Here is a 57,671-nt window from a genome sequence, read left to right on the forward strand (position 1 = left end):
ACTGGCTTCACCGTACAAGCTGGACTAATCTGCTCTTCAGTGAGTATGTTCAGTTTGATGAGGCTTTTGAGCTTATGACTGTCTACCTTGGACAGTAGTCGCCAAATGTCCGGATCGGGAAGGGACGCGTACAGCTTCTGATCATCATATTCCTTACGGTGCTGAAGCACCGTTTTCACAGCGTATCCGCCAACTTGCGTCTCATAGACACCCTGCTCCTCACAATACCCGACAATCTCATCTCGTAACACAGATAGTCGTTGTTCAATTTCTTTTTGCTGCTGTTTCAGTTCAAAATAGGTTTGCACCTTCTGTTCCATACCTATCACGCTCCTCTATACCATAGGTATGCAGTGAAGAACAGTTTAGGACAATACTACAGCAGTTCATCATTTAAATATGAATTACTGCCAATAATCTTTTTAACCCGCTGCATTACACCCGGCCCCATAGGAACATTAGACACACGCTTTAATAGGATCCAGCGCAAACAAGCCATAGCTTCAAAAATCTCCGCATCGTCTGGTGTGTATTCCGATAGACTCTTGAATAGAGCACTGTACATCTTACCGTTTCGTTCCCCCGTATAGATCGTCATCAGAAAAATGGACCACGCTATATCGTATCTGGGATCACCACGCTGACCATTCGTCCAATCGATAATCGCATATTGATCATCTGACTCCAGAATATTTCCCAGGTTATAATCACCATGGATCAAATAATCATGCCTAAACTCAGTCCGTTGAAGAAGGTTCGTCAGGATCTGATGCATATCCTCATGCAGTTCAATGGAGGGGAAAAAATATCCCACGAAATCATATTGCGGTATGAAATTTGCATCCTCGTTACTCATACCATTTATATCATAACCATGCACTTGAATTAACATTTGGGCCAATTGCTCCAGCTTTGTTTTGATTAACTTGGCTATAGGCTCCCCGTCATAACTCGTTAACAGAACTTGATTAGAATCCACATCCATGCCCCAACCGTACGGTTTGGAGACTTGTATTCCACTCTCGCATAGTCTGGATAATAGTTCATACTGGTTGCGAATATTGGGTTTGGAATCCTTGTTCCATATCTTTAACACATACGAGTGATCTGCGCATTCTATCTTAACAACTTCTGCTTCCAAGCCTGGTGACAGGGGAAGAATCTTGTATGGTTTCTCAAGAAGGCAGCGAATTTCTTCGCTCAACTCGACCCAGCGGATACTTTCCAGAGTTAACCTCATTTTGCCCGACCCCTCTCTTTGAAATTAGAATTTGAACCTTGCTGTCACCTTTTCACTCTAGTTATCAGGTGTAATAAGTCCCTTACCAATGAAATTGGCAGATACAGGCTTCTTGTCCAGTTCTCTGGACCACACCGATAATTGCCCCGTATGGTGAATCACGTGACGCATCACTTCTCCCCACGATTCCTTGGCGACGGTGCTATCCAATTCGGGATCTATGCATGGTCTCTTTTCCATGCTGGGATCCCAGGATAGAACAAATGCCTCCACATCAGGTCGCAGCTTGCGATCGAATTGTCGTACGGCCTCCAGTGTTTTATAATTATCAAAATTCTCCATACCATCCGGTTTGCCCTGCAATAATTGAAGCCAGCTCCACTCTACATCAATGATATGAAAAAACGTTTGCAATATATTGCCTACCCCGCCTGTTCGAGGCCGAAGCAGCTCTTCCAACGGTACATCCTCACACCACTCAAACCATTGCTCACGCACGATCCAGTTATAACGAAAGAAAGATTCCACTTAGCCATTCTCCTTTTCTATATCATGCGTTTTAAGTGTTTTGATCAGTTCCATATTGGCAAAAGTCTTATCCGAATGTTCACGGTCTCCGTAAATCCCGCTAATCTGATCAAATCCCGACTTGGTCCAAAATCGTAGTGCAGGCCAATTTTTGAGTGCCACGTTGATTCTGATTTCCTTATAACCAAGCTCGAAAAATAATCGGGTCAACGCATGCACCATTTCTTGTCCATAACCTTGTTTTTGGGTCTCACTATGAATATACAAAAATTCGAGATAAACCGAATCCTCCTTGGGGTAGCCATGGTATAGGCTCAATACACCTATATTTTGGTTTTGCAGAATCGTACGAATGGTCTGAATTCGGTAGTTCTGCAGCCTTCCCCCAGGAGGAAGATTGCCTTCTTCAAAGCACGTTCTCACATAATCCGGCTCATGATCTCGTCCGTCCCATTCCAGCACGTATTTACTCGTATCAACAATGGATTGGATATCGAAAATCTCAGATTCTTTCAAATCGGAAATGAAAAGTCGTTCTGAATTCCATTCTGTTGGAATCTGTTTCATATCATCATCCCCAATCTATTCGTGCCTTCTATCATAACCCATGATATGGTAATAATAAAAGAGCCGCGATCGTCGCAGCTCCCTACTCTTTTGGCTTCGTCATTCTCTTCTTTACATAGAGTAAAACATGAATTCCAGCGTATATAAACAGGACATTAAACAGATAAAGAAGGGCATTCACAGATACATTGGAAAGGAACCAGATCGTATCATCAGGTTTCTTATAGTGATAATCAGTAAAGAACCGCAACGGAAAACCATACTCTGTTCGTAAAGTCCCCTCCGTGTAGGCTGTTCCAGGAATAAAAATGACTGCCAACACAGCAAGCCAAGCCGAAAGATTAAATATTCTTTTATTAAACCTCAATTCATCTCATCCATTCATTACATTTTCGGTATCCACCACATTCGCAAACATGCTCAGTACCGAATTGTGATGTTCTATAATCTGCTCAGCTTGAAGAATGTTGGAATTCCATGTGCTGTGAGCATCACGAACCAAGGTTAGTGCATAGCCAAGGCTACTTGCTCTGCGACAAGTCGTATCCACGCATATTTCCGTCTGCATGCCAGTCAGAATAAGATCCGTCACTCCGTTTTCTTGCAATTTCAGATTCAGATCTGTTTCGTGAAACGAATCAGGGGTTTGCTTTTCAATAACAAGATCACCAGTGATCGGCGCAATGGACGGATGAATCGCCCAACCTGCCGTTCCACGCTCAAGGGGACTGCCTGCTCCTTCACTATGCTGAATGTAGATAACGGAGTGACCTTTTTCCCGAACCTTGGCAATGACGTGTTGTATTTTCTGAAGCAATACGTCCCCCTGATATACGGGATCTGATTCATCGAACATGGCTACCTGAACATCGATTACAAGAAGTGCACAATGAGTTGGCATCTTATATTCCTCCTGAAAAATAATATGAAATCAGCAATTGTTATGACTACGTCTTCCTTTTACGCACCGTTAACAAACCTTCCAATCCCAGATCGATCAACACAAATAGTATAGCAGCTAGAACGCCAAATAAGCTCAAAACTATCGTTTCTTTAAAATTTAGAATTTCTTCTCCCGCGCCCATGAGCAAATAATAGAAATACATTCCTAACACTCCTGCACATGCATAACCTAGTATTCTCAAACTTAAATAAATGACATAATTTGTGAAACGAGATCTGCTCAACAGATAATCCAGCAATAGGGATAACGGTAGCCCAATCAATGTGATCAGGGGAGTCGCATATACAAGATAAACAATAATATAAAAATCAAAGCTGTAAGATTCATTCATGGATATTAAACTTGCAGCCAAAGTAAAACAAATGATGGTTAGAACGGTCGTCAGAAGCTTTCTTCCAATGTTCATCTCACCACTCCCATAAGGTTATCCATCTCCAATGAATGTTCCTACGCGTCAGATTCTCCCGGTTGCCACCCGATTTCTTGGGACCATATATGAGCTTTCTCTAAAATGCTCCACACCATCGGCCCTTTGCCTTCCACGTACTTTGGCCGCTGGTCCTTGTATAATGCCATAAGCCTGTGCTTCTCTTTTGCATATTTCAATCGATCCTCTGGATGTTCCCTCAAATAATCTCTAAAAAGCAAGTTCATCTGCTCTGAGAAACTCCCTGCTTGTCTTACATGTACATGCGATCTCCTGCTTCCGGGCACTTCACGAAAATATCGCTTGGTTTTATCGGGATTTTCTTCTCTAAATACGAAGCCGGCCGCTTCGATTTCTTGTTTGTAGTTAGGCAATTGTTCGTGATTGGATACGGAAATTTGTATATCTATGATCGGTTTGGCATCCATTCCGACGATGGAAGTTGATCCGACATGGTCAATCCGCACAGCCGTCTCTCCCAACGCCTCTCTTAATCTCATCCCGGTTTCGAGAAACATATGCCTCCAAGCAGGATCATACATTGCAATTCTCCATTGATCTTCCATGTAGTCCTCCCTTTGATTTCATTAAGTATAGTTTCTATCATCATTTCTCTACACGACTCTATAAACCAAGTGAGATGTTTCCTCTCCTGAAAGAAAACCTAATCTGGTATATAAATAGTCAGCCTTATTTCCTAATGTAACGAACAAACGAATGGTTGGAGAGAAACCTTCCAGATGAGAAATCGCCTTGAATAACATATATCTTCCCAAACCCTGATTACTATAGCACGGCTTAACTGCTATATCATACACAAGAGGCATATCCTCCCACATCGAAATCAAACAAAATCCAACAACCTCGTTCGTCTTTTTATCTACTAAAACCGATGATGCATTCAATAGCTCATCCTGACGGTTATGTTCAAAATAATAACTCACGTCATCCCGATATGTATCCAGATTTCCCTCATCCATTCCTCCACGATATGATTCGTTCATGACTTGAACAATGCTTGGCAAATGTTCCAATTGGGGTTTAATACAAATACAATCAGTATGGAGGTCATTTTCAATCTTCTCTGTAGGTCTAATCATACATTTCCTTGTGTTTAAAACTTCGAAACCAGCCGACTTCAACACATCAATATGTTCAGCCAGAACATTGTAAGCATCTACTTTTGACTGACCCCCTGAATTTTGAATGGCATAACTCTTTAAGAAATGAACCATACCTACAGTCAACGTGGATGGAGGGATCATAAAGAAAGATCCAAGTTCATTACTTGTCAAAGAAATCCCTCCCACTCGTTGATTATCTTGATAGATCCAATAACAATCACTTGCGTCTAGCATCATTTCTTGAAGGGATGCCCAGCTCGGTCTAAACCAGATATTCTTTCTATACGTCGCAAAATACTTGGCATAGCTAGTTTGATTCGCTGCTACTAACGAATATGAAGTCTTATCACTCATTGCCTTCTCCCTCTCTACTACAACTTACTCCTCGATGGTTATCCAAATATGTTTTAATCTATACTTGATTCTCAGCATACAACTCATTATTTGCTTGCGGCATCTAATACATAAACACGTGCTACTACTCTTTTGTTTGAAAAATCACAAGAATTCAAAAAAAGAGAAGGAACAAAAGTCCCTCCCCTTACCTTTTCAAAGATAATCACACTTAAATTTAGAAAACTCAGCCACAGAATCTTCTCCACTAGCGTATAGACCAATGAGCACGCCTGTAAATCCCCCGGCAACCTCTGAGGAAAGGTATTTCGTCTGTGCTGTCCCTAAAAGGATGTCCTTGCCATCTGCACGAATAAGGAAGCTATAGCGTTCATGGCTTGCCTGAATTACCAAAGTGGCATGATGATCACTTCCCAGTTCCACTTCATTTTCGACTGATTTGATATCCCCAATATTCAGACGCTCAATCACCTTATACCCGCTCTGCTCTTTGCGAAGGGCCAAGTCATAATGGTGCTGTTCATCCATGTAGATGGTGATGCCTGCCTCGCCATTCGTAAGACTAACGTCAACAGAGATGGTCGCGTCAAAGTCTTTTTGACGTAGCCCAATAAATGTCGGGGATGCTGGAACATCCAGTGTCACTTCGGTTCCTTTTAATTTTAAGTTGCCTTGCTCTAACAAGTAATTTTCTGTATTCGGATGACGAAGATAACACCAGTCCAGATTCCAATCCGTGTTCTCGAACGTATAGCTTTTCTTCTCTTGTTGAATGACTGTGTCAGAGATACGATCAGTGTCAAAACTCATAAGCGTCGTACCTTCGTGCCCTGCTGTAAACCAGCCTTCCTCGTCAAAGGTAACTGGCGTAAGAAATACTTCCCGGCCCAGATGATGATAGGTAAGCCATTGCCCACTCTGACGGAATCCCAAATGGAAGATCCACCAATTGCCTTCCTCGTCCTGAATCAGGTCGCCATGACCAACCCCCTGCAACTCGTAACCGCCAAGATTACGGTTGGTCAGAACAGGATTGTTGGCATAGGGTTCGAAAGGACCGGAAGGAGAATCTCCCCGCGCATACGTGACCATATGACCGTATTCGGTTCCGCCTTCAGATGCCATGAGGTAATAATATCCATTCATTTTATACAAATGTGGACTTTCCAGATAACGTCCGCCTGATCCTTGCCATACTGAACGGCTTGGGGTCTTTTTGTGACCTGTTTCAATGTCAATTTCACACTGAATGATTCCCCCAATTCCTTCATCGTCGGTTCCGTTGCTCATAAAGAAGGCCTTGCCGTCTTCAAAATACAGATCGGGATCGATTCCCCCTTGATCCACAATAATCGGTTCTGACCACTCCCCGTATATATCGTCAGTCCATATATAGAAATTCTGACGCGTCGTGTCGTTCGTCGTGGTCATGTAGAATCGCCCGTTGTTGTATCGAATTGTAGGGGCGAAAACTCCTCCGGAGCTGCCCACCGTCTCCAAATGAATCTGGCTTTTTCGGGTTAAACAATGACCGATTTGCGTCCAATTCAATAAATCTTTGCTTTCAAATAGCGGGACACCCGGAAAGTACTGAAAAGAACTGCATACCAGATAATAAGTGTCATCCACCTTGCAGATGCTCGGATCTGGATAGAATCCTTTAATGACCGGATTATTGTATTTCATTTGAGCCACCTCTTTTTCTCTAATTCACATATTTAAGAATCCAGCTTCATAAGCAGATAAAAAAATTAAACACTATCGCAATCATTCTTTCAATGCGTTAGAGTTGAAGAGTCAAGTTATTTTCGTTAAATTAATATATATATGATTTCATTAGATCTGGTTAGGAGATTGTTAAGGATGATCAAAGCGAACGGAGATTCAAAATTCATACCATTATACGAAGCACTGGCAAGCGAGGTTAGATGGAGAATCATGGATTTGATTGCAGATCGTGAAATGAATGTGAAGGATATTGCGGCTGTGTTAGAACTTAGCCCCTCCATCGTCACGATGCACATACGAAAGCTTGAGCAAGCCGGATTGATCGATAGCCGCAGGATACGCCTGAATGGAGGCACGCACAAATTGTGTTTCCTCACACAAAATAACATCGAGATCGAACTACCCTCCGCCAATCGGACAGCAAGAATTAGAGAACAGACCATTTCAGTGGGGCACTATACTGCATTTGAAGTTCATCCTACCTGCGGTCTTGGAACACACGAGAAAGAAATAGGAGTCTGGGACGACCCACGCTACTTTCTTGATCCTGAGCGGGTCCATGCTGCCATCCTCTGGTTTGGAAGAGGTTATGTCGAATACAAAACGCCTAACTATATGCTTCCTGATGAGACTGCTAAAGCCATTGAAATTTCAGTGGAATTGGCTTCTGAAGCCCCGGGTTTACGAGATCATTGGCCATCGGATATCCGATTTACGTTTAACGGCATTTCGCTTGGAACATGGACAAGCCCCGCTGACTTCGGAAGAGCTGCCCGAGGCAAATATACACCGACATGGTGGCATCGCAATGTGAATCAATATGGATTATTAAAGACCATTCGTGTGGATGGCTCGGGTACGTATATGGATGGAGAGTGGATGTCAGACGTGACGATCGAGGATATCCAGCTGGAGGAACCATTCTGGACGCTTCGTTTCACGGTTGACGAGGAGGGCGCTAACGTCGGGGGATTAACACTTTATGGATCCGGGTTCGGCAATCATGACCAGGATATTGTCATACGCGTACAACGCTAATCTTTCTTTATGTCGTAACGAATAATCCCGTTCTTCTCTTCAAACGTATTCCTTTGAATGAACGGGATACTGCTGTACGCAATTAAAGAAGCTTTCTATATTCAACGCCATGAACATGAATTAGCACATTCTGGGCCGCCAAACTTTCAAATAAATCCAACATATCACCAAAGGGATTTTCGAAATAGGCGGTCAGGTGTTCATAATTTGCAGTGGATTTCAAAAAGTTATAAAAAAAATAAGGGTCCATGTTTCCAACATCATCTTTACTGCCGAGAGAAACCTCCAACGTTTGCCCTGTTTCTGCATTCTCGAACATGCAATGCTCTCCATGAACATCAAAATGCCAGTTTCCACTCAAATATTCTTCACCGTTTAATACTTCTTCATTAGAAAGAAAGTAGTACGCTCCAGTAATGATCTCTTCCTTCTCAGCCTGACTGGTTTCCGAGATCAATTTGTCTATCAGTTCTTGTGCGATTCTTTTGTATGTGTTCATTGCTTCCAATAATGTATCTGTTGTTTCTTGGGTTAAAGGGTGCATCTCTTGCCTCCTGCTTGTAGCGGACGTCTTGAAAGACCTTCAAACTCGCCCTATGTTTGTTTTTATTCTTTGTACTTGGTGCTCCAACGGATAGAGCTATTGACGGCTCGAGCGCATCGCCTTTACATGTTTTAAACTGCTATCGTTTAAGAACTCTTGATATGCTTCTGATTCTACGGCGTAGATCGCCACTTTTCCTTGTGAATTATGATGAATGCCCCAACCGTAACGTTTCCCCAACGAAGAAGTGCGAAGACAGGGTTGTCCCTTGGAGAAAAACTTGGTTCTCTCTAGTGATCTTTGTTCATCTGGAATATCATTGCGCTGCGCGAATACTTCAAACATGACATCCTCTTGCGTATATTGATAAGGGTGGTTTGTTATCATTTCATACTGTATAACTGGAACGGTTTTGCCGCTGTTTTTGGCTTTGGGGATCTCTGCCACTTGAACAGGACAATCTTCTGCTACTGCAATAAAAGTTTCATAATAGTTCATGTCTTTCATCTATATATCCTCCCATCAATTCAGAAAACATATGGATACGAATATACAATCAAGCTTGAGCTGTTTTATACATATTTTTTAAAAGCCTTGCTGGATTCCCCATCGTATCCTAACTTCGTGTAGAAGCTGTGTGCTTCGTCCCTGGATGAACCGCTGGTGAGAAAAATCTTTACACAATTTTTCTGAATGCATACATCCTCTATGTGCTTCATAAGTTCAGATCCATATCCCTTACTCTGCACATGCTCCGTAATGATAACCCGCTCAACCACGCCAAACGGTCTATTTTCCACCAAAGCATCCAGACAAATATGTAAATGCGCAGTCCCAATAACCTGATCACCAACTTCGTAAACGAATAAGAAACTGTTGGGATTATTCCTTACTTCTTCAATTCGCTCCGCCAGTACCTTCGTATTCAGGTTGTTCGGTAATAATTCTTTGTACAACCTTTCAATAACCTCGACATCCCTTGCTTCGGCCTCTCTAATCATCAGGTACCACTCCTCAACTTATATAATAACTTAATATGATGTCACCATTGTCCTCGAATTCACCCGTCTCCTGAAACCCGGATTTCTTATATAAAGCGTTTGCCACTATGTTGTGCGGCACATGAGATACCCTGATTTGCTTGCAATCGGTTCTCTCTTTTAACTTATGAATCACTTCCTTGATCGCCAATTTGGCGTATCCTTTCCCCTGGTATTTCTCATCGATCATGAATCGAAGTATCCAATAATATCCATCATTATATATCTCATTATCAAATAAAATAAAGCCTATCATACGCTCCTCTGCAAAAATTCCGTATGGCTTCGAGGTGATTTCCTTCGTCGCATGTATTAATGAATCTGCATTGCTTGCTACCAAATTCAATTGGTCTTCGCGCGGTTGAAGCTGGATACACTCTAATTCGTTTTCTGGGGTTATAAGTTGTAGATTCACTTGCTCTGCTGACACATCAATCTCTCCTTGCGCTCAAATGATTACTACGTCAATCATACCCCAAAAAGTGGTATATGCGAACAGTTCCTTCCTCTTTTTCAACCTGCTGATTAGCAGTTCTTTCCTTACAGATCCAGAACAAAAAACCACGGTTTCCCGTGGTCCATCCATTCCAGTATGTTCTATTCTACCGATCCACTTACTAGTCTTCCTTCAAACCATACAGCCTGTCGTGCAGCTCTTCTGGCAACTGCTTCCGCAGAACAACTTGCGTGAACTAATATAAAACTAGCTGTGTCCCCTACCTTCGGCCATACCTGTTGTCCCTCTGAATCCAGTGGAGTGATACCATTTGTGACAAAGGCAAGAGACTGAGCCAAGGAGCGCTCATCGTTATACCCGTACAATTCGGCGAAACGGCCGGCTTTCTCCAGTTGATCCCCATTGCCAAACGGAGACCAATGATCAGTCAAACTGTCTGTCGCCAGCTTCACGTTCACCCCATGTTGTTGGAGCATCGGCAGTGGCATCATCATTTTACCAATAGGCACGGTCGAAGCAACGCTCATACCAAGGGAAGCCATTCGTTTGGCCATTTCTTCCGTTTCCTGCTGTTCCGCACGGGCGAACCAGAACGCATGGCTTACGGTGACTTTACCCTGAAGTCCCGCTTCTTCGGTCAGATCAGCCAATTGCAGCAGCGTTTGTTTACCTGGTTCTCCGGAATCATGCAAATGAATATCGATGCCTGCCTGATACTGAACAGCCAGTTCGACCATTGCATTTAGCGATTTCTCGATATGCTCGTCCACAGTGTGCGGATCAAGTCCACCCACATGAGTGGCCCCTTCCGCCATGGCTTGACGCATGAGCTCAACCGACTTAGAGCGGAGAAGTCCATGCTGCGGGAAAGCGACGATTTCAGAGGATATTTTGCCCGAAAATGTCTCCAATGCCTGCTTCGTCGCTTCCAGCCGTTTCAACCCGCTGACCGGTTCAATATTGCAATGACTGCGCACATGAGTGGAACCATATCCCTGAATCAGGCTCAGAATGCTCTCCGCCTGGCGCTTTGCATCGGGTAATAGCTTGGGCAGCAATACTTTCTCTTCTTCGATACGTTCGAAAATGCTCGAGATGCGTCGAACCGCTTTCCATGGTGCATCATAATACGTTTTATCCAAATGAATATGGGCTTCCTCGAACGAAGGCAACAGCAGCATTCCTTTACCATCAATCTGCGGCAATTCGCCTGTTAATTCCGTATCCACATCCACAATGGCTGCAATGACTCCATCTTCAATCCGCAGATGACCAAAGCTTGTCCGGGTGCCAGTTACCTGCCCGTCTTCCATTACATAACTTTGCTCCAGTGATACGTTGGTTAACCAGTATTCTTGCTTCAACATGGTCACTCCCTCTTTCCACTCGGTCTATCTTGCATCGAGTACCGATTCATCTGTGGTCAATGGTAACATAGGATTTTATTCAGTAAAAATAGTTAAAACGTTGGTGTTCCATACGATTATCGTCTAGATATTATTGGATTTCCCCATTAGTATACGAAGTGTAATATATCCTAAAACTTGAATCACAAATACCATAGCCACAAATTCAATCAGAATGCTGTTGCCTGCACTTGAATCGGTCATGATATCCTTTAAAATTAGACCTGGCTGCTTCAGGAGATCCCAACTATTCCACCGATTAAATCTCCCGATGTATACCCCTAGACTGCTCAGAAGTAAAACAACGCCCACAACTACCATACCGCTAAATTGGTTTAATCGTTTATTTAACAATTGGTGGATTTGATGTATCGAACAAATGGACAGAAATAAACCCAGTATGGCTACGACAAATGTTAGGGTGAGGCTATACCAAAAATCAATATTAACCCAGAATTTAGTTTCCCCTTGAGGATCAAAGTATCTGAATGCATGCAAAATTTCTGTGAAAAGATATGCCGAATTCGGTAGAAAGAACAGCCAGCATACACACATCACCCCGATTAGTGCGATGCTTGTACTTGAAAGTTTCTTATGGCTTACATAGCTAATCGTTGATGAAATGATGAATGGAACCCATGCTAAAAAAATATCCCACGTTAAAAATTGATACATGTTCGTGTTCGTTTTGGTACGCAAGTAGACAGCAACAAGCAGACAACCTATGGTAGCAACGATTAAAACACTACTCATTTTTAAATAAAGCGTATTTTTATTATTGTTCATTTCTTCGCTTCGATTTCCCTTTCCTTGGTGGTATGCCTGAGCAGTCCCGATCATTTGATTATCGATTTCATAAAATAACCGTCGCTCCAACTTCCTTGTAGTCCACGTCCATCATAACCCAAAATGTGGTATATGCGAAAATAGCGGCGTGAACCCAGAAGGAAAAGAAAAACTTTCGCCATATTTGCGTTCATCTTCTATTCTTCTACCATTAAAGAATGCAAAAAAACAGGCACTAGGAAGTGCCTGTACATATTAGAACCAAGCGAAGCACTTACCTGTAGTTCCCTGCTTCTTTTTTATATGAAAATATGATGATCAGAAATTAAACCGCGCATGTCCGCCATCGGTCACACCTTCGATTTGTTCAATATCCAGCAATCTTCGCTTCATCTCAAGTCCTCCGCGAAAACCGGTCAGTTTGCGGTTGGCACCGATAATGCGATGACACGGCAGCAGTACCGGAATAGGATTGGCTCCATTGGCTGCCCCAACAGCTCGCACTGCTGAAGGTCTCCCCACCCCAGCAGCAATATCGCCATAGGTTCTTGTCTCACCATAAGGAACATTCCCCAACTCCGTCCATACCTGCTGTTGGAATGCCGTTCCGATCAGATCGAGTGGAATTTCGTCTGTGAAATCCACCTTGTCTCCGGCAAAATAGGATTGCAGCCAATCCATCATGCCGGTATGCTTCAACGCTGCTTCATTCTCTTCGAGCTCCACTCCAGGAGCAATTCGACCAATCCAGCTGCTCCAATCTTCCAGCGTTTCATTGGGCATGATGACCCGGCATAACCCTTTTTCGGTGGCAAGCAATACCCACGGACGACCGTCTAATTCCATTTTGGTCCACATGATGCTCTTTCTCATACGTATATCGCCCTTTCCCCACGAGGTTTTATATCTGGTTTCTTTTCTCGTTATGCACACATACTACACACGAACTGTTTTTTTCACTTTTCGTTTCATGCTGCGGATAATCTGCTTCGTCTCCAGATCAACACGATAGGACTCCGTTATTTTCTGAAGAGCCTTATTATACGTAAAGTCATCCAAGGTATTGTCCTGCAAATAGCGCATCGTGGCTTCAGGCTGCTTCACATACGCGATGGAAATTGCCCAGGCCACTGCCATTTTCACATAGTACCCTTCGTGATGAATGGTATCTAATGAAGCAAGCACTCTGCTGATATATTGTTCTTCCATATAAAAGTTCAGCAGCATCACAACCCCGAAGCGAATGTCATATTCCTGGTTGGATACCAGATAAGGCTGCAAGAAATGCCACACCTGATCCAGATGTGCTTTTGTATATTTCAAACCACCGCAAAAGCTGTCGCACACCGACCAGTTATCTATTTTGGGAACAAACCAGGCAATATGCTGCAGTAGTTCCTCCATATCTGCTTGGGCATGACCGATGACCATCGCTTGCAGCATCACTTCTTCAAAATAATCATCATCAGCGGTTTTCAGATAGGCGCGCCAGTCCTCTTTGACGATTTGTTTCGCCATCTTGCGTATTTCAGGCAGTCTCACACCTAACAGATTCGTGATATTCGGAATGAGAGCAGCCGAGAATTTCTGATATTCCGGTTCGACCAGAGATAACAATTGTGTTCTTACAACCGATTCCACATGTCTCCTCCTCATCGGGTTTTCTACAACAAGTATATCCCGACAGCTTGCATTTGTAAGCCCATATCGAATGTTTTAGCAAGATTACAATATCCATTTCCCATGGTCGCTGTTTAACTTCCATTCCTTTTCGTTTAAGAATACGGAGTTGAACCCATCTAGAAAGGAGACTACATATGAACCGATCCCATCCCAAAAAAGATTTTTCGGTTGAAGAGATTACGGAGCTCCTTGTGCAATTCGTACAAACCCAAAACTTGACCGAATTTTACAAATGGGCCAAAGAACTGCATCCCTATGACCTTTCTCTCATATATAAAAAGTTCCCTGAACAAGAGACGAAACGCTTCTTGCTTTTATTCAAACCGGACGTTCTCGCCGACATGGCAGAAGCGCTCACGCTCCACGAACAGGTGCATCTGTTCGAACAGTTAGGCCCGGAGCGCACGCTTGAAGTCATGCAGCAAATGGACAAAAGTGATCTGATTCGCTTCATGCATGATCTGCCCCTCCAACGCAGAGAAGAATTGTTGTCCAATATGAATCTCGACCATTCAGCCATTATCCGCTCCGTGCTGAACTATCCACCGGAAACGGCTGGACGGATCATGACCGATCGGTACCGTACCCTGTTATCGCATGAAACCGCGAAGGAAGCACTGAGAGAATCGCAAGCCACCCTGCACATTCCTGCAACCAGTTATCTGTATGTCACCGATGACGAAGGCAAACTAGTAGGAGTCGTGAGTTATCAATCCCTTGCTCAGGCAGATGACAACACCAAAGTGGAAGAGCTGATGACCCGGCGTGTCATCCATGCAACAGTTGATATGGACCAGGAAGAAGCTGCGCAGCTGCTGCAACGTTATGAGTTTATGGCTCTACCTGTCGTAGATGAAAACCGCAGATTATGCGGTGTGATCCAAATGGATGATGTCATTGATATTATTATGGACGAAGCCAGTGAAGACATCGCCAAGATGGGTGGCGGTAGTAAAGATATCGATTTTGACACCAAACCACTGGTTGCTGTCAGACGTCGCCTTCCTTGGCTCATTTTATTGTTATTTATCGGACTGATCTCGGGCAGCATCGTGGATTTTTTCGAGGACACGCTGAATCAGGTTGTGGCACTGGCGTTCTTCATGCCCATGATAGCCGGTATGACGGGGAATACGGGTACACAATCCCTTGCAGTGGTTGTACGTGGCTTGATTGGACGCAAGCTGGACAAGGCCACAGTGCTCGCGCTAATTGGCCGGGAGATTAAGGTAGGCACAATGATTGGACTGGTATGCGGGTTGCTCATTACGGTCATCGCCTATTTTTGGCAAGGTGACTGGCTGCTCGGAGCGATTATTGGAGTATCACTATTCTTTACCCTCGTAATTGGAACACTGACCGGTACTTGCATTCCTCTCCTGCTTAGTCGATTCAAAGTAGATCCTGCGGTCGCCTCCGGCCCATTAATCACAACGCTGAATGATATTTTATCGTTGTTCATCTATTTCGGCATCGCAACCCGTTTTCTGGATGCCTTAATGTAATTAGCTTTTAGTCTTTATTCATTGAACAGGTGTTTTGCTACAGTAACCAAAAGACTCAACTTCCTATGCACATGTAAAGAAGTTGAGTCTTTTGGTGTTATTTTCAATCTAAAAGAGAACTGCCTTATACTTCATTTTAATGTATTTGCTATTTCAACTAATGTTTGATAATCGTATAACGGTTCAAGATTGTTGTTTTTCCCTGAAATAAGAGAGTACGTTAAACCCTCGTTTCTCCAATAGATGGCACTTACATTTCCGTCTCCTTGGTCCCATGTTTGAGAGCCATTAGATAATTTTAAACCTTTCTTCCCATTCGGAGGCGTATCCACCTTTGAATTTGTAATCATAGTGATCAGGTTCAATCCTTCGTCGGTATTTGCATACGTGATTTCTACTGCTTCAAATTTACCATTGGTATCTAAAATCCTTGCTGATTTTTGAGTAACTTGGAAAGGAACTGTCGGTTGTTTGATTTCAAAAGGGGTCCTGGCTTCAGCCTCTTCAAATGAAATTTCAACTGGAGGACTCAGATCCAAATTATTAATCGGTTGGTTACTCTCCCCATTTTTTAAGCAAGCAGACAATAAAAGAGGTATCATACATAGGAACAGCAACTTATTTACAGTTTTCAATTAATCACCTCGATATCAAAGTAGTTACTTCTATGACGTTTCTATTAGCTGGAAAGTTATGTTTTTTTCCTGCTCATGTGCAATCTGCTGCAATAATGTACTATAGGCCATTGCCTCCCTGGAGTATGATCATGTAACTACAACTCGGGGAGGCACCTATGAATCTTACATCTTTTTTCATCTATTGCATTGTCGTTTCCTTCACACCTGGTCCCAGCAATATTGTGATTCTCACTTCCGTCGGGCAAGTTGGGACCCGGAAAACGATGGAATATGTGTGGGGAGCCACTGTTGCATTTGGCTTATTACTTGCTGCTTCTGCTCTTCTCAATCATGTTCTCGCTGAGGTATTGCCTGGTATTCTCAAAGTGATGCAGATCCTGGGTAGTGTTTATATGATATATCTGGCTTATCAAGTCTATAAAATGGGTGCCACCGAGAAGGCATCGCAGCAAGTTACGGGATTTGTGAACGGGTTAATCATGCAGTTTGTGAATCCCAAAGTGGTTCTGTTCACGTTCACAGTTATTCCGAGCTATGTTCTGCCATACTACGACAGCGCCATGTCAACGTTTCTGTTCGTGATCATCATTACCATCATCAGCTTCTTGGCCTATTCCAGTTGGGCCGTGTTTGGCTCCGTCTTCAGAACCTTACTCAATCGTCATCAAAAAGCAGTGAGTATCCTAATGGCCCTTTTTTTGTTATACTCAGCCATTATGGTATCGGGAATCATCTAACGCGCGGGAGGTGTGTGCAGCATGGAATTGTTTAACTATAAGAAATCACAGGACGTACTGGCTTTATCCGCCAGCTTTACGGATTTCACCTATAAAAAACATTGTCACGAGGAATATGCGGTTGGAGTAACCCTTCGCGGTATTCAGCAATACCATCTGGACGGACACTATCAAGCCTCCCACAAAAACGGCGTGATGTTATTCAACCGGGAACAGTCCCATGATGGAAGCTCCTACGACAAGGCCGGCATAGACTATGTCATGCTTTATCTGAAGCCGGATTTGGTCGAAGAGATTCTCGGGAAGAAGGAATTGCGTTTCACCTGTCCCATCGTTTATGACCCTGTGCTTGCACGAAGCATTCTGATGCTGAATGATGCCGTTCAAAACGGACAGGATGAAGCGAAGTGCAGCGAACTGCTCTTGAGCCTGTTGCAACTGCTGTCCCAGTCGGAAATCGACACCAAGCTATGGCGGCCTCAGGACAATCTGGTTCGAAAAGCGAAAGAAATGATGTTTTGCAGTATTGAAGATGTGCTGAAGCTGGATGACCTGTGTGCGGAATTCAACATGTCCAAGTTTCAATTTATCCGCGAGTTCAAGTCCCATGCCGGTATTTCCCCTTACCAGTTTTTCCTGAATTGCAAGGTGGAGCGTGCCAGACAGTCCATTGAAATGCATAAGGATGTTTACTCCGCCGTAGCCGAATGTGGTTTTGTCGACCTGACTCATCTGAACAGACACTTTAAACGAGTATTCGGTATTACGGCTTATGAATATATGCTGCAGTTAAACTAATTGAATCGGTACGATTAACCGACCAAATGTATAAAACCCCCGCATGGAACGCGAGTTTACCTCAACGTTCCACACGGGGATTTTCTTTTTCCTTCCGTTGCCGTGCTACCATTCTCCCTTAAATGAGATCCTAACATCAGGCGCGCTTCTTCCTTCTCCAGATCCAGCCACTAACCATTACAAGCAATAAAATAAGTCCCCCATATATCATGAGATAAAATGACCAACTTCGTCCTTGATCGTTTTTTTCAAAATCCTGACTCACTACTTTTCCTGCACCCAGCAGCTTCAACGCGTCTCCAGCTTGATCAACGGAAACATTGCCACTGCAAAGATTCGTATGCAACTTATCGTCCATTTTATTCTGATAAGCAAAGATCAGATAGGATTGGTTCTTATCCAATTGAATCCCACAAGATTCCGACCCCGCATCATTACCCATGACAGTCATTCGTTTAGAAGAAACACCCTTCCATGCGGTATCCACTTCAAATGTATATGCTCTCACTCTGTCAGTGCTAAATATTTGCACCCCACCCCTTTTCACCACTTTACCTGTAAAAACCGATGTGGACGTCTTCAGTTTCTCTTGAGCATTCGATTCTACACAACTGCAAGCATAAGCTTTTTCCCCAGGAAATACCGTGTAACCCAATCCAACCAACAACAAAATCAATGCAAACCATACTAAGCGCTTCATCCTTTCACCCCCGGCTCAGATTGCAACACCCATCTTGTAATCGTTCACATTTTGTTTGAAGCTATATTTATTGTAAGATTATAGCATAATACGAATACTGTATTGGGCATCATCAGAATTCAGACACCTTGGAGGAAACCGTCACTTGAATCAAAATTGGAAAAAGAATATCTCCATCCCGCTGCTCGTTGCAGCGTTATGCCTCATTGCATTTGTAAGTATCGCCCTGTCCATCAGCGACAACCAGATCCACGTCTTTGACGATACTTTGATTGGCTGGATTCAGGGCATGGAATCACCCGGAATGACACGATTGATGCAGCTCTTTACCTGGATTGGCAGCGAGGTGCCTGTAGTTGTCATTACCATTCTCGCCATGCTTGTGCTGTATATCTACCTCAGGCACAAACGCGAGCTGCTCTTCCTGGCCTGTGTTATTGCGGGCTCGACTTTGTTAAATGCATTGATTAAGCTGGTATTCCAGCGCGCCAGACCTACGATTAACCGGATTATTGAGGTGAGTGGTTATAGCTTCCCCAGTGGACATTCAATGGCAGCGTTCAGCTTGTATGGCGGCCTGGCCTTCTTAATCTGGAAGCATGTACCGACAGCGACTGGACGTGTACTCATGATTATTGTGAGTGCAATCTTTATCCTGACGATTGGAATGAGTCGAATTTATCTGGGGGTACACTATCCCAGCGATGTCGTGGGCGGGTACTTTCTGAGTGGATGTTGGCTTGCCATATGCATATGGTTCTATCAGCGACATCTGGAACGTCTTTCCCTGTTACAGTCCAAATCTCTCGCTTAGGCTTTTTCGATCACCATGCAATGATCCAACCCATGCTTGAAAACAAACCAAACGTAAAAGAACCTCATGGGTGCACCTGGCACCAATGAGGTTCTTTTACGTCATTATGAAATCTATTTTACAGTGGCAACTTAGAGCTCCTCGCCATTGGATTCAATAACTTTTTTGTACCAGTGGAAACTCTTCTTCGGTGTTCTGCTCAGATCACCATTGCCATCATTGTCCTTGTTCACATGAATGAAGCCATAACGCTTCTTCATCTCGCCCGTGGATGCGCTGACCAAGTCGATACATCCCCACATCGTGTAAGCGATAAGATCCACACCGTCGGCAACGGCTTCTTTCATTTGTTCAATATGACCTCTCAAATAATCAATCCGATAGTCATCCTGAATGGAGCCATCTTCCTCCACAACATCCACTGCACCCAATCCGTTCTCCACAACCATCAATGGAATCTGATAACGGTCATACAGGTGATTCAGCGTGTAACGCAATCCTTTCGGATCGATCTGCCAGCCCCAATCGGAAGCTTCCAGATACGGATTTTTGATGCCGCCCAGCAGATTCCCCTCTGCTCTATCCAACGACTCATCCGCACTCTCGACCAAGGACATGTAATAGCTGAAGGAATAGAAATCTACGCAGCCTTCACGCAAAGTCTGTGCATCTTCCGGCTGCATCTCGATCTGGATGCCTTCTTCGGCGAAGAAACGTTTGGCGAATCCAGGGTATGCTCCACGAACCTGTACGTCTCCACAGATCATGTTGGACAGCTGGTCCTTCTTCTGCGCGAGCAAAATATCGTCCGGGTTGCATGTATTCGGATATGTTGTCATGAAAGCGACCATACAGCCGATTTGGAAATCAGGATTGATTTCATGTCCCAGCTTCACCGCTTTTGCACTTGCAACAAACTGGTGATGCAGCGCCTGGAAGCGGGTCTGTGGATCATCAACACCATCGATCAGTGTCTCTTTACCTTCAAACAGGATACCTGCAGCCATGTAAGCACCCATTGGCATCGTCAGACAGTTGATCTCATTGAAGGTCAGCCAGTATTTCACCTGATCTTTGTAGCGGGTGAAGAGGGTTGTACAATATCGAATATAACAATCAATCACTTCGCGGGAAGCCCAGCCGTTATATTTCTGGGTCAGACCAAATGGTGTCTCGTAGTGAGAAATGGTCACGAGCGGCTCAATGTTGTATTTTTTCAACTCGGCAAAGACGTTGTCATAGAACTGCAATCCCTCTTCGTTTGGCTCCAGATCATAACCGTTCGGGTAGATTCTGGACCAGTTAATGGACATGCGGAACATTTTGAAGCCCATTTCGGCCATCAGGGCAATATCCTCTTTGTAGTGACCATAGAAATCAACCGCTTCATGGCTCGGATAATACGTGCCCTCTTCCAGTACAGGTGTAATCCGCCGCGGTGTCGTGTGCGTTCCACCCGTCATCATATCGGAAGTACTTGGGCCTTTACCACCCTTGTCCCATCCACCTTCAAACTGATTGGCAGCCGTTGCGCCACCCCAGAAAAATCCGTCTTTCATCGACATCATCCATTCCTCCTTCATGATCTTCCTAACACTATATATCCAGTGTACCACCCATACCCTGACACCTATTGTCATGGTATAATATCGGCATGGAAAATAACCGATTATTCAGAATGCTATTGCTGTTATTGGAGAAAAAGAAAGCTACCGCCCCCGAGCTCGCGCGTTTGTTCGAGATATCCGTACGCACGGTATACCGTGATATCGACAGACTGAGTGCGGCGGGTATTCCCGTATACACGACAACCGGAAAGCATGGAGGCATCCATCTCATGGACAACTTTGTCATGGACAAATCCCTGTTGTCCGAAGATGATCAGAATGAAATTTTGCTTGGATTATATAGCGTCAGCGCCATCCCTCACCTTAACACTGCCCATATGCTCAAACGTTTAACCGCCTTGTTTGATCACAAGCTGGATTGGATCGAGTTCGATTTTTCACCATGGGGCAGCATTCCACTGCAGGAGAGGGAACTGTTCAATCAGGTCAAACAGGCGATCTTCACGAATCAATGGATTACGTTCCACTATGTCAATTCGGATGGAGAGAAGAGTGTTCCGACGGTTGCACCTCTCAAACTTTTGTTCAAGAACAGTACATGGTATTTCAAAGGGTACATCCACGACGAGCACGACCGAAACGAATTTCAGACGTTCAAAATGAAACGAATTACCCAGCTGGAATTCCTGCCGAGGGTTCCCAGAAACAACATAAACATTGTATCACCGGAAAATGAGACTCACGTCACAATCAACCAAGTCGCTCTGGAGCTATCGTTCTCCAATTCTATTGCATATAGGGTGTATGATTTTTTTGAACCGTCACGCGTTGAAAAAGATCCCGATGGCAGGCTGCGTGTTGCCCTTGAACTGAATGAGGGAGAGTGGCTTTATTCCTTCCTGATGTCGTTTGGATCTGACCTGACTGTAGTCAAGCCTCCGCACATTGGACAAGAACTGCTCAGACGACATATAAAAGCGGTAGAACATTTACAGCAGGTCGTTAACAACAGGTTGGAAAATGAATGATATAATGAAGCTCTGATCATTGTTGATTCTTTTATTTTTTTGCATTTATCCATATCCTGAAGGAGGTTTGTCCATGCAAGACATTAGACGTAACAATGTGGAACGATTCAAAGGTTTTGGTACGTTATATGACCAGAATCGGCCTGCTGCGCCCACCGAGGTCGTAGATATTCTGACGAATTATTTGGGCAGCAAACCTCGCATGGTCGCAGATGTTGGCTGTGGTACCGGCTTATCGTCATGGATTTGGCTAAATGAGGCAGAACGTGTTATTGGCATCGAGCCAAGTGATGATATGAGAGCTGTCGCAGAGTCCAAGTGGGAAGCGGCAGGCAAACCGGACCATCTTCGCTTTGTCTCCGGCCTCTCCCACGAACTGGGACTACCTGATGGCAGTGTGGATATCGTGACCTGCTCACAGTCGTTCCACTGGATGGAGCCCCAGTCTACACTGCGCGAATTTGCGCGTGTACTGCGTCCAGGAGGCATATTTGCTGCATACGACTGTGACTGGCCACCAGTGGTCGATTGGCAACTGGAACAAGCCTATTTGCATTTGAATACGGAGGCAGATCACCGAGCTGCCAGTCTGGCTCCCCAGGAAAATCAAGCACATAAATGGAGTAAAGACGGACATTTGCAACAGATTCAGCAGTCCGGCTTGTTCCGTTATTCGCGTGAAATTGTGTTTCATCATCGGGAAACATTCGATGCGGACCGATACGTCAATCTGGCGCTAAGCCAAGGCGGCTTGCAAACGGCAGTGAAACTCGGAGCCACTGATCTGCTTGAAGTAGCAGACGAATTCAGACAGCTGGCTACTCGCATATTTAACGGGGAATCGAGACAAGTTCTCTTCTCTTATCGGATGCGCCTTGGCATCGTCTGATCTTAAAGCTGCGCTCATCCAGAATCTCCAAAAAAAACACACAAAAGAAACCTGCCCATCACGAACACAGTGATGTTGCAGGTTTCTTTTGTTTATATAGCCATCAGGATGAGAACAAATTACTTAGTTGTTCTTCCTGTACATTCAGTGCCAGCACCAACTTTGACGGGTCCTGCTTCGAGTAAATCACGTTAATAATATGGCCTTGCTGAACCTGAGGTAGGGTAGATGGATAAATTTCCTTCGGTATGGTCACCTTAAACGTCTCTCCATTTGACTTCGTTACACTAAGCGTAAGCTGAAGTTTGATTTTGCCATTACCTTCGCCTCCAAGTGGAGTAACATCCAAAATTTTGGCCATCGCTTTCTCGCCCGTTCGTGCAATATCCATCATCTCAGGCGCCACGCCATGCTGCACCATCTTCTCATCCAGCAATTGCTGCATATCTTCCTGAGACAATCGTCCTTTCAGATCAAGACCTACCTTGCTTTCATCCTTCACGGAGACCACTAACGGAATGAAGCTGCCCGGCTGGAACTGAGCCATGGACGTCAACGGAATAACGGTTCTCAACTCGGTAACGTATTTCTCACGCCCTTTAAGCGAGACGGTTAGGCCCAGTCGAACTTCCGGCTGCTCATTAATATACGTACCCGTCTGCTGGATGCTTTTAATGACACCAACCGCCGGTAAACCTGACTTCACCCTCCCGACGCCGAAGATATTACCCAAAATGGAGGGAATAAAGATCAGCCCAAATCCCGCAAAAATCGCTGGTGTATACCACCATGCCTGCATAATGATAAAAGGATCATTCCACAGCTGCTGTGCCAGAAATGGGGAGAATCCCACCCCGAATACAGTCAACACACCTATTAATCTCAGGAAACCTACCATCTGCCCCACCCTCTCTATCTCTATTATTCGTTGTTAATTGCATTTCTTGAATGATAGCCTGCCATCTTGCAGTTTGAGCACCTTCTACTCGGACAACAATCCCATGTAGATCAACTCTGTCGGATTCGCTGGATTTTGTCCCAGTCCCACCCGATCTCCCACGCGCGGAATCTGCATTTTGGACACCAGTGTTTCCAATGTTCGCTGATACTGATTGCCATTCGTCTCTGTGACATTCAGCACAAGCACAACAATAGGATCAAAATTGATTAGCTTACCCGTATCGGTAATCGTGATTACTCTGGCTGTTGCGGTTAAGGGGAGGGAACCACTCGCCGCCAGTTGTGCCTGCTTCGCCGAATCCAGACTCTGGTTGATGGCCTCCCGATGCTCCTTTGATACAAAACCTTTCATCATCATGCCTGTAAGTCCTTTATTCATCATTTTATCTGCCTTCGCGATCGCATCTTCCTGCTTGTTCTTTTTACCAAACCATCCCATAATGAACACCTCGTTTTTTTGTTTTTGGTTATAGTTAAAGTATAAACAGGACGGCTTGTCCTTGAATACCCTTTTGGCTGCATACAAAAGAAACGAAAAATCCGGTGATTAAACCACTGGATTTTCGTTTCTTTAACATGCATTTCAGTTGATTCCGCAAAAAAAGAGCCGAAAACGACACTTAAAATGAAAGCTTGGGAGGCATATTTTGTGCCTAATGCACTGGCATTGAACATAATCATGCAAAAAAAAGGTTATTCCACACCGATTTCCCATCTATTTTTTGCGTAACAGGTAGACCAGCTTGCGATAATACATGGCGGCTTCCTTATATTTTCGCTGATCCTCGGATACCACAGCCATTCCCTCATATAAAGGTTCAAGACGCATGACATGCTGCACGGACTCAAAATAAGGCAGACACGCGAGCGCACGCTCCATGAATACTTCACGATCTCCATGCGCAAGAGCCAGATGGCTCTGGTAGAAGGTTGCACTCATCTGCTGATCCTGAGTTGTTGCACTATTCAACAGTTGATCCACACTTTGCGCAAGTACACCCCAGTTTTTTCGTGCCAGTGCCACTTCACACCGATACACACTCACTAACGGCTTCATGGCCTGCTGGGTTTCTTCGGGTTCCTGCTGCAACAGGGATTCGAATCGCTCGATCTCCGACTGCGCCTGATCCAGCTCCCCCGTCATGGTTAACATGACAATTCGATTATTCGCAATGGCAGTGACCAGATCGCCCTGATTACCGGCATACACCAGATTCGCCTCTGCCATGGTCAATGCCGAGAGCGCCTCCTGTACCAGTCCCATCGCAAAGCAATATCCGCTGTACGCCACATATAAGCCGGACAACCGATGAAACAGCCGCTGATCATAGACATGTCTCATGGTGAGATCGAATACCTGCTTGGCCTCTTCATACTGTTTGACCTGAATGTAGGCTTCCATCTTGATATTTTGCACAGACAGCCAGAATTCACTTCCAGGAAGGGCCAATTCACTGAGCCTGGTTGCATGTGTTAACACATCTACAGAGGCAAGCTTGGAACGATAGTACTGCACTTTGTAATATAATAACGCCTTCGCTAGCGGACGCGGCAGATCCACATCGTCAGGACGGCCGTACTTCTCCAGATAAAAATTCAGATAGGATGTATGTATATATTCATGAGCGGATGCATCATTTAATTGTTGGTAATAGACCCCCTTCATTAAGGCCGTGGTCAGCTCTACTGTCAGCGCATCATCCCGATCCTCAAGTGCGTGCACGATATCTTCTGCAATCACCGAAGCTGGAACTGACATTTGTTCAAAAATAGCCTCTGCCCGCGCCAATGTTTCTTCATCCTGTGCAGAAGCGTTTAACAGATAGGAAGTCGTTACGCCAAGACGTGACGCAATAGCCTCTGCCAGATCTTCAGGGAGTGGATAACGATCGGCCAGAATATTGGCAAAGTGAGCCTGCGTAACCAGTCCTTCCACGAGGTCTTTACGGGAGATTTGTTTTCTTTTGCTCAGAAATTCAATCCGTTCCTTCAGCATGGCTAGTCTTCCTTTCGTTTCGATCCTGTGAATCACAAAAATCCGGTGATAAAGGCGAACGCTTCGCTTCTACAGATCCGTTCTGTCCTCTCCGTTATCATGTAAATGTTTAGCTCAAATTATATAATATCATCCAGGGTACGAAGCCGGATACCGTCTTTTAGCCAAATCCATCGAAACGGTTTCCGTTTCAGAGGCAATTGTTTTACAATAAGGTAGTATGTACAAGAGCATTATCCAATAATGATGAACAAGAGTTGAATATGAAAGGATGCAAATGAATGATTATTAAACCAAGAACACGTGGTTTTATTTGTACAACTTCCCATCCTGTAGGCTGCTCTGCACAAGTCCAGGAACAAATTGATTATGTAAAATCCAAACCGCAACTGAACGGACCGCGTAACGTACTCGTCATCGGAGCATCTACAGGATATGGGCTCGCTTCGCGCGTCGTATCCGCATTCGGCGCCGGAGCTAACACTATCGGCATTTACCGCCCAAGCAGCTCCACTGAAAAACGTACAGCTTCAGCAGGCTGGTACAACTCCGCTGCATTTGAGAAAGCTGCGGAAGAAGCAGGACTGAAATCATACAGCATCACAGGTGATGCCTTTGCCAACGAAACCAGAGAAAAGACCGTTGAACTGATTCGCAGTGAACTCGGTCAGGTTGATCTGGTTGTCTACAGCGTAGCATCGGCACGCCGTACCGATCCGAATACTGGTGAAGTATTCAACTCCGTGCTCAAACCGATTGGACAATCCTACACGAACAAAACAGTCAATTTCCATACGGGAGAAGTGACGTCCGTTACGATTGATCCGGCATCCGAAGAAGAAATTCGCCAGACGGTGGCTGTGATGGGCGGAGATGATTGGGAACTGTGGATGGATGCCTTGCAACAAGGTGGCGTACTCGCCGACAACGCAACAACCATTGCCTTTTCTTACATCGGTCCTGAACTTACGCATGCGATCTATCGTGATGGTTCCATCGGTCAGGCCAAAAACCATCTGGAAGCGACAGCCCACAAGCTGAATGATCGTCTGAGTGCAAAGGGCGGACGTGCTTACCTAACCGTAGCCAAAGCATTGGTAACCCAATCAAGCTCCGCAATTCCAGTGGTGCCATTGTATATCTCTGCATTGTACAAAGTCATGAAGGAAAAAGGCTTGCATGAAGGCTGCATCGAGCAATTACAGCGCCTGTTCGCTGATCGCCTGTATGCAGGAGGAGAAGTCCCGACCGATGAAGCAGGACGTATTCGTATTGATGACTGGGAGATGAGAGCAGACGTTCAGGAAGAAGTGGCGAAGCTCTGGAACGAGCTGACCACCGAAAATATCTACGATCTTTCCGATTTGGTCGGATACCGTCAGGAGTTCTTCCAGCTATTCGGTTTCGAAACCGACGGCGTGGATTATGAAGCAGATGTTGATCCAAATGTTGAAGTACCACATCTGCGTTAATTGAAAAGTAATATTACTGTGGGACTGGTATAACAAGCTTATTACAGGTCCAAATTCAGCCTTAAGGGAGCGAGCTTTCGCTCCCTTTTTGACGTCTACCCATTCTATAAGATTGACTTGAGTTGCTTTTTTAACCCCTTCGGCACCGTCTTCTCTACCGTGATGGATCGCGCTCCATGCATCGTTGCAAAGAACTGCAGTCCCTCCCGAAAATCCGCGATCCATTCCTCCACAGGCGGAGCAGTCTCTTCCATCGATAACAACCGAACCGTCAGCACGCCCGTTTTGCGATCGAGTCGCGGGTCCATACGTCCAATCAGCTGGTCTCCGTGAAGTATGGGCATGGCGTAATAGCCGTAGGTTCGTTTCACCTCTGGTGTGTAAATCTCCCATTTATAATGGAAATCAAATAAATCCACAATCCGTTCCCGTCTCCACAGCAGATTGTCCAGCGGGGGAAGGAATCGTACCGGACCTGTTGGATCATAATGTGTATCTTCCTTTTCCATCTCAAGCAACAAACCCTCATCTTCTGCACGGATGTAGTAAGGCGTCCCAACGTCCTCTACCTCCAGTGGGATCATGCGACCATCTGCAACACGTGCAGCCATATCATTCCGACGTTCAGCAGCGGTGGATTTCATCCAGCCCAATCGTGGATCTCGCACGTCCACGACCCGATAGGCATGAATGTACTTGTCCATCAGAGCTTGCCTCTGAGCCAAGATATCGATCTCCGCTGCCATGGATTGGCCCTGCTCCAACAATCCGGATTCAGTAATTTGAAAATAACGCTCATTGCCCTGCCTTGCCACGACACGAATGGCAGCCGAATCCAGCAGCAAGTTCAACGCTAACGAGGTGTCTTTCGTTTTAGGCGCATCTGCATTGTCCCAATATCCACTCACCCGTTCGACAGCACGAAAAGCTCTGGAGGGTAACGGCCCCTCTTCTTCCAAACGCTTCAGCACATGCTGCACCGTATTCTCCAGCCCTTGCAGTGACGGAGCCAGTCGATCCCGTAATCGGGCACGTACAGGTTCAAACATTGCATAATCTTCGATCGGAATAACACATGCAGCATTGGCAAAATATTCGAACACTTTATGATCACTTAACAACGTATGTAAATATTCGGAGGTATAGCCTGGATCACGAGCTCCAAGCACCAAATGCTGATTTCCGGTTACGGCAGCGACAGGATCAATCTGCACACAGCCAAGGGAGCGGATCAACTGCATCACCTGTTCAGGACTAGAAGGCAAGGTGGCGGCTGGCCATCGTCCCAATAAAGATTGTGTGTGCAGCAAAAAACGCCGAACGATTTTCTTATTCATGCGAAGCGCTGTTGTCATATGTAGAATTCTTCCCTTCATCGAAGATAGGAGGTTGTATAGCTATAATGATCCATTTCAAAAAGAGATACATTGATTTTAACAGTACAAGGGATGTCATACCAATCGAAGGAAGAGCTTTTTTTAAAGATGCTTACACAGCACTCCGCACGCCATAGACAAAATAAAAAGAAGCACCACCATCCTGGGTCCGCTTCTTGTGTTTGACCTTTTGTAATTTTTCCTGTTTCGTGGGCATGAGTCGAACATGCTGGGATAACGCTCCATAATCGCCGTTTACTCTCCGACTTTGCTCTGGACACCATTGTCCTGACCGCTCTGCTTTGCGCAATGCTTTTTGCGTTTGTGTACGTGCCATGATAATAGAACACACTCCCTTGATTGGTATGCACTCAATATATCATGTGCAGGCAGACAAGTGAAGGTGATTAACGTGGAACTCTTTTCCGCCGTGATTGCCATGTTTCCACAGGTTCCTGATCGTCTTCCTCAATCAATTCCAGTGCTTCTTCCATTCTTCTGGATTTAAACAGCAGGATCAGGTCCATCAGATCTTCACGGTCCAGCAGCTTTACCCCGTTGACCGCTGCCAGCGTCCGGCATGCTTCCGTATATCTGGCTGAAGTGAGCACGATGGATCGATCTGCTTCATAATAACGCATGGACGTGTAAATCTCCTGCACTGCGCTGAGCCCCACCGGATGATTCGCTCCGTAACGTTTGGCCTGAATGACATTACGTCTTCCTGCTCTATCCACAAACACAAGGTCAGCACCAAAATCACGGCTGCTTGTGGTCTTATGTACTTCGGCATATCCGAGTTGTTGGAATAGATGATACAGGTACAGTTCAAATTCCGATCCATCCTGCATTTTATCGATATCCTTAATCGTAATCTTACGCGGATTGGCCTCACTTCGTATACGTTGCCCTCGCCGAATTACACGGCGAATGATCCAGGCAATGAGCAGTAAAAGGACGATAACGCCTATACCGACAATGGTCATATTTTCATTCCAATTCATGTCTGTTCTCCTTGTCGTTCCTCTAATCTGGCAGGCTTGTACCCCTCTTAGCCCTCGTCACCCGACTAAATATAGCAGACTTCTCTCGTAACAGAAAGAAGATGAATTCCCTGTAACCCTCGAACTTCTCCAAACAACAATAATTTAATATCTCAATCATAAAAGGTTACAGACACTCAGGTTGAATTTCACATGTATGAAATGGTAGAATTCAACAATCGGTTCTATGTTGAATCGAAGAAAGGTGGTTTATAACTTGCATACATCCAACAAACGAAAGTCCAAAACATGGGCTGCGCTTCTTCTCAGTGGCACGCTCCTCTTCAGCCTGCATACACCAAGCTACGCGGCGGCAGAACAAAATGTACCATTGCCTAAACCTTCATGGACATCATCTTCTCTCTCACTCACACAAGTGAATACGGAGAAAGACGTTATCGTCAACGAAGTGAACGCAGTACCTGCGAAAAATCTGGTATATGTGCATTCTTCCCAGCCCGTGACCAAAACAAGCAGCAATACCAAGCTGGATTGGCAGCTAGATTCGCTTCAAGCACTGGATGCCACGACCGGACAATTGAAATGGAACGTTATTTTCCATGAGAAAAGTGGGCCTTATACAACCTACTCCAATTCACTATATACCAGCAACGGCACAGCTTATGTATATATGGAATATTCGGATGGAACCAAAAAGGTATACTCGTTCAATACTTCCGGCAAAACCAACTGGGTCAAAAACGTGAGTAATTCATCTTCCATGTACCTTCTGGACGACGATACGTTATTGATCGCTTCGAGCCCTGGTGTTCAATCGAACGGTTCCGTTCGTTCAGCCATCTCGCTGTACGACAAGAAGGGAAAACTGATTTCGGAAAAAACAATCAACGGTGCTGTACTCAAAGCAGGCAGTGATCGAATCGTAGTCGATGCAAGCAAACAAACCAAAGTGGGAAGCTTCTGGCAGCCTGCCGCTAATCCCAAAGTGGAGATTTACGATCGTACGCTGAATCGTCTTTCCTTCTATCAGTTCCCGAGCAATGCCAACACTCTGGGAGACGGCGGCGGTGAATCGCTGGCCATTCTGGAGGATGGCTCCGTGATCATGCGTGCCAATTTTGCGAACACGGGTAACAAGCTGATGGGCTTTGGCACCGATGGTAAACTCGCCTGGGGCCGTGCTATTGCCGGTGATGCCTATGTTCAGACCGCAGGCAACAGTTATACCCTGTTTACAGGCCAAAAGCTGGAGCTGTACACCATGAAAGGTAAAGTGACTGAACGCACATTTAAGGAAGAGCAGCCTATTCTTATGCAGGTTGATCGTACACAGGATGGGCAATACAAACTTGATTTCGCTAAGAAGGGTTATATTCTCGATCCTCAAACATTGGATACGGTACATGAATATGAGTTTGCCTCCTCTCCTGGATTACTCGATGGATATTCAACGTATAACGATCATATGATTTATCAGATCAATGACGACGCATTATCCAAGTATGTATTGAAGACAGCCTCAGCTAAATAGTAAATGGAGCGCTCTGAATGACCGACTGACGGTCAACAGGGCGCTCTGTTATTTCACACAATGATGAGAGTCCCCCTCCCTTTTATCCTACCTGCGCAAACTGGTATAATAGTATCGTTCACTTTTTCAACCTACTCTTGATTGGCAAGGAGCGTAGCCCTCCCATGATTATTCAATTCATTCGATACAGATAACTTAGGGCATAACATTAACCTCTTTTTTCAAAATGTACGATAGAGGTTTATTTGTTATGCCCTTTTCTTCAGTTATCCATATCTGAATGAATGGGGTGCTATCCATGTCAATCCAACGCAGGGAACGTAGTGCTGCGCTTATTTATCCATATATCCATATGCTTAAATGTCCTATCTGTCATCAAACAATGACAACGATTAGTCGAGACAATATTCAATGTAATTCCAGACATACGTTTGATTTGGCACGACAAGGCTATATCAATTTCATGACACGTTTGTTCAAGGGAAGCTATGACAAACGTTTATTTACAGCCAAAAGGAATATTTTATCTCAAACTGCAATCTATACACCTCTGATCGATATCATTCGCGATTGGATTGAAGATTACTCCAGTAGCAACAGTCAGCCCTTGCATATTCTAGATGCAGGCGCAGGAGAGGGATCCCTTTTGCAGCAGATTACACAGAATACTCCAGCTGTGGGCTGGGGGATCGACATCGCCAAAGAGGGCGTTGCCATGGCTTCCTCAACCTACGACCAGCAAATCTGGCTTGTTGGTGACCTTGCATATAGTCCCTTTGCAGAGGGGCAACTGGACGTAATCCTGAATATACTCTCCCCTTCGAATTATGAAGAGTTCGGGCGAGTGATGAAGAAGGATGGCTGGATCATCAAAGTGATTCCCGGTGACCGATATCTAATGGAAATGAGAGAGCTTCTGTTTCGGGATCGCTCTCACCGTCTAGACGGCAGAGCGCGCGTATTGTACCGATTTGCCCAGCATCATCATCTCGTAGAATGCATTCCGCTAACATACACTCTGCCGGTAACAGAAATCATGAAGAATTCACTTATTCATATGACACCACTCTCCTGGCAAGGGACGGAATCAGCCATAGCCAGTGCTCAAGAGTCCTTATCGCAGATTACGATTGATCTAGAAATACTGGTGGGAAAACGAAGATAGGTTCTGTACCATTGAAATAACATTCTCTTAATCATTGAACAATCAAAAAAAGCCGGGGAAGTTCCTATTTGAACTCTCCCGGCTTTTTCAATAAGATGCAAATTGGTCTAATGTAAAGAGATTTATTTATTCCAGTTTTCTTCAATAAATTCATCCCGTCCAGATATCGCACGGTCTTCCTTGTAATGTTTCTCATTTTTCTTGTGGTAATCCTGATGGTAATCTTCTGCCGGATAGAACACAACTGCATCCCGAATCTCAGTTACAATCGGTTGATTGAAACGTCCGCTTGCTGCCAGCTCCTGTTTGGACTGTTCTGCGAGCTCGCGTTGACGTTCATTATGGACAAAGATCGCTGTACGGTACTGACTCCCACGATCCTGAAATTGCCCTCCATCATCGGTTGGGTCCGTCTGGGGCCAATATAGTTCCAACAGACGTTCATACGGAAATACCTCTGGATCAAATGTAATTTCAACGACCTCGACATGACCGGTCTCCCCGGTTTTGACCTGCTCATATGTTGGATTATCGACGTGACCGCCGGTATAGCCAGATACAATACCATGAATGCCTGGTTGCTCTTCAAATGGTGTAACCATACACCAGAAGCATCCGCCGGCAAATGTAGCTTTTTCCATGCACACTCATCCCTTTCTATTGTACCTATATCTTAAAACAAAAAGAGGTTGATGGAAAGCCACCGCAGTGGACTTCCATCAACCTCTTCAAAAGCATCTGTTATATCAACAGTTATTTAAACTGTTTGTCGCCGACTCACTGTAAATTCAAGGATCTTGAATTTGTTACCCGCGGCTGCGACCCATAGAACGGAAGATCAAGCTCACGATCGCTACAAGTACGATGGCACCGATCAATGCCGGTACTATGTAGAATCCGCCCATTTCTGGACCCATGTCTCCCAGGATCACTCCACCTAACCATCCACCGATAAAACCGGCAATGATGTTACCGATAACGCCGCCGGGAATGTCACGACCAACAATCAGACCTGCCAACCATCCAATGATACCACCGATAATTAATGACCATAACCAACCCATATCATTCACCTCTAATTAAAGTTTTTGTTGTTGTCTGTCTACTATTAACCGCTACAGAAGCATTTAAACAATTGGCATGAAAATTGTTGTATATTACCTTTTGTTCATATGCCCGTTTCTCTGTTCAACAGCCTATAACAAGGCATTAAAAACAGATTGCGTCACTTCCGGGCATCTTACACAGTTCAAGACTGCGTTATGTACCTCCCGAAAGTCATTGTATGTTGATTCAGACAGCCTTAGTATAACCAATTGAGGTGAGAATATTTTAACGGTTATATTCGATTAATAAAAACCTGCACGCCCCTTGCCTGGTTGGGTCAGCCAGTTGTGTTTATGGCTCTTGTCCAGCTCTCCTCGCATCGACTGAATGATCTGCACAATGTCCGTCCGGCCATTCTGGTGCCATTCCAGCGCTGCGCTGACATACAGCTCTCCAAGTTGGGCAAGAGAAAAGGTATCCGTCAATCGTGCAGCCTCCAACGTTCCTTCTCCCCCTGCGAAGACAGCAAAGCCGCGTTGGTTCAAATATTGCAGGCGCAGCCCTTCGTCCGGTAGCGGTATTTCATAAGCCCGATCGAACCGTCCAGCACGGTTCATGAGCCCTGGATCTATTTTCTCCGGATAATTCGTGGTGCCAATTAGGAAAATGCCCTCCTTAGACGTTGCCCCATCCAACGTATTCAGGAAAAAGGATCGGACTTCATCTGGCATGGAATCGATATCCTCAATAATTAACACCATGGGTGCCAAACGCTTGGCTGCTTCGAACACCTCACGCACCGATTCACTGTTTGTGTATTCGGTAATTTGCCAGTATGCCGCAGGCCCTGGAATGCTTCCCGCAATGGATTTGACGAGGGTCGTTTTTCCGTTTCCAGGATGGCCGTACAGTAGTATCCCACGTTTGTAAGGAATATCATAGTCTCGATAAAAGGAACGGTCTGCCTCGAAAAACTGGTCCAACGAACGGAAGATATCCTGTTTAATTTGCGGAGAAAGCACGACCTCATCCCGCCCTACAGAGCGGGTAATGGATTCCACATGACGATCACTGCCATTGCGGGCATCCGTGTACACCGTGACTTTTTTCATATTTTGCTGCCGTTCCCGTTCCCTTACACTGCCCAGAAATTCCTTCAATTCCTCTTCTCCTGTAGCAAAAACAAAATCCTCATTGTAGATCCCATTCTCCCGGAAGAAAGGAATGCGGACAAGAGCTACTCCCCACTGGGGGTAGGCAAATACATTATTGCGAATCGAATAATGCACCCCATATGTTGGTGCATCTCCATCATCCTCATAATGTAGTGTACGTAGCTCCAGATCTTCGAAAATCCGGGCAACCAATTCCACTTCCGCGCTGTTACTTTGCAGATCTTCTTTTAGCAGATCCCAGTATTCACTGTTTGGATCATCGCTGGCATAGAGTTCATAATGAACGCCGTATCGATTGCCAAGCGCCTCAGTGATGCCGCGAATCAAACGGGCATATATGGCATAACCTTCGTTTCGGATTTGACTGTCTTGTTGCTCTTCATAGGAATAGATGACTCTATTATGATTCAATTGTTCTTTATCTATGTTCATTACTTGGCTCCCTTCACAGCGGCAAGTGGTTTACATTTGGCTACAACTTGAGCCAGACCTGCGCCGGTAACACTATCTATAATTTCATCGACATTTTTATACGCTTGCGGCGATTCATCAATAATCGATTCGAGCGAACGCTGGTTCACCACAATCTCATCTTCAGTTCCCACACCCAGGGCCGAGGCAAAATCCTCCACGGTAACCAGGCGCTTCGTTGCTGTGCGCGACCGAATGCGTCCTGCCCCATGACAGATCGAATAATAGTTATCCTTCCCCTCGGGTTGACCTACCATAATATATGAAGCAGTCCCCATTGAACCGGGAATAAGCGCGGGATGGCCTGTTGCCAGATATGGCTTCGGGTTATCCGGGTGACCGGCAGGTAATGCACGTGTAGCTCCTTTGCGGTGTACAAAGACAGATCCTTGATCCGCGTGCGATTCCTCCCATGCATAGTTGTGCATCAGATCATAGAGGGTACGGAATTCGCATTTTGGACCAAACACATCCCGAAAAGCTTCGCGAATTGCATAAGCAATCAGATGGCGATTCACCACGGCATAATTCAAAGCAGAATACATCATATTGACGTAATGGCGACCTTCGGCATGTTCAAGCGGAGCAAACACCAGTCTTGGATCGGATGTCCCCAAACCATTTCGCTGCATCACTTTCGCAATTGCTGATGAACTGGTTTGGCTTACATACCCGCCCCATGCCCGGGAACCGGAATGAATCATGACAACAATTTGTCCATCGTACAGACCCCATGCTTCCGCAATCTCCCGATTTTCCTCGGCAATCTCAATCGCTTGAATCTCGGCAAAATGATTGCCTCCACCCAAAGTTCCTAACTGGCGATGAGCCCGATGCCAAGTCATATCCGGTACCAGATTTAACACATCCTCATCAAAAGCAAATTTGCTGCTCTCTACATGAGTGATGGAAGTTGATTTTTTCGGTGTATAGCTATCCGGGATATATTTTTTAGGTAATCCATGCAGACCCTTTCTCACAATATGCTCCAAACGAATGTCCGAGTAATGACCGCGTTGATTTGCCTCCATCGGCAGCACTTTCTCAATAGCCTTCACAAGTTTACGGCGCAGCTTCACGTCTTTCAGGTCGTCTTTATGCAAATTGGTCATATGCACTCGCATACCACAGCCGATATCACTGCCTACGATGGATGGAGATACATAACCACTACTGGCATCCCATACCGCCGTTGTGCCGATGCAGGTGCCTACACCGACATGAACATCAGGCGTATAGCTCATATAGGAAATACCCGGGATTTGAAGATTGTTGTTCGCCATCTCGAACACCTTATAGTCCAATGACGAGAATAGTTGTTGTGCCGCATATACCGTTAAGTCCCCAGCTGGCAATTTGACTTCATGTCGGTAGCCACCTATGGGTTCGTTTTGACTCGTAAATAAATTAGGTTGTGTATTCATAAATGTGTATTATTCCTTCCTGTACGTTCAGCTGATTCGGTTCACTTTCAAAAATGAACCTAACGTTATTCCGAATTCATATCCATCTTCAGTAGAACAAAAAAAGAAGCCACGGACAGTTCGTCCGTGACTTCTTCATGACAATAACAGAAAACAAAAGCAGCATGAACACACCGCGTCTGTTCTCCATTGCAATATACGCCGAGAGTAGCATATCGATTAATAACGTTCCAAGGATAAACGATATGCATCTTCCCCTATGTCGCCCGTATGAGGCCAAAGAGACGATGAACTGGATATACAATTGTGTCTGTGCTTCGTAGTGTCTTTGTGGATTTCAAATCATAACCAACCATCATTTCTCTCGGCCTCCCTTCATCAATATTAAGTTTATATTAAGCGGACTCGTTTCGATGTGTCAACCCTTTTCTTGGAAAATTACCTATTTTGCATATGCATCAGATTTAACTTCGTGCTAATAACTTATATAAAAAAAGCAGGGTCTGTAAGGAACAGACCCTGCTTACTCAAGCATATTATGAGATTAGATATCGATTATTGATGATACGTGTTTTGACAAATTTGGCTTTGCGTTTTATCATTTCCCTGCTTGTTTTTCCAATTCTTCCACAGGATTTTCATCTTCTTTTTCAGGCACTTTGGAAGACAGGAACCAACCGCATACTGCAATCGTAATCAGCACAATGTAGAAACCAAATTTCCAAATTTTATTTTCCGGGAAATGCTCATCCAGAACGCCCAGTGAAGGATGTGCAAGTGTAATAACAGCCAACTTAACCCCAACCCAGCCAACGATAACAAAGGCTGCAACTTCAAGCCCTGGACGGGAATGAAGCAGTTTAACGAAGAAGGAAGCCGCAAATCTCATGATAACAAGGCCGATAAATCCGCCGAGGAAGATGACGATAAACTGTCCACCGTCAAGTCCGCCAATCGGAGGCAGACCACTTGGTGGCAATGCAACAGCCAGCGCCACAGCTGCGAGAATCGAATCGACCGCGAATGCGATATCTGCCACTTCCACCTTGAATACAGTCATCCAGAAACCAGATTGTTTTTTTGGTTTTTTGGGAGCGGAATCCGCCGCTTCATCTGTTTTGTTTCGGCTACCCATCACCTTTTTGATAATGTGGTTAATGGAGATGTACAAGAGGTACAGAGCACCAATCGCTTGAACTTGCCACACGTCCACCAGGAATGAGATCAGGAACAATGAACCCAAACGGAAAATAAATGCACCCATTAACCCATAAAATAACGCTTTTTTGCGTTTATCATCAGGCAGGTGTTTAACCATAATCGCTAGAACCAATGCATTATCCGCTGCAAGCAATCCTTCAAGGACTACTAATACGGCGAGAACCCACCCATACTCCAATAATAATGACAACTCCAAAATTGACTCCTCCTTAGTATCCTTATGATGTACAAAAAAAAGGACCTTTACCATTGCTGGTAAGGTCCTTTTTATTCACAAAAAGAGACCTTTACCCAGTATGAAAACTTGGTAAAGGTCTCGCTAACAACAAAATTGCTGCCAATAAAGCCGGGGATGTAATCCCGAACTGACGACTTTACTGTGAAAGCTACTCCCCTTTAACATCAGGAATATTTAGTTTTAAGTTGAAACAGGTTCAATAATCTGTTCTCATCATATTCATAACGATAAGCAAAGTCAAGCTTTATTTGACTGACTGCGGTCCAGCTTGCGAAACACCAGCAAATCATAGATGAAATTGCCCAGCGGGATAAACGAGATAAAAAATAAAGCAATTGGACGGCGTAAACGCCATTTTTGCGTGGTATAAAGGCTCACCATAAATAATAAATACATCAGAAATAAAAAGCCGTAGATATTGCCAAACCACGTGACTGCCTGAGGCATAATCCCTGATTCCCGCAATGGAAAAGCAACAAATAACAAGAGCACATAAGAAAGCCCCTGCAGCCACAACAGCAGTCGAAAACGGCCGAGTGTTGAATGTAACATTTTTTTCCTCCTGCTTCTAAATACGCGCAACAAATTCACTGCACCCCCTACAGTATAGCACAAAAACGATTTTTACTCTCAAGCCAGTTCCAAAGGAGCCAAATTCATTCAATGCACATAGGATATATGACCAAGATAGATTGTTGCGAATATGGACAAGGAGGAACCTGTTGATGAAAATAGCCCTGATAGCGCCTGAAAAATTGCCAGTCCCCGGTAACGGATCCGTCGAAATCTGCATCCTCGGCATTGCTCGTGAACTTGCTCTACGTCACCAGGTGACAATCATAAGCCGCCAGATGCCTAATCTTGCCATTGCAGAGCACATAGATGGCATAACGATCCGTCGTGTACCAGCAACCAGCCCCAGCGAGTACACAAGGGCAGTGATCCGTTTTCTGAAAATCCAACCCTTCGATCTTATTCAGGTAGACAACAGACCTCATAGTATGGCTGCAATTAAACGCGCATTCCCTACGTTGCCTGTGGTGCTCTATCTTCACTCGTTAACCTTTGCACAACCAGGACCTGCAAGATTAGCACTGTTAAAAAAAGCGAATTGGATTGCCGTCAATAGTCAATCCCTTAGACAAAGGCTGGGGCGCCGATTCCCATCCTTGAAACGACGGATGGGTGTTGTACCACTTGGGGTAGACTTAAGCCGTTTTTTGCCTGCAGCTAGAGAAGAGCAGCAGCTTCTGCGGAAGCAGTTCGCTATTACAGGGCCATTCTCCATTCTGTATGTAGGCCGACTGATTCCCGGCAAAGGTGTGGACATACTGATTCGTGCCGTAGCTCTTATTCAGCATCAGGTATCCGTGCAACTGATCATTGCAGGTAAAGGACCTCATGTCTACGTCCGCAAACTGCGGAAGCTTGCCCGAAAATTGAAGGTTGATGCTGCCTTCCGAGGTCAGATCGACCATGAGCGCATTGACCGTTTGTACCGGGCTGTGGACTGTCTGGTGTGTCCTTCCCAACAACATGAGGCCTTCGGGCTGGTTAATGTTGAAGCTATGGCTTCAGGACTGCCCGTCATTGCTTCAGACAATGGAGGCATTCGTGAAATCATTGTATCGGGGAGTAATGGATACCTTGTGAGACAGTATCACAACCCCCGAAGTTTCGCTGCTTACCTGACTAAGCTGGCAGACAATCCTTCTCTCGCTCGTTCGCTTGGAGAAGCTGGTCGTGCCAGTGCAGTTGAACAGTTCAGTTGGGCCCAAACAGCAGTGCATCTTGAAGCAGCCTATACTAGACTTATCCGGGGATAAATCTTGTTGAACCTGTACTTTCGTTAAGCTTTTTCACGAGACTGCCAGTCTGCAATAAAGCTATCCATATGCGGAACAGGAACATACATCATTTCAATTAACTCCACAATAATCATATCTTTCATGGCAAACCTCACTTTAGCGCAGGTTTGTTGGCGGAAAGCATCATAAATTCCCGAGCCTGTCCAGCAGCCGTGAGGCACGAGCAGCGGATTATTAACAATATATCCAACGGTCCCAATAGGAGGAACCACTACCTTGATGGCTCGGGGATCCACCCGATTGTCGGGGTCTTTGACCAGAAACAGGATATCGCCTACGTTTAAAGCTTCTACACCATGATAATGCTCCATTCCATACATGGCTGCAAATAATTTGGTACTCATCAATAAGCTCCTTTTACACATTTTTTTTAAAAATTTAGATGGATAAAATTATTGATCTTCCTCATAATGCTTCATCCACTCTATGAGTTGTTTACGAATTTCTTTACGATATTCTCGGGGTTCAAGGACCTCCGCTTCGGGGCCAAATTGATATAACCATTTCAGGAACTCACGACTACTGTTCAGCGTTACTTCAAATAACAATCCGCCATCAGGCATATCCGTCATTCGTGGACGAACAAACATTTCTTCTTCTTTTATGTAGGGGGCAACCTCTTTACTGAACCTTACTTTAAAATGAATCAGTTTATCCCCACGATCAATGGACCACGTGTTTTTCATGAACTGCGTTATGTTGAAATCACCCATAACAAAATGGGTATTGGTCTGTATAACGTCCAGAAAGCGACTGATCCGAAACAAACGGACTTTCTTCTGCAAGTGGCAATAACCGATTAAATAGAAACGCTGATCGCGCGGAATGAGGTAATAGGGGTCAATGTCGCGGACCGTTATTTCATTTTTCGTAAGCGTGTGATATTGGGTTCGAATCATTTGTTGATCCAGAATGGCTTCAATCACTGGAATAAGCAAATTGGGATACTTCCCTTCTTCCCGGTATGCAGGTGTACCCATACGAATAATGCCTGCGATATTTTCTACAATGTCACTGTTTCTCGATTTCATTTTAGTATGGGCTGTCATCACCTTATCAAAAGCTGAATCGAATTCAGCCGGGAGTTGCGAAGTATCCACCACGGATGGAAGCATGGAGAACACCATCGCTTCCTGTTCGGTAAAATCCAGAGGATACATGGCAAATTCACCAATGAACCGATACCCCTTGCCATAACCTTCATTCATGATAGGGGCAACCCTGTCCAAAATTCGGAGATCGCGATAAATCGTGCGCACAGTTGTACCGCATTTCAACGCCAATTCTTTGGCGGAAATTCCGGGATTCGCTTGTATAGCCTGAAGTATACGCAGAAGACGAATTAATTTCTCTGTCATGTAGTTTCTCCCCTTCGATATTTTATCGGCAAGGAAAACTAGTTCCTTTAGTCCGGTACTAAATCTTTAGTCCCAAACTTATTTTCGCAATTTCACCTTATGCGTATAGTTCAATCGCACTTATTCGGCTTATTAAATATACAATCTCTTACTTGCTTGCGTAAAATATTAACCTCAAGTCCTTATACCTACGCCTGATAGCCTATTTGGCATTCAAAAAAAATAAAAAAAATCTTGTCTCTTTGACCAGAGACAAGACTTTTTCGCTTGTTTATTTGTGCAGTTGCAATAATTTAGTCAGCACATTGACCATATGGTCGCACAGATCAGGAATATCTCCCATCTGATCTTCATTCACACTGCGGTCAAAATGAACTTCAGCTGTGACAGCGTAAGTTGCTGGCTGATCTTCAAATACATAATGAATATGCTGCTTCATTCGTTGTTCCGGCCAGCTCTCCTGTAATATGGAGTTAATCGCCGGACATTGAATCTCAGGCTCCTGAATAACCATTCTGAACCGCAGCCGCAAACGGCAGCCTGGTAGACCTCCTTGTGTCTCCATAATCTCTGCCGCGAGATCCGCAAGGGATGTGTTTAGCACCACTTCGCCTGTTACGTCAGGGCAATCTCGCAGGCAGAATTGCAGTACCAACTCTCTGGACATACGGGCCAACTCAAGCTGATCCTTCCGATCCGTTATGGAAATAAGTTCATCCAAATTATCGAGATCATATAGGTAATTTTCGAAGCCTACTTTCAGATTGTCATAAATCGTCGGATCAAACATGTTGTGAAACCTGCTTTCTTATGCAAATTATTCCGAAGTCAATCGCTGCTACTCCGAATCATAGTATACTGTAACGCTGTTTCACGCAAACAGGGCACTGTCATCATACCAAATAAAAACTATGTAACCATCTGTCATAAGTTAAAACGACATTCATTATCGCGTATCTCCTGCGACTCCACTTGGTCCATTTCCAATATAAAAAAGCCCGGTCATCACGACCGGGCTTGGTTGAGATACAGAATAATAAATATTCTAACTCCCTATTCTTCTTTAGCTGGTTCTTCGGGTGCTGCCGGTGCTGCTTCATCAGCAGAAGCCGTAGGCTCTTCCTCAGCCGCTTGTGGCGGCATCACGGAAGCGATGATGGAATCACCTGATGTCACCAGAGTCAGACCTTTATCGAGCTTGATATCTCCAGCTGTCAAACGATCACCAATTTCCAGTCCGCTAACATCCACCTCTATGGAAGTTGGCAGATCAGCCGGAAGTCCTTCGACCTCCAGTTGAGTTTCCTGTGTCTGGAACACACCGCCTGCCTTGGAGCCGGCTGCGGTACCTTGGAAGTCGATCGATACACTAACACTGATCGGCTTGTTCTTAGAAATTTGCAAGAAGTCCACGTGCAGCAGACGTCCGTTGCGTTCCTGCTGATCCTTGATCAGCACTGGAACCGTTTTGCCACCCTCAAGATTCAGGTTGAACATTTCGGAGCGACCTGTACGTGCTACTTTCAGCACTTCCTTTTCATCTACATGTATCGCGGCACCTTCCAATCCCGGGCCATAAACGACAGCCGGAACACGTCCGCCTTGTCTTAACAGGCGCAATGCTGCACCTTTCTTTTCAGTTCTTGGTGTTGCCGTAAGTTGAGCCATTTTTCCGTTGGATTTCATGATTGAACATCCTCCTTCAAGGGATCCTTACTTATATTTGTTAGAAAGCCATAAGCTTCTCTCTTAGACCAGAATGGCCTTTTCGTGCGTGGCCGAATCTGGGGCCATATCTATATTTACCCCAATGAAAGACCATCTCAAACACTGACATGTAGAGTTTTTTTATTTTCCGGGTGAAAATGGTCCTTTTTGATGAACAAAAAAGCAGCCGGAATACCTTCCGACTGCTTGTTAAGCATCTATTTTTAATCATTGGTATGAACTTAATAATCTTGCCAGTTATGCGCTGTTACGATCATCCTCTTCATCACTTTCACGGATAACCTGCATCTGATCCGACCCACTGTGAACGATAATGTGCACATCTCCGTCTTCAGGACCGATATCAACATAACGATCACCGCAGGTGTCTTTGGCTTCCCATTCATTCAGCCGAATGATTAAGCCCAGATGATGCAGTCCTGCAGCCACTCGAAAACGTGCTTCTGCTGCATCGCCCACTCGCTCAAAGGGGACAGCACCATCCTCCATGCCTGTGCCCCATACCCAGACATCCCATCCCTCATAATGCTGATCTTCTCGTTTATATCGGAGAGTAACAATTCGCGAAATTGGTTTGTGGATTTTGATATTCAGCGATGCCTGAATCCCTCCAGCCTCCGCGATAATCTGGGCAGACCCTGGCGTTAAAGCACGTACGATTCCTGCAGTACTGACCGCTGCATGATCCAGATGAGACGAGCTCCACCGTATATTCATCCCTTGCAAAGGCTGGCCGAATTGATCCAGAACCAAGGCGCGAAATCGACTGACACGTGTCGTGTACATTACCGATTCCCCTATAATTTCAATCCGCTCCGGATGGAGGTGGTCCACCTGCAACGTACACTCTGTGGTAATCGTGCCACATTGGACGCAGATCGTTGCTTCCCCAGTCTCCCCCGTATGAATTGTCCCATCAGATTGAATCGCAATAATGTTTGGGTTCGAAGAGCTCCAGGTCACAAATGCATTCTCCACCACATTACCAAAACGGTCTCTGACCGACGCTCGCAAACCAGCAATCTCTCCGGCATTGTAAACAAGACGCGGCGAATGGATCTCAATCACAGCGGGTTCAGCACCGCCAGCATATTCTGTGTCGTACAGTACCATCAGTGACCATCGTTCTACCCTTGCGGTTCCGCTCACCGTCTCAATGAGGTCTGTACCTGCTTGGTGATCATTCACAACAATATGCCAATCACCCTCCGGCAGACTTACTTGCTGCTGCTGACCCGTTCCGTTGTAGATCACCACGATCTGATTCCAGGTATCCTGATTTGCTCCGTGATCCAGTGTAAATGCAACTACATTTCCTTCTGCACGAATCATGCGAAGATGATTCCGTACCTGCTCGGCGTTAATCATGCGAAAGGCCGGATGTGTGCGCCGCAGATGAATCAGGCCGCGATAATAGTCAAAAACAGGTCTGAATCGAGCTTTGTTAGCCCAAGTGATCGTATTCACGGCGTCCCCGCTGCGATAACTATTATGATCTCCTGCTTTGGATCTCAGCATCTCATCCCCTGCATGAAGAAATGGAATACCCTGTGAGGTAAGCAAAATCCCTGTTGAGAGCAAGGAACGACGGACCATCTCATGATCGAGTACATCATCCGCATCAACATAACGATAAGGGTCTGCTGCTTTAACCGCCGATTCTGCACTGCCTCCTTCTACGGGCTGCCCATCTCTCCATACAGGGTAACCGAGATCATGCCTGAGGTACATCGTTGTTGCAATTTTGTCCCATAAGTTGAGATTATCATGTGCCGTTACATAATTGACGGATTCCACTGGTGAAGATGTGAAATCATCCAGCGCTCCGGCTACACCCATGGCAATTTCATACTCCTTACCGTCTGCTCCGGTAACAAAACCTTTGCCAATCCCATCACTATCCCCTTTGATGGCACTGCGGAAATGATCGTTAAAAACGGCAAATCCCTGGCCTCGTTGTGTTCCTTTTAACGTTTTCCGATCCAAAGGTGAATCTCCGCCTGTCCACGGCTCCCCGTAGATCAGAAAAGCCGGATCAATCTGTTCTCTCAGCTCACGGGCCACTTCGTTCATCGTGTCTGTATCAATCAGACCCATGAGGTCGAAGCGAAACCCGTCCACATGATATTCCTCTGCCCAATACAGGAGAGAGTCCAAAATATATTTTCGCACCATGGGGCGCTCCGTAGCCAGTTCATTGCCTACACCCGAACCATTGCTCAATGTGCCATCCTCACGGTAACGATAATAATAACTTGGTACAATCCGTTCAAAAGGTCCATCATCCACGCTGTACGTATGGTTGTATACCACATCAAGCACAACGCGAATGCCTTGTCGGTGCAAGGAATGAATAAGCGCCTTGAACTCCTTGATTCGAACTGAAGGATCACGCGGATTGGTGGCATAGGAACCTTCTGGCACGTTGTAATGCTGCGGATCATAGCCCCAGTTGTATGGCAATTTGGTATTTGAACCGGCGTTCGTTGTCGCTGCCAATTCATCAACCGTCTGATAATCCGCTACAGGCAGAAGATGCACATGCGTGATGCCGAGTTCAACAAGATGGTCTACTCCGATGGAGTTGCCGCTTCTGTCCGTCAACCCGGAAGCAGTAAATGCCAAATATTTTCCCTTAAAAGGAATATCGGCATGTAGGTCGGATGAGAAGTCTCGCACATGCAATTCATATAAAACTGCATCTGCCGGACGCAGAAATACGGGCTTCACATCCTCTTCCCAATCCACTGGATTGGTTGTATCCAGGTCAATGATGGCTGTTCGCTGTCCATTCGCCGATACAGCACGAGCGTAAGGATCGGGAGCCACTGCAATATGCTGATCATCATGCGTAATGTGATACATATAATAATGTCCGTCCCAATCCCCTTCAAGTTGTACACTCCATATTCCATTCGGGTCACGGGTCATCGATCTTATCTGTCCATCATCATGCTCGGTTACTTTACCAGTTGCATCGTAACGTCCCTCATCATCAAAAATGAGTAACGAAACCTGCTGAGCTGTAGGTGCCCACAGCTTGAATGTGCTTGCTGTACGCGTATATGTTAAGCCAAGATCGTTGCCTTCATAACGAAAAGATGTCCATTCCGGCATCGTTCCCACCGCCTTTATATCCATTGATTTCGTGTTGTCCCGATGTTACGGAGCGAGACGTCATTTGTCAACCCGGGGTTGTCTGTACTCAACATATCGGTTGAGCAGAGGCTTTCAATTAGCATATTGAATGTGATGCAATTCCTCACAGCAATCGCTTTCAAGATACAGCATATGTAAACAAGCGCCATAGATTGACAGCATTTGTACCTGTCCTGATGAAAAGATAGACAAAAAAAGTAAAACACCCTCGCTCCACAATGGAGAAAGGGTGCAACATTACTGTTTTAACAACTAATTCTTGTTAGGTCGGCAAGATGCCCTGATGCCTGTTGAGGTTTAGCGAGCGATGTGAACGTTCACTCACCTGCATACATAACCGTCATGGATATAGCGGGAACGCTGACCTGACCATCTTTGGCTGTACGCAGCGTCTCATTGCCAGCCTGCCCCTGCTCTACAACCACATTCCATGCACCTGAAGGAATGGAGATTGTACGGGTTTCTTTGTAAGCATTGTAGATAATGATTATCCGTTCCCATGAATCTCCGACAGCCGTTCCTGCCAGTTCATAGGCTAACAACCCTTTTCCCTTTTCTAGCAATCGAACATGCTTCTCAATCTCTTCCCGGGTACGAAGACGAAAAGAAGGATGTTCGCGCCGAATATGGATCAGGCCACGATAGTAATCATAAACAGGCTTAAACTGCTGCTTTTGCTCCCATCGAATGGCATTGACTGAATCTCCACTCTCATGACTGTTCGCATCGCCATATTTACTTCGCAGAAGTTCATCTCCAGCCGCAAGCAATGGGACCCCCTGGGAAGTCAATACGATGCCATTAGCAAGCAGACAGCGCCGAACCGTTTCATTCTCCAGTATGTGGTCCGGGTCAACCTGCAAATACGGATTCGCCTGCTGTACAGCCTCTTCCACATTGGCGCTGCCTTTCACACGACCATCCTCGCTATGTGTGATAAATCCCAGCGTATCGTGCAATCCTTGTGTTTGGACGACTTTGTCCCACAAGTTGAGATTATCATGAACGGTTACATAATTAATCGTTTCAGACGGGCCAGCAGTAAAATCGTTAATGGCTCCACGTACACCTTTCCATATATCGTCTTCTTTTTCCTCCGCTCCTGTAGCAAATCCGGTTCCCGTTCCATCGCTATCGCCTTTGATCGCTCCACGGAGGTTATCGTTAAATACAGCAAATCCAGCTTCACGCTGTGCTCCCTTAAGTGTCATTTGATCCCCAAGGGGTGATTCCAGCGCACCCCAGGGTTCACCGTATAAGAGAATGGATGGAGAAACCTCGGCATGCAGTTCTGCTGCGAGCTCTTTCATCGTTGTCGTGTCGATCAGACCCATCAGGTCAAAACGAAACCCGTCCACATGGTATTCCTCTGCCCAGTAGCGTACAGAATCGATAATGAATTTGCGCACCATCGGGCGTTCTGTAGCCACTTCATTGCCTGTACCTGATCCATTGCTGTACGTGCCATCCGGGTGCTGACGGTAGTAATATCCTGGAACAAGCTTCTCAAATGAACTGGCTGCCGTATCAAACGTATGATTGTACACCACATCCATAATGACTCCGATACCCTTCTGATGAAGGGCGAGCACCATCGATTTGAACTCTCGAATTCTTGTCTCCGGCTCATCTGCACGGGATGCATAGGAACCTTCTGGAACGTTGTAGTGGAGCGGATCATAGCCCCAGTTATAACGTGAGCAATCGGAAGTCCCGTCATCTGCCTTCGATTCGTCCACTGTCGCAAAATCAAATACCGGAAGAAGATGTACATGAGTGATTCCCAGCTCAACCAAATGATCGATTCCCAGTGTATTCCCGTTTGAATCACGCAGACCTGTCTCGGTAAAAGCCAGATACTTTCCTTTATGCCTCATACCGGATGACTCATGGATCGAGAAATCGCGCACATGCAGCTCATACAAAACCGCATCTACCGGGCTTGCCAGTTTTGGACGAATATCCTCATTCCAGCCATTCGGGTGCGTCTGTTCCAGCCTAACGATGACTCCTCTTTCTCCATTCATGGTCACAGCTCGTGCATAGGGGTCAACCGCTATCTCCTGCCGTCCGTCCTCAAAGGTAGATCTGTACATATAACGATAACCGCTCCATTCACCTTCAAGCTTCAGGGACCAGATGCCCTGATCCTGCTTGTTCATAGCTAGTTCCTTCTGTTCATCCTGATTCTTCTGTTCATTGGGACTTCCCCCTGTTGAAGGCGGGTATAACAGCACATCTACCTGCTTTGCGGCAGGCGTCCACACTTTAAAACTACAGGCTTGTGGTTCCATCGTGACACCCAGATCTCTTCCTTGGTATGTATCTACTACGTTTAATACGTCTAACTTGTGATGGTCATCAATCATGCTGTGTATTCCCCTCTCAATGAGCAATAAAATGGATGTGAACAAAGGCTCCTTACCTTTTATACCCCTTCTGTCACCTAACCATAATCTCGGGGATGAAAAAGAACATTTAAAAACAAGCCATGCTTCACGTCATTTTACGTAAAACACAGCTTGTTGAGGGATTAGCCCTTTTTCTCTAATGAGGGACCTTGGATTGAAAATCATTCCGGCTGGACTGATCCGCATGGTAAAACACAACATCACCATCCTTCAGCGACCAGTTTCTGCCTTGGCTGTTTTCCGGACTCCGGTTAAAGCCCTCCATCTGCCACTGATTCATCAATGGGGCATAAATATATTGCAGGTGCGGGGCAACCGTATTGCCACCTTGCAAACTCTCAATATTGAAGTTGACTACGATATGACCGTCCTTCAGGAAGATCTCCGACTGCTCATCCAGAGGATGTTGTCTGGCGAGTGATTCGAGATCGGTTCCTTTCTGTACGGCGTACACATCGGCTGGCAGACTGTACTCTCCATACCAGCGCTGGATGGCTGCTTTAGCCCGGTCCACATTGACGCCAGGTGGGATGTCCGTCTTTGGTCCAATCAGTGTGCGAATCGGCGAGGATAGGATCAGCCAATCATAACGGCCCACCCATGTTTTCTGGTGAGAAGTTTGATCCACGAAACCGACCATGTATTCCGCAAGGGTACTCTGGCTCTGCTCCTCCGGTGTCAGCTCGTAGGTATATCGATACCTAGCTGCATCCCCCAGCTCCGTAATCGGTACATTCCGCAGCCGCGCGTTTAGAACAACAAAGCGCTTCTCCAAATCCTGCGCCGATCCGATGCGAATGAGGCGTTCCTGGCCCCGGTGATAGTACAGATCCACTTCCTGGCGGGAAGAACCATCCCGACTCACAAAATGGAAACTCGGTGTAATTCGTACACCATCCTGCTTGCCAAACATATTACCCTTGGTTTTGAGATCAAACTTGATATGGTATCCCGTTTTGACTGACACATTTTTGAACCCCTGCACCGGATGACTGCCTGGACGTATCGGAAGAATGAACGGGGCTAAATTCCCCCTGGGGTCACCATCAATACTGTTAAGACCCGTCCAATAACCGACTCCCGTAGGTTCTGGACGGCCCATCTGCTTACGGAATACGTTCTCCCAGTTATAGTCGGAAATATCGGTCACACGAAAATCATACAACCGTCCAATGACTTCCACAGGTACCGTATCTGCCGCTACATGATGCGCCAGATTCGTATTAGCATCCTGCTGTTCAGTGAAGTTCGTAGGTGCATTTTCGGCGATATTGCGAAACTCGATTTCGTAATCCCCTTCGTCCACCCAAACCGGAAGATAAAAGGGGGTATCCAACTGATTCACTGGAATATCCACCCACGTCTTGGCGGGGATGAACTGGCTGCGGCCTTCGTTATAGACATCGAATGGGAATCGCACCTGCTTGATGCGAAAATACTTGGCGTAGTCCCGGTTGCCATAGCCGGGGTAACTCCCAGCATCCAAATGCTGCCCCGAAGTCGGGATTCTTACGATAAAAGGACGCTCCAGAATGAGCGCTGCCCGGTTTGCATTCGGTATCGTCTTCTGGTTATGCGGCTGGTCATCCGATACCCAAGCGTAGTTCACGACAGGCGTATGTACCGTGACCGTATTTATGCCGTTGATTGGAAAAACTTTGTTGATTCCCCCATTTACATTGCCCGGCAACAATTCGTAATAAATTTCGCCGGAACTCGTGGTATTAGCCTTATTTATGAGCGTATTGTTGATCATGTTATTAGGCTTATACAGTACATCACGGTTAATAGTAGTTGGGTTAGGTATATTAGACGGAATTGGCCCATCCTTCGTCGTTTCCGAAGAGCTCATGATCGTCGAGCCATTAAAATTGACCATATCGTTACTGACTTTACTTTGAGGCGTATTGCTTTCAGCCATCCCTTTAAGCGTGGATGTGTGATCCGGAAGAGATGGCGGGGAGTTCAATCCCCCTGTTAGAAGTGGTGGAGTAAAAGTGATTGATGAAGTATTGGCTGGTCTAACGTGACTATTAACATCTGCATCATTACTCGAATCAAGTGATGGTGGCGTATACCCTGAAGGTGTCATGGTGACCTTCCCGCCGGGCAAGGCGTAGTTACTCATTTCAGCCTGATTTATCTTGTATACTTCCAAATTATTAATTTGCCAGTATGAGTAATCCCTAAATAATTGGAATGTATAGGTTTTGGACTGAGTATCCGTTTTTGTCACCGGAGGTCCTGGAGTACAACCCGTTTCAGTACATACTTGAGGACCGGGTACTGTCCATTGACGTGCGTACGTAACTTCGACGGTACAGTCATATGTGGTCTTTCCAGACATTTTCCCCCAATCCTGTTTGAACAAATATTCATCAGCCAACGCATTGGTATAAAGAGATTCAGATGTTGGAATCCCCTTAAGAACATCGAATTTTTCGGAATCCCTATCGTCAGCCCGAATAACCCCATTGGCACCTGGATCCATGTGACTTTGCTTCATAACAGTTCCTTGAGAGGGACTTCCAATCGTCCAACTGCATTGTCCCGATCCATTACCTTCAGGAATTTCAGGTTGATTGCCTCCTCCGCCACTGTCGGTGCATAAAGCCCCCGAGCCAACTGTCATCTCAAAAGTATCCTTTTCATCAAGCGCTTGGGTAGCGTCAACAAAGTGTCCAGTAATCGTTGCTGTGCCAGTCGGGGCAACCGCTGTTACTAATCCAGAACTATTAACCGTCATTGTAGATGTGTTAGAACTTGACCACGTGAGCTTGGCATGGCTCTGTAGGGGCCAAACACTTCCATCTACCTTTGTCAAAGTTGCTGTTAACTGAGTTGTTCCGTTTGGCGCTACGCAAATATTACCGCTGATCTCAAGTCCGGATGTCCCATCTGCATACGTGACTTTCAATTTTTTATCCTTGTATACGTAAGTGTAGGAATCAAAGTCAGCTCTAAATTTGGAGAAATACCATACTTGTTTTGCACCTGGATTCGCCCAGTATTTACTATAAGTATCATTATTAAATGTTTGTTTAAAACTAATTGTGATTAAGTTCAAACTTGGCACGTCGATTACTTGACCTGCAACTGTACTTGGATCAGTATAACCTTGAGTTCCATGTACATCATTAATTGGACTAGTGGAGTCAATTATGGTGCGTGATGCTTTTACATCAGTCTTAGAAATCCCTCCATCCCTAATCCATAAATCATGTAGAGAATCTCCATTAGCAACGATATAGAATGCTTCCGTACGTGGAATATTGGCAGCCAAGTTAGGGTCCGTGCACCCAGGATAACGTGGCAGATTCCCATTAAAACTTTGCCCCGTGTTTGGGTTTTTGTTTTCGGTTGGCACACCACCTGGACAGTTTGGTCCGGGTTCACTGGTATAAACACTTACTTGTCCGCCCCCGGCGCGCCAATACTTACCATTAAAGTTTCCTGAATCACCAGCTGTCCATCTGTCCCAATAGTAAATTCCACCGTAATTAGAATTATTTTTAGAACGAACAGTATACCTCGTGCCGTTTAAAGTATCTTTTAAATTGTCAGATGCTTTAATTTCAGTTTTACCTGTAGGGATGGATATTGAACGGAGTACCTTACCGTCCTTGTCTATCCACTCCATCTTTTTAATGATTTTGCCAGGCTTTGAGGGCACCACGATTGGAACGGTTGGTAAGGTAGGCTTATCCGAGAAATAAAGCCCTCCATAAAGATAATCGTCAGCGTCCCCTTTCATCTCATACGCTATGATCTCTGTAATTTCTCCTGCGGCTGATACGGTGTTTAGAAAAATGCTAGTTGGTAGCAACTGCGAAAGGAGAAGCATTAACAACACAATGGGAAGAATTCTGTTCTTCAAAGGACCACTTCCTAACTTCTTAAAGCTCGGATTGTGCTAATTTTTTTTGATAGACAGTAACTCCAGGAGTGGTAATTGTTTCTACTAAAACTTGTACCGAACCATCATAATAAAGAGCTTTTTTAGGGATCACTAAGCCGTATATTTCCTTTTTGGGATCGTTAGAGCGAATAGGCATTGCTTGATTAATTTTTACTTTACTAGGTGTACCGTCATAGCCAAGAACAGAAAGGGCAAGTCGGTTCGTTCTATATCCTTGTGGATTCTTATTAACTGTCAGTTCGGAGTCAAGTAACAAGATATAACACTCATCATTGTCAGAGAATTTCTGTTCTTGTCCCCCGTAGAGCCAGAAGAACTTATCTTTGGATGGGAGCAGTTTTCGATTCGGGTCTTTCGGATCATTCCAATCAATCGCAATCAGACTGTTTACGCGACCCTGAACAGAACCGTTAGGGGCTGAGACGATAAGATTCGACTGTTTCCATGATTTAATACCAAATCTGTGATTGGAGTTTTTCGGACCATTAAAGATTTCTTCTGCAACAGTGAAAATATTGGTCTTGTGCCAGTACAGTTCCGCAGCCGCGACAGCATACTTATCGGATGCCAATGTCTTACCATCCTTTATCGATAAAACCCGTTCAATAACAGCAATTGCTTGAGCGCGAGTTGTAGTTCCCTCTGGCGAGATTTCACCTGGTGCGGTGCCTGTGATAATACCGTTCTTGGTAGCCAAGTACATCCATTGTTTGTCTTCAACGTCGGTAACTCCAAGTGCTCGGACAGCTACTTTTGACATTTCCTCTCGAGACATCGGCTTAGTCCAATCCGAATTTGAAAAGTCGCCTGCTTTATAGATCCCTGCTGTTTGGGCAGCGTTGACGTACGAGGTATACCAACTCCCGGATGCAGAGCCGACCCCCAGATCTAAAGCAGATACCGTCATTTTCACGAATTCTGCTCTGGTAACTACATTATTGGGGAGGAATTTCCCATCTGGGAAACCATCGACATAGCCTCGCTGAATAGCCTGAAGGATACTGGATTCTGCCCAATGGCCAGTAATGTCTTTGAATTTTTGTACAACCTTGATGTCGTCGTTAATTGCAGCTTTTACGGGTTGTGGACCGATAGATGCTTGTGCGGAAAGTAGAGTTAGTGCAGCCACTCCTGTTAATATTACTTTTTTCATTTTCTTTCCTCCTATGTACCTTAATATGGGGTAAACTACTGCTTAATACTGCTTGTTTAATACTCTCGTATTTCTTTTCAAAACAAAACCTAAATTTGTCATAATAATCAATATTCTACCATGTCAATCTAGGCGATTGGTATTGTTTTTTAAAGGCATACCTCCTCCCTAAGAACTAATTCACCTCTTAATGCACAAAAAAAGGCCACGAATCCGCAGATCCATAGCCTTATTCTTTAAGGTGTAATTACTGTTTAATTTTGTAAAAACATCACTCTTTCATAGAATAAACGATTCCATTCCATTTGACCACTCTTTTTTTCACCAGTTCTATTACTTCCCGTTTAGCTGAGCATAAGACGCTTCAAATTCGGAAATGAGCTGGTCGCCACCGGATTTTCTCCAGTTCGCCACTTCCTGTTCCCATCCAGCATCATCGATTTTGCCCATAATATATTTGGTCTGTGCATCCCAGATCATCTGGTCCAGCTCCTGGCCACGCTCAGTATAGATGGCAGAAGACAAGGTCAGCGCCGGATTGGGAATGGCATACTGCTCATTCTCACGTGCCATCTTTGTGCCCTTCATACCGATTGGTACATCGACAAGCTCAGGCACGTTATAGCCTTCAACGCTTAGCAGATTGTCACGATAAGGCTTCACTTCACGCTGGTATCCGTCGAAGTCTTTGAACTCGGTTTTGCCATCCGAAGTCTTCGTATAGTGCACATTTTCCAGACCTCTCAGCTGAAGTGTACTCAGCGGTTCGTCCATCAGTTGATCCAGGAACGTCAGCACCTGTTTTAACTGTTCTTCATCCGGTACGGAAGCTTTGGGAATGACAAGCATGCCATAGTTTCCCGGTTCCCCGGCAATTCGAATGCCATTGGGTCCCTGGAACGGGGCCACATCAATCTCACCATCAGGCACGTTTGGTGTCAGCCGCTGCTGGAATGATTTTCCGTTCTGAGCAACACCGTTCAACTTCATAGCTACGAGACCGGAGTCGATTTTTTTATCCGCATCGGAAGGGTCCAGTGCAGGAAAGTCACTGTTGATTAATCCCTCACTGAACAGACGATTGAACAGCTTCATTGTGTCCATATATTCTGTGGTCAGGAATTCAGGGGTAAGTTTACCCGCATCGTCCACACCCCACTTGTTCACCCCACCAATACTTACGGCGATTCGTGTCAGCGGCGAGGATACACCTTCATTGTACTTTTTGAACAGTACTGTTCCATACGTATCCTCCTTACCGTTACCATCAGGATCATCCTTGCGAATGGAGCGCATCACTTCGTACCAGTCATCCAGCGTTTTTGGTACATCCAACTTCAACTTGTCGAACCAGTCCTTACGATACACAATGGCTGTACGCCCGATATCGCGGAAGTTGGGTACCCCGTACACCTTTCCTTCGATTTTGATATTATCAAAATAGGCCTCCGATTGGGCAGACAGGTTTTTATAATCCTTCAGGTAGGGTCCAATTTCCCAGAACAGCCCCGTTTTGGCTGCGTTAAATGTTGTGGGTACATAATTCACGCGCATAATGGTCGGCATCTCGCCCGAAGCTACCATGACATTCACTTTATCATCAAAAGCAGATTGTGGAATCCATTGTACACTGACATCGGTATTCGTATATTCCTCAATCTTTTGTTCAATCCCGTTCTCCTTGGCTGGCACATCACCAACCTGCATTAAAGAAATCGAAATGGGAAGTTTGCCTTCACCTGCCGCAGGCGCTTTTTCTCCCCCACAGCCTGCAAGCAGTCCGGCGGACATTGCACCAACCACGACCAATCCGCCTAAACGGGACATCCGACCTTTTGGACTCATGAACCATCTCTCCTTTGGATAAAGGTTATGTACATAAGCACTCCGATGACAGAACAACCTTCTGATCGCTGTTATCCCCAGATTTTTTTGATTCCCTTCTTCAGAAGGGAAAATCCGGTGATAAAGGCGAACGCTTCGCTTCCTCAGGTTATTTCTGTCCTCTCCGTTCTCATGTACATGTTAGTTGGGCTTGTAAAGTTCCATCTCCACTCCTGCCAAAATAAACGGAGCTACCGATTTCGGATCATTGATCCGAATGGATTCTGTCACATAATACTCGTACGACCCGTCACGATACGGGGTACCGCCCAGACCTGCCCCTCCGTTACACTGTGTCAGGGACAATACACCTTCACGGTCCGTTTGCAGCAGATGCAACAGCAGACCCTGATAACCCTTTTCTGCGATCGTTTGAAACTTGCCGCTCAAATAACCCTTACGTACCCCCTTCGCCAGTGCATACACAAACATTGAGGTTCCCGATGCCTCCAAATAATTACGCTCACGCCCTGGTTGATCAAGCAAATGAGGCCATAATCCGGACTGTTGGTCCTGTACATGTACAAGCGCATTCGCTACACGTTCGAAAATCCCCACAATCTGACCGCGCTGCTCATGATCAACAGGCAAATGATCCAATGTATCCACTACCGCCATAACATACCAGCCCATCGCCCGGCTCCATACATGCGGAGAGCATCCGGTTTCTCCCGAGCTCCAGCGCTGTTCCCTGCTCTCATCCCAGGCATGGTACAGCAGACCGCTACGTGGATCACGTGTACGTTTCTCCACCAGCAGCAGCTGTAATGCCGCCTTGTCAAACCACTTTTCTTCACCAGTAACCGCACCATACTGCGTTAGGAACGGCGTGGCCATATACAGCCCATCCAGCCACATCTGGAACGGATAGATTTTCTTGTGCCAAAATCCGCCTTCGCTCGTACGGGGCTGTCCCTTAAGCTGTACCATGAGCAAATCTGCGGCTTTACGGTATTTCTCGTCACCCGTTTTGTCCAGCAACAGGAACAGCGATTTCCCCTGGTTAATCTGGTCCAGGTTATACTCCTCTACCGCATAGGAGCGAATCGAGCCATCCTCCTGAATGAAGTTATCCATCAGTTCACGGATGTAGTCAAAATATTTCTGTTCTCCAGTATGGGTGTACAGCTCTTCCAGCGCTTTCAGCAGACAACCATTTTCATAATGCCAGGTCGGATACAACTCATGATTGCGATAACTTTCCATGAACTGTTCAGCCATCCGTACCGGTGTAAATTGCAGGGTTTCTTTCATGATGTTCCTCCGCTTCCGGCTTTTTATTTAGCCTGTTTTTTGTAGTCTTCGGCATATTCCTCACGAATTTTGGTACCGCCCGCATTGCCCCAATTCTCAATTTCCTGTTTCCAGCCATTTTCATCGATTTTGCCCATAATATATTTGGTCTGCGCATCCGCAATCATCTGATCCAGATCTGCCCCACGGTCGCCATAAGTAGACGAATACAAGGTTAATGCAGGGTTTGGTACAGCATGTTCCGCCAGCTCTTTGGCAAGTTCCGTACCCTTCTCACCGAGTTCGGTATCTTTCAATTTCGGGACATTGTACCCTTCTACGTAAGGCAAGTTATCACGATATGGCTTCACTTCACGCTGGAATGCATCGAAGTCACTCATCTCCACTTGGTCTTCGCCAGCTTTCTTGTAATGTTTGTCTTCAATACCACGCATCAGCAGCGTCGCCATCTCCGGGTCCATCAATTTATCAAGGAAAGACAACAGGTTTTTCAACTCGTCTTCCGATTTCACCGTTGCTTTTGGGAAAGCCAGAATACCGGAGTTACCTGTCTGTCCTGCCACACGGTCACCACTCACGCCAAGCAAACCTGCAATGTCTACTACGCCATCCGGGTCGTTCTTGGACAGACGCTCTTGCTGGCTCTTTCCGTTCTGGGCGACACCGATACGCATGCCGACAACGCCAGTATCATATTTCTTCTCCGCTTCTGTGGAGTCAAATACGGCAAAGTCCTGGTTCAGCAGTTTCTCGCTATACAAACGTTTCAGCAAATCCAGCACCTGCATATATTCCGGTGTCATGAATTCCGGCGTAAAACTGCCGTCATCCTCTACCTTCCACTTGTTTGGTGCACCAAAACTTACGCCAAGACGTGTAGTGAAAGAATATTGATCCTCGTTATACTTTTTGAAAAGCATTAGTCCAAACGTATTATCCTGACCATCTCCATCCGGATCGGAGGTCGCAAGCGTCTTGATCGTTTCATACCATTCATCCGGTGTCGTTGGTACCTTGAGATTCAACTTATCAAACCAGTCTTTACGGTAAATCACCGTTGCACGAGCAATATCAGAGAATACGGGTACCCCGTAGATTTTGCCTTCCACCTTGATATTGTCAAAGAAACGCTCATTCTGTGCAGACAGATTTTTATAATCCTTCAGTAAAGGTCCAACTTCCCAGAAAACATCGTTACGCATCGCACTGGTTACGGTTGGGTTATACTGCACTTTCACAATTTTGGGCATATCGCTGGATGCAATCATGACATTAATTTTGTCATTGTAAGCCG

Annotated in this window: 54 protein-coding genes (2 of these 54 only partly in view); 11 read left to right on the forward strand and 43 right to left on the reverse strand. The window is 45.4% G+C overall.

Translation table 11 applies throughout. The annotated features are described in order from the left end of the window. The 9 genes from RS891_RS24515 to RS891_RS24555 form a co-directional block, all read right to left on the reverse strand. Positions 1 to 320: the 5' portion of a hypothetical protein gene (locus RS891_RS24515; protein ID WP_029881333.1), read on the reverse strand. It extends 28 nt beyond the left edge of the window; 320 of the gene's 348 nt are visible here — the first part of the coding sequence; its start codon is at positions 318 to 320; the stop codon falls past the left edge of the window. Between the two features lie 56 nt (positions 321 to 376). Continuing rightward, positions 377 to 1,240, reverse strand: coding sequence for an aminoglycoside phosphotransferase family protein (locus tag RS891_RS24520; protein ID WP_315793461.1), 864 nt, complete (start codon positions 1,238 to 1,240; stop codon positions 377 to 379). A gap of 57 nt (positions 1,241 to 1,297) precedes the next feature. Continuing rightward, positions 1,298 to 1,768, reverse strand: a complete 471-nt coding sequence (locus RS891_RS24525; protein WP_315793462.1) for a DinB family protein — start codon at positions 1,766 to 1,768, stop codon at positions 1,298 to 1,300. Then, positions 1,769 to 2,335, reverse strand: a complete 567-nt coding sequence (locus RS891_RS24530) for a GNAT family N-acetyltransferase (protein WP_315793463.1) — start codon at positions 2,333 to 2,335, stop codon at positions 1,769 to 1,771. 373 nt (positions 2,336 to 2,708) lie between these two features. Next, positions 2,709 to 3,236, reverse strand: a complete 528-nt coding sequence (locus RS891_RS24535) for a cysteine hydrolase family protein (RefSeq protein ID WP_315793464.1) — start codon at positions 3,234 to 3,236, stop codon at positions 2,709 to 2,711. Between the two features lie 46 nt (positions 3,237 to 3,282). Further along, a complete protein-coding gene (locus tag RS891_RS24540) occupies positions 3,283 to 3,705 on the reverse strand; it encodes a hypothetical protein (protein ID WP_315793465.1) in 423 nt (140 codons plus the stop codon). A gap of 41 nt (positions 3,706 to 3,746) precedes the next feature. After that, positions 3,747 to 4,292: a GrpB family protein gene (locus tag RS891_RS24545; RefSeq protein ID WP_315793466.1), complete on the reverse strand. Its 546-nt coding sequence runs from the start codon at positions 4,290 to 4,292 to the stop codon at positions 3,747 to 3,749. A 48-nt stretch (positions 4,293 to 4,340) separates the two neighbouring features. Next, the gene (locus RS891_RS24550) at positions 4,341 to 5,204 is read right to left on the reverse strand and encodes a GNAT family N-acetyltransferase (protein ID WP_315793467.1); all 864 of its coding nucleotides are present in this window, start codon (positions 5,202 to 5,204) and stop codon (positions 4,341 to 4,343) included. 195 nt (positions 5,205 to 5,399) lie between these two features. Next, positions 5,400 to 6,890 carry a glycoside hydrolase family 43 protein gene (locus tag RS891_RS24555; RefSeq protein ID WP_315793468.1) on the reverse strand — a complete coding sequence of 497 codons (1,491 nt, stop codon included), beginning with the start codon at positions 6,888 to 6,890 and terminating at the stop codon, positions 5,400 to 5,402. Between the two features lie 177 nt (positions 6,891 to 7,067). On the opposite strand from RS891_RS24555, the gene RS891_RS24560 reads away from it, so the two are divergent. Further along, positions 7,068 to 7,970, forward strand: coding sequence for an ArsR/SmtB family transcription factor (locus RS891_RS24560; RefSeq protein WP_315793469.1), 903 nt, complete (start codon positions 7,068 to 7,070; stop codon positions 7,968 to 7,970). An 82-nt stretch (positions 7,971 to 8,052) separates the two neighbouring features. Here RS891_RS24560 and RS891_RS24565 read toward each other — a convergent pair whose 3' ends face one another. The 8 genes from RS891_RS24565 to RS891_RS24600 form a co-directional block, all read right to left on the reverse strand. Next, positions 8,053 to 8,514: a DUF6896 domain-containing protein gene (locus RS891_RS24565; protein WP_315793470.1), complete on the reverse strand. Its 462-nt coding sequence runs from the start codon at positions 8,512 to 8,514 to the stop codon at positions 8,053 to 8,055. Between the two features lie 96 nt (positions 8,515 to 8,610). Next, the gene (locus RS891_RS24570) at positions 8,611 to 9,021 is read right to left on the reverse strand and encodes a DUF6157 family protein (RefSeq protein ID WP_113053510.1); all 411 of its coding nucleotides are present in this window, start codon (positions 9,019 to 9,021) and stop codon (positions 8,611 to 8,613) included. Positions 9,022 to 9,086: 65 nt separating this feature from the next. Continuing rightward, positions 9,087 to 9,515, reverse strand: a complete 429-nt coding sequence (locus RS891_RS24575) for a GNAT family N-acetyltransferase (protein WP_315793471.1) — start codon at positions 9,513 to 9,515, stop codon at positions 9,087 to 9,089. A 13-nt stretch (positions 9,516 to 9,528) separates the two neighbouring features. After that, the gene (locus tag RS891_RS24580; RefSeq protein ID WP_315793472.1) at positions 9,529 to 9,984 is read right to left on the reverse strand and encodes a GNAT family N-acetyltransferase; all 456 of its coding nucleotides are present in this window, start codon (positions 9,982 to 9,984) and stop codon (positions 9,529 to 9,531) included. 167 nt (positions 9,985 to 10,151) lie between these two features. Beyond that, the gene (locus RS891_RS24585) at positions 10,152 to 11,378 is read right to left on the reverse strand and encodes an amidohydrolase (RefSeq protein ID WP_315793473.1); all 1,227 of its coding nucleotides are present in this window, start codon (positions 11,376 to 11,378) and stop codon (positions 10,152 to 10,154) included. A gap of 123 nt (positions 11,379 to 11,501) precedes the next feature. Continuing rightward, complete coding sequence (locus RS891_RS24590; protein WP_315793474.1) at positions 11,502 to 12,293, reverse strand: DUF1361 domain-containing protein; 792 nt, start codon at positions 12,291 to 12,293, stop codon at positions 11,502 to 11,504. A 228-nt stretch (positions 12,294 to 12,521) separates the two neighbouring features. Continuing rightward, on the reverse strand, positions 12,522 to 13,076 hold the full coding sequence (locus tag RS891_RS24595; RefSeq protein WP_315793475.1) for a methylated-DNA--[protein]-cysteine S-methyltransferase: 555 nt from the start codon (positions 13,074 to 13,076) through the stop codon (positions 12,522 to 12,524). Between the two features lie 63 nt (positions 13,077 to 13,139). Continuing rightward, positions 13,140 to 13,844, reverse strand: coding sequence for a DNA alkylation repair protein (locus tag RS891_RS24600; protein ID WP_315793476.1), 705 nt, complete (start codon positions 13,842 to 13,844; stop codon positions 13,140 to 13,142). A gap of 176 nt (positions 13,845 to 14,020) precedes the next feature. Between RS891_RS24600 and mgtE the strand changes: the two genes are divergently transcribed. Continuing rightward, positions 14,021 to 15,391 (forward strand): magnesium transporter, encoded by a 1,371-nt coding sequence (mgtE, locus tag RS891_RS24605; protein WP_315793477.1) that lies wholly within the window; start codon positions 14,021 to 14,023, stop codon positions 15,389 to 15,391. Between the two features lie 131 nt (positions 15,392 to 15,522). Here the strand turns inward: mgtE and RS891_RS24610 are convergent, their stop codons facing one another. After that, positions 15,523 to 16,026, reverse strand: a complete 504-nt coding sequence (locus tag RS891_RS24610; protein WP_315793478.1) for a hypothetical protein — start codon at positions 16,024 to 16,026, stop codon at positions 15,523 to 15,525. A 158-nt stretch (positions 16,027 to 16,184) separates the two neighbouring features. On the opposite strand from RS891_RS24610, the gene RS891_RS24615 reads away from it, so the two are divergent. Both RS891_RS24615 and RS891_RS24620 read left to right on the forward strand, forming a co-directional pair. Next, complete coding sequence (locus RS891_RS24615; RefSeq protein WP_315793479.1) at positions 16,185 to 16,766, forward strand: LysE family translocator; 582 nt, start codon at positions 16,185 to 16,187, stop codon at positions 16,764 to 16,766. A 21-nt stretch (positions 16,767 to 16,787) separates the two neighbouring features. Further along, positions 16,788 to 17,564 (forward strand): AraC family transcriptional regulator, encoded by a 777-nt coding sequence (locus RS891_RS24620; protein WP_315793480.1) that lies wholly within the window; start codon positions 16,788 to 16,790, stop codon positions 17,562 to 17,564. 136 nt (positions 17,565 to 17,700) lie between these two features. On the opposite strand, the gene RS891_RS24625 is transcribed toward RS891_RS24620, so the two are convergent. After that, positions 17,701 to 18,264 carry a hypothetical protein gene (locus RS891_RS24625; protein WP_315793482.1) on the reverse strand — a complete coding sequence of 188 codons (564 nt, stop codon included), beginning with the start codon at positions 18,262 to 18,264 and terminating at the stop codon, positions 17,701 to 17,703. 145 nt (positions 18,265 to 18,409) lie between these two features. Here RS891_RS24625 and RS891_RS24630 point away from each other — a divergent pair, with 145 nt between their 5' ends. After that, complete coding sequence (locus RS891_RS24630; protein WP_113053500.1) at positions 18,410 to 19,078, forward strand: phosphatase PAP2 family protein; 669 nt, start codon at positions 18,410 to 18,412, stop codon at positions 19,076 to 19,078. Between the two features lie 131 nt (positions 19,079 to 19,209). On the opposite strand, the gene RS891_RS24635 is transcribed toward RS891_RS24630, so the two are convergent. Next, complete coding sequence (locus tag RS891_RS24635; RefSeq protein ID WP_090996608.1) at positions 19,210 to 20,643, reverse strand: glycoside hydrolase family 1 protein; 1,434 nt, start codon at positions 20,641 to 20,643, stop codon at positions 19,210 to 19,212. 89 nt (positions 20,644 to 20,732) lie between these two features. Between RS891_RS24635 and RS891_RS24640 the strand changes: the two genes are divergently transcribed. After that, positions 20,733 to 21,674 (forward strand): helix-turn-helix transcriptional regulator, encoded by a 942-nt coding sequence (locus RS891_RS24640; protein WP_309304331.1) that lies wholly within the window; start codon positions 20,733 to 20,735, stop codon positions 21,672 to 21,674. Between the two features lie 73 nt (positions 21,675 to 21,747). After that, complete coding sequence (locus RS891_RS24645) at positions 21,748 to 22,563, forward strand: class I SAM-dependent methyltransferase (RefSeq protein WP_113053498.1); 816 nt, start codon at positions 21,748 to 21,750, stop codon at positions 22,561 to 22,563. A 103-nt stretch (positions 22,564 to 22,666) separates the two neighbouring features. On the opposite strand, the gene RS891_RS24650 is transcribed toward RS891_RS24645, so the two are convergent. The 3 genes from RS891_RS24650 to RS891_RS24660 form a co-directional block, all read right to left on the reverse strand. Further along, a complete protein-coding gene (locus RS891_RS24650) occupies positions 22,667 to 23,461 on the reverse strand; it encodes a hypothetical protein (RefSeq protein ID WP_315793483.1) in 795 nt (264 codons plus the stop codon). Between the two features lie 84 nt (positions 23,462 to 23,545). Then, the gene (locus tag RS891_RS24655) at positions 23,546 to 23,962 is read right to left on the reverse strand and encodes a hypothetical protein (protein WP_315793484.1); all 417 of its coding nucleotides are present in this window, start codon (positions 23,960 to 23,962) and stop codon (positions 23,546 to 23,548) included. A gap of 276 nt (positions 23,963 to 24,238) precedes the next feature. Beyond that, positions 24,239 to 25,519, reverse strand: coding sequence for an XRE family transcriptional regulator (locus tag RS891_RS24660; RefSeq protein ID WP_315793485.1), 1,281 nt, complete (start codon positions 25,517 to 25,519; stop codon positions 24,239 to 24,241). Positions 25,520 to 25,800: 281 nt separating this feature from the next. Between RS891_RS24660 and fabV the strand changes: the two genes are divergently transcribed. Then, a complete protein-coding gene (fabV, locus tag RS891_RS24665; protein ID WP_315793486.1) occupies positions 25,801 to 26,991 on the forward strand; it encodes an enoyl-ACP reductase FabV in 1,191 nt (396 codons plus the stop codon). Positions 26,992 to 27,095: 104 nt separating this feature from the next. On the opposite strand, the gene RS891_RS24670 is transcribed toward fabV, so the two are convergent. The 3 genes from RS891_RS24670 to RS891_RS24680 form a co-directional block, all read right to left on the reverse strand. Continuing rightward, entirely contained in the window at positions 27,096 to 28,346 is a 1,251-nt protein-coding gene (locus RS891_RS24670) for a DNA glycosylase AlkZ-like family protein (RefSeq protein WP_315793487.1), read from the reverse strand. 133 nt (positions 28,347 to 28,479) lie between these two features. Beyond that, positions 28,480 to 28,704 (reverse strand): hypothetical protein, encoded by a 225-nt coding sequence (locus RS891_RS24675; protein WP_315793488.1) that lies wholly within the window; start codon positions 28,702 to 28,704, stop codon positions 28,480 to 28,482. Between the two features lie 70 nt (positions 28,705 to 28,774). Continuing rightward, entirely contained in the window at positions 28,775 to 29,371 is a 597-nt protein-coding gene (locus RS891_RS24680) for a restriction endonuclease (protein ID WP_315793489.1), read from the reverse strand. Between the two features lie 256 nt (positions 29,372 to 29,627). Between RS891_RS24680 and RS891_RS24685 the strand changes: the two genes are divergently transcribed. Together RS891_RS24685 and RS891_RS24690 are read left to right on the forward strand one after the other, a co-directional pair. After that, positions 29,628 to 30,902 carry a hypothetical protein gene (locus RS891_RS24685; protein ID WP_315793490.1) on the forward strand — a complete coding sequence of 425 codons (1,275 nt, stop codon included), beginning with the start codon at positions 29,628 to 29,630 and terminating at the stop codon, positions 30,900 to 30,902. Between the two features lie 298 nt (positions 30,903 to 31,200). Beyond that, positions 31,201 to 32,067, forward strand: a complete 867-nt coding sequence (locus tag RS891_RS24690; protein ID WP_315793491.1) for a putative RNA methyltransferase — start codon at positions 31,201 to 31,203, stop codon at positions 32,065 to 32,067. Between the two features lie 122 nt (positions 32,068 to 32,189). Here RS891_RS24690 and msrA read toward each other — a convergent pair whose 3' ends face one another. The 6 genes from msrA to RS891_RS24720 form a co-directional block, all read right to left on the reverse strand. Continuing rightward, a complete protein-coding gene (gene msrA, locus RS891_RS24695; RefSeq protein ID WP_063565249.1) occupies positions 32,190 to 32,708 on the reverse strand; it encodes a peptide-methionine (S)-S-oxide reductase MsrA in 519 nt (172 codons plus the stop codon). A gap of 165 nt (positions 32,709 to 32,873) precedes the next feature. Beyond that, complete coding sequence (locus RS891_RS24700) at positions 32,874 to 33,131, reverse strand: GlsB/YeaQ/YmgE family stress response membrane protein (protein WP_017686880.1); 258 nt, start codon at positions 33,129 to 33,131, stop codon at positions 32,874 to 32,876. 285 nt (positions 33,132 to 33,416) lie between these two features. Beyond that, entirely contained in the window at positions 33,417 to 34,721 is a 1,305-nt protein-coding gene (locus RS891_RS24705; protein WP_315793492.1) for an AAA family ATPase, read from the reverse strand. Beyond that, the gene (locus tag RS891_RS24710; protein WP_258530648.1) at positions 34,721 to 36,184 is read right to left on the reverse strand and encodes an RtcB family protein; all 1,464 of its coding nucleotides are present in this window, start codon (positions 36,182 to 36,184) and stop codon (positions 34,721 to 34,723) included. Before RS891_RS24710 ends, RS891_RS24705 begins: the two co-directional genes overlap by 1 nt. Positions 36,185 to 36,782: 598 nt before the next feature. Then, on the reverse strand, positions 36,783 to 37,601 hold the full coding sequence (locus RS891_RS24715) for a TerC family protein (protein ID WP_113053486.1): 819 nt from the start codon (positions 37,599 to 37,601) through the stop codon (positions 36,783 to 36,785). A gap of 279 nt (positions 37,602 to 37,880) precedes the next feature. Next, complete coding sequence (locus RS891_RS24720) at positions 37,881 to 38,195, reverse strand: DUF3817 domain-containing protein (RefSeq protein WP_315793493.1); 315 nt, start codon at positions 38,193 to 38,195, stop codon at positions 37,881 to 37,883. 173 nt (positions 38,196 to 38,368) lie between these two features. Here RS891_RS24720 and RS891_RS24725 point away from each other — a divergent pair, with 173 nt between their 5' ends. After that, positions 38,369 to 39,469 (forward strand): glycosyltransferase family 4 protein, encoded by a 1,101-nt coding sequence (locus RS891_RS24725; RefSeq protein ID WP_113053484.1) that lies wholly within the window; start codon positions 38,369 to 38,371, stop codon positions 39,467 to 39,469. Between the two features lie 23 nt (positions 39,470 to 39,492). Here RS891_RS24725 and RS891_RS24730 read toward each other — a convergent pair whose 3' ends face one another. From RS891_RS24730 to RS891_RS24780, 11 genes are all read right to left on the reverse strand, one after another. After that, a complete protein-coding gene (locus RS891_RS24730; protein ID WP_113053483.1) occupies positions 39,493 to 39,855 on the reverse strand; it encodes an HIRAN domain-containing protein in 363 nt (120 codons plus the stop codon). 48 nt (positions 39,856 to 39,903) lie between these two features. Then, positions 39,904 to 40,869, reverse strand: coding sequence for a helix-turn-helix transcriptional regulator (locus RS891_RS24735; RefSeq protein WP_113053482.1), 966 nt, complete (start codon positions 40,867 to 40,869; stop codon positions 39,904 to 39,906). A gap of 271 nt (positions 40,870 to 41,140) precedes the next feature. Beyond that, positions 41,141 to 41,659 (reverse strand): hypothetical protein, encoded by a 519-nt coding sequence (locus RS891_RS24740; protein WP_315793494.1) that lies wholly within the window; start codon positions 41,657 to 41,659, stop codon positions 41,141 to 41,143. 263 nt (positions 41,660 to 41,922) lie between these two features. Further along, positions 41,923 to 42,555, reverse strand: coding sequence for a 50S ribosomal protein L25 (locus tag RS891_RS24745; RefSeq protein ID WP_076287804.1), 633 nt, complete (start codon positions 42,553 to 42,555; stop codon positions 41,923 to 41,925). A 279-nt stretch (positions 42,556 to 42,834) separates the two neighbouring features. Next, the gene (gene pulA / locus RS891_RS24750; RefSeq protein ID WP_315793495.1) at positions 42,835 to 45,714 is read right to left on the reverse strand and encodes a type I pullulanase; all 2,880 of its coding nucleotides are present in this window, start codon (positions 45,712 to 45,714) and stop codon (positions 42,835 to 42,837) included. Between the two features lie 359 nt (positions 45,715 to 46,073). Beyond that, on the reverse strand, positions 46,074 to 48,125 hold the full coding sequence (gene pulA, locus RS891_RS24755; RefSeq protein ID WP_315793496.1) for a type I pullulanase: 2,052 nt from the start codon (positions 48,123 to 48,125) through the stop codon (positions 46,074 to 46,076). 178 nt (positions 48,126 to 48,303) lie between these two features. Further along, complete coding sequence (locus RS891_RS24760; protein ID WP_315793497.1) at positions 48,304 to 52,044, reverse strand: DUF5704 domain-containing protein; 3,741 nt, start codon at positions 52,042 to 52,044, stop codon at positions 48,304 to 48,306. A gap of 19 nt (positions 52,045 to 52,063) precedes the next feature. After that, the gene (locus tag RS891_RS24765) at positions 52,064 to 53,239 is read right to left on the reverse strand and encodes an S-layer homology domain-containing protein (RefSeq protein ID WP_315793498.1); all 1,176 of its coding nucleotides are present in this window, start codon (positions 53,237 to 53,239) and stop codon (positions 52,064 to 52,066) included. A 333-nt stretch (positions 53,240 to 53,572) separates the two neighbouring features. Further along, positions 53,573 to 55,084 carry an extracellular solute-binding protein gene (locus RS891_RS24770; protein ID WP_113053477.1) on the reverse strand — a complete coding sequence of 504 codons (1,512 nt, stop codon included), beginning with the start codon at positions 55,082 to 55,084 and terminating at the stop codon, positions 53,573 to 53,575. 180 nt (positions 55,085 to 55,264) lie between these two features. After that, the gene (locus tag RS891_RS24775; protein WP_315793499.1) at positions 55,265 to 56,377 is read right to left on the reverse strand and encodes a glycoside hydrolase family 88/105 protein; all 1,113 of its coding nucleotides are present in this window, start codon (positions 56,375 to 56,377) and stop codon (positions 55,265 to 55,267) included. Between the two features lie 23 nt (positions 56,378 to 56,400). Continuing rightward, positions 56,401 to 57,671: the 3' portion of an extracellular solute-binding protein gene (locus RS891_RS24780; RefSeq protein ID WP_099856847.1), read on the reverse strand. It continues 229 nt past the right edge of the window; 1,271 of the gene's 1,500 nt are visible here — the last part of the coding sequence; its start codon lies beyond the right edge, outside the window; the stop codon is at positions 56,401 to 56,403.

This window comes from Paenibacillus sp. BIC5C1 (assembly GCF_032399705.1).
GTDB lineage: Bacteria > Bacillota > Bacilli > Paenibacillales > Paenibacillaceae > Paenibacillus > Paenibacillus taichungensis_A.

Bases quoted from the DNA above. Each gene is read 5' to 3' on its own strand.
- RS891_RS24520 (WP_315793461.1), bottom strand. From the start codon at position 1,240: ATGAGGTTAACTCTGGAAAGTATCCGCTGGGTCGAGTTGAGCGAAGAA.
- RS891_RS24530 (WP_315793463.1), bottom strand. From the start codon at position 2,335: ATGAAACAGATTCCAACAGAATGGAATTCAGAACGACTTTTCATTTCC.
- RS891_RS24535 (WP_315793464.1), bottom strand. From the start codon at position 3,236: ATGCCAACTCATTGTGCACTTCTTGTAATCGATGTTCAGGTAGCCATG.
- RS891_RS24540 (WP_315793465.1), bottom strand. From the start codon at position 3,705: ATGAACATTGGAAGAAAGCTTCTGACGACCGTTCTAACCATCATTTGT.
- RS891_RS24545 (WP_315793466.1), bottom strand. From the start codon at position 4,292: ATGGAAGATCAATGGAGAATTGCAATGTATGATCCTGCTTGGAGGCAT.
- RS891_RS24550 (WP_315793467.1), bottom strand. From the start codon at position 5,204: ATGAGTGATAAGACTTCATATTCGTTAGTAGCAGCGAATCAAACTAGC.
- RS891_RS24555 (WP_315793468.1), bottom strand. From the start codon at position 6,890: ATGAAATACAATAATCCGGTCATTAAAGGATTCTATCCAGATCCGAGC.
- RS891_RS24560 (WP_315793469.1), top strand. From the start codon at position 7,068: ATGATCAAAGCGAACGGAGATTCAAAATTCATACCATTATACGAAGCA.
- RS891_RS24565 (WP_315793470.1), bottom strand. From the start codon at position 8,514: ATGCACCCTTTAACCCAAGAAACAACAGATACATTATTGGAAGCAATG.
- RS891_RS24570 (WP_113053510.1), bottom strand. From the start codon at position 9,021: ATGAAAGACATGAACTATTATGAAACTTTTATTGCAGTAGCAGAAGAT.
- RS891_RS24575 (WP_315793471.1), bottom strand. From the start codon at position 9,515: ATGATTAGAGAGGCCGAAGCAAGGGATGTCGAGGTTATTGAAAGGTTG.
- RS891_RS24585 (WP_315793473.1), bottom strand. From the start codon at position 11,378: ATGTTGAAGCAAGAATACTGGTTAACCAACGTATCACTGGAGCAAAGT.
- RS891_RS24595 (WP_315793475.1), bottom strand. From the start codon at position 13,076: ATGAGAAAGAGCATCATGTGGACCAAAATGGAATTAGACGGTCGTCCG.
- mgtE (WP_315793477.1), top strand. From the start codon at position 14,021: ATGAACCGATCCCATCCCAAAAAAGATTTTTCGGTTGAAGAGATTACG.
- RS891_RS24615 (WP_315793479.1), top strand. From the start codon at position 16,185: ATGAATCTTACATCTTTTTTCATCTATTGCATTGTCGTTTCCTTCACA.
- RS891_RS24620 (WP_315793480.1), top strand. From the start codon at position 16,788: ATGGAATTGTTTAACTATAAGAAATCACAGGACGTACTGGCTTTATCC.
- RS891_RS24625 (WP_315793482.1), bottom strand. From the start codon at position 18,264: ATGAAGCGCTTAGTATGGTTTGCATTGATTTTGTTGTTGGTTGGATTG.
- RS891_RS24635 (WP_090996608.1), bottom strand. From the start codon at position 20,643: ATGTCGATGAAAGACGGATTTTTCTGGGGTGGCGCAACGGCTGCCAAT.
- RS891_RS24640 (WP_309304331.1), top strand. From the start codon at position 20,733: ATGGAAAATAACCGATTATTCAGAATGCTATTGCTGTTATTGGAGAAA.
- RS891_RS24645 (WP_113053498.1), top strand. From the start codon at position 21,748: ATGCAAGACATTAGACGTAACAATGTGGAACGATTCAAAGGTTTTGGT.
- RS891_RS24650 (WP_315793483.1), bottom strand. From the start codon at position 23,461: ATGGTAGGTTTCCTGAGATTAATAGGTGTGTTGACTGTATTCGGGGTG.
- RS891_RS24655 (WP_315793484.1), bottom strand. From the start codon at position 23,962: ATGGGATGGTTTGGTAAAAAGAACAAGCAGGAAGATGCGATCGCGAAG.
- RS891_RS24660 (WP_315793485.1), bottom strand. From the start codon at position 25,519: ATGCTGAAGGAACGGATTGAATTTCTGAGCAAAAGAAAACAAATCTCC.
- fabV (WP_315793486.1), top strand. From the start codon at position 25,801: ATGATTATTAAACCAAGAACACGTGGTTTTATTTGTACAACTTCCCAT.
- RS891_RS24670 (WP_315793487.1), bottom strand. From the start codon at position 28,346: ATGACAACAGCGCTTCGCATGAATAAGAAAATCGTTCGGCGTTTTTTG.
- RS891_RS24675 (WP_315793488.1), bottom strand. From the start codon at position 28,704: ATGGCACGTACACAAACGCAAAAAGCATTGCGCAAAGCAGAGCGGTCA.
- RS891_RS24680 (WP_315793489.1), bottom strand. From the start codon at position 29,371: ATGAATTGGAATGAAAATATGACCATTGTCGGTATAGGCGTTATCGTC.
- RS891_RS24690 (WP_315793491.1), top strand. From the start codon at position 31,201: ATGTCAATCCAACGCAGGGAACGTAGTGCTGCGCTTATTTATCCATAT.
- msrA (WP_063565249.1), bottom strand. From the start codon at position 32,708: ATGGAAAAAGCTACATTTGCCGGCGGATGCTTCTGGTGTATGGTTACA.
- RS891_RS24700 (WP_017686880.1), bottom strand. From the start codon at position 33,131: ATGGGTTGGTTATGGTCATTAATTATCGGTGGTATCATTGGATGGTTG.
- RS891_RS24705 (WP_315793492.1), bottom strand. From the start codon at position 34,721: ATGAACATAGATAAAGAACAATTGAATCATAATAGAGTCATCTATTCC.
- RS891_RS24710 (WP_258530648.1), bottom strand. From the start codon at position 36,184: ATGAATACACAACCTAATTTATTTACGAGTCAAAACGAACCCATAGGT.
- RS891_RS24720 (WP_315793493.1), bottom strand. From the start codon at position 38,195: ATGTTACATTCAACACTCGGCCGTTTTCGACTGCTGTTGTGGCTGCAG.
- RS891_RS24725 (WP_113053484.1), top strand. From the start codon at position 38,369: ATGAAAATAGCCCTGATAGCGCCTGAAAAATTGCCAGTCCCCGGTAAC.
- RS891_RS24730 (WP_113053483.1), bottom strand. From the start codon at position 39,855: ATGAGTACCAAATTATTTGCAGCCATGTATGGAATGGAGCATTATCAT.
- RS891_RS24735 (WP_113053482.1), bottom strand. From the start codon at position 40,869: ATGACAGAGAAATTAATTCGTCTTCTGCGTATACTTCAGGCTATACAA.
- RS891_RS24740 (WP_315793494.1), bottom strand. From the start codon at position 41,659: ATGTTTGATCCGACGATTTATGACAATCTGAAAGTAGGCTTCGAAAAT.
- RS891_RS24745 (WP_076287804.1), bottom strand. From the start codon at position 42,555: ATGAAATCCAACGGAAAAATGGCTCAACTTACGGCAACACCAAGAACT.
- pulA (WP_315793495.1), bottom strand. From the start codon at position 45,714: ATGCCGGAATGGACATCTTTTCGTTATGAAGGCAACGATCTTGGCTTA.
- pulA (WP_315793496.1), bottom strand. From the start codon at position 48,125: ATGATTGATGACCATCACAAGTTAGACGTATTAAACGTAGTAGATACA.
- RS891_RS24765 (WP_315793498.1), bottom strand. From the start codon at position 53,239: ATGAAAAAAGTAATATTAACAGGAGTGGCTGCACTAACTCTACTTTCC.
- RS891_RS24770 (WP_113053477.1), bottom strand. From the start codon at position 55,084: ATGAGTCCAAAAGGTCGGATGTCCCGTTTAGGCGGATTGGTCGTGGTT.
- RS891_RS24775 (WP_315793499.1), bottom strand. From the start codon at position 56,377: ATGAAAGAAACCCTGCAATTTACACCGGTACGGATGGCTGAACAGTTC.